Annotated in this window: 66 protein-coding genes, 1 tRNA gene and 1 CRISPR repeat array (2 of these 68 only partly in view); of the genes, 14 read left to right on the top strand and 53 right to left on the bottom strand. The window is 33.5% G+C overall.

Going from position 1 to position 56,675, the window contains the following annotated elements; all coding sequences use genetic code 11:
* The 9 genes from SULAZ_RS05455 to SULAZ_RS05415 all read right to left on the bottom strand — a co-directional run.
* Positions 1-773 carry the start of a copper-translocating P-type ATPase gene (locus tag SULAZ_RS05455; protein ID WP_012675103.1) on the bottom strand. The gene continues 1,069 nt to the left of window position 1, outside the view, so only the first 773 of its 1,842 coding nucleotides appear in the window; the start codon lies at positions 771-773; the stop codon falls past the left edge of the window.
* Positions 774-841: 68 nt separating this feature from the next.
* Positions 842-1,189 (bottom strand): cation transporter, encoded by a 348-nt coding sequence (locus SULAZ_RS05450; RefSeq protein WP_012674827.1) that lies wholly within the window; start codon positions 1,187-1,189, stop codon positions 842-844.
* A 2-nt stretch (positions 1,190-1,191) separates the two neighbouring features.
* A complete protein-coding gene (locus SULAZ_RS05445) occupies positions 1,192-1,728 on the bottom strand; it encodes a YqhA family protein (RefSeq protein WP_012673926.1) in 537 nt (178 codons plus the stop codon).
* A 45-nt stretch (positions 1,729-1,773) separates the two neighbouring features.
* Entirely contained in the window at positions 1,774-2,082 is a 309-nt protein-coding gene (locus SULAZ_RS05440) for a hypothetical protein (protein WP_012674076.1), read from the bottom strand.
* On the bottom strand, positions 2,055-2,423 hold the full coding sequence (gene fliS, locus SULAZ_RS05435) for a flagellar export chaperone FliS (protein ID WP_012675003.1): 369 nt from the start codon (positions 2,421-2,423) through the stop codon (positions 2,055-2,057). Before fliS ends, SULAZ_RS05440 begins: the two co-directional genes overlap by 28 nt.
* Positions 2,424-2,433: 10 nt before the next feature.
* Positions 2,434-3,738 carry a flagellar filament capping protein FliD gene (gene fliD, locus SULAZ_RS05430; protein ID WP_012674252.1) on the bottom strand — a complete coding sequence of 435 codons (1,305 nt, stop codon included), beginning with the start codon at positions 3,736-3,738 and terminating at the stop codon, positions 2,434-2,436.
* Positions 3,739-3,759: 21 nt separating this feature from the next.
* The gene (locus SULAZ_RS05425; RefSeq protein ID WP_012674411.1) at positions 3,760-4,155 is read right to left on the bottom strand and encodes a flagellar protein FlaG; all 396 of its coding nucleotides are present in this window, start codon (positions 4,153-4,155) and stop codon (positions 3,760-3,762) included.
* A gap of 61 nt (positions 4,156-4,216) precedes the next feature.
* Positions 4,217-5,095 carry a flagellin N-terminal helical domain-containing protein gene (locus SULAZ_RS05420; protein WP_012674449.1) on the bottom strand — a complete coding sequence of 293 codons (879 nt, stop codon included), beginning with the start codon at positions 5,093-5,095 and terminating at the stop codon, positions 4,217-4,219.
* Between the two features lie 59 nt (positions 5,096-5,154).
* The gene (locus SULAZ_RS05415; protein WP_012673666.1) at positions 5,155-6,078 is read right to left on the bottom strand and encodes a sulfurtransferase; all 924 of its coding nucleotides are present in this window, start codon (positions 6,076-6,078) and stop codon (positions 5,155-5,157) included.
* A 91-nt stretch (positions 6,079-6,169) separates the two neighbouring features.
* Here SULAZ_RS05415 and SULAZ_RS05410 point away from each other — a divergent pair, with 91 nt between their 5' ends.
* Positions 6,170-7,297: a citrate/2-methylcitrate synthase gene (locus SULAZ_RS05410; RefSeq protein ID WP_012674633.1), complete on the top strand. Its 1,128-nt coding sequence runs from the start codon at positions 6,170-6,172 to the stop codon at positions 7,295-7,297.
* A 13-nt stretch (positions 7,298-7,310) separates the two neighbouring features.
* Complete coding sequence (gene ribD / locus SULAZ_RS05405; RefSeq protein WP_012675102.1) at positions 7,311-8,411, top strand: bifunctional diaminohydroxyphosphoribosylaminopyrimidine deaminase/5-amino-6-(5-phosphoribosylamino)uracil reductase RibD; 1,101 nt, start codon at positions 7,311-7,313, stop codon at positions 8,409-8,411.
* On the opposite strand, the gene pdxA is transcribed toward ribD, so the two are convergent.
* Genes pdxA through moeB form a run of 6 tightly spaced genes read right to left on the bottom strand, consistent with a single transcriptional unit; the run spans position 8,362 to position 11,299 of the window.
* Positions 8,362-9,351 (bottom strand): 4-hydroxythreonine-4-phosphate dehydrogenase PdxA, encoded by a 990-nt coding sequence (gene pdxA / locus SULAZ_RS05400; RefSeq protein ID WP_012674765.1) that lies wholly within the window; start codon positions 9,349-9,351, stop codon positions 8,362-8,364. The genes ribD and pdxA overlap by 50 nt on opposite strands.
* Positions 9,345-9,587: a DsrH/TusB family sulfur metabolism protein gene (locus SULAZ_RS05395; RefSeq protein WP_012674908.1), complete on the bottom strand. Its 243-nt coding sequence runs from the start codon at positions 9,585-9,587 to the stop codon at positions 9,345-9,347. Before SULAZ_RS05395 ends, pdxA begins: the two co-directional genes overlap by 7 nt.
* Complete coding sequence (locus SULAZ_RS05390) at positions 9,581-9,934, bottom strand: DsrE family protein (RefSeq protein WP_012673941.1); 354 nt, start codon at positions 9,932-9,934, stop codon at positions 9,581-9,583. The genes SULAZ_RS05395 and SULAZ_RS05390 overlap by 7 nt, the downstream gene beginning before the upstream one ends.
* A gap of 7 nt (positions 9,935-9,941) precedes the next feature.
* A complete protein-coding gene (locus tag SULAZ_RS05385; RefSeq protein ID WP_012673839.1) occupies positions 9,942-10,244 on the bottom strand; it encodes a DsrE family protein in 303 nt (100 codons plus the stop codon).
* Positions 10,241-10,474 carry a sulfurtransferase TusA family protein gene (locus SULAZ_RS05380; protein WP_012674592.1) on the bottom strand — a complete coding sequence of 78 codons (234 nt, stop codon included), beginning with the start codon at positions 10,472-10,474 and terminating at the stop codon, positions 10,241-10,243. The genes SULAZ_RS05385 and SULAZ_RS05380 overlap by 4 nt, the downstream gene beginning before the upstream one ends.
* Before the next feature lie 9 nt (positions 10,475-10,483).
* Positions 10,484-11,299, bottom strand: a complete 816-nt coding sequence (moeB, locus tag SULAZ_RS05375; protein ID WP_012673790.1) for a molybdopterin-synthase adenylyltransferase MoeB — start codon at positions 11,297-11,299, stop codon at positions 10,484-10,486.
* 121 nt (positions 11,300-11,420) lie between these two features.
* Between moeB and SULAZ_RS05370 the strand changes: the two genes are divergently transcribed.
* Positions 11,421-12,203, top strand: a complete 783-nt coding sequence (locus SULAZ_RS05370) for a DUF4388 domain-containing protein (protein WP_012674299.1) — start codon at positions 11,421-11,423, stop codon at positions 12,201-12,203.
* Between the two features lie 11 nt (positions 12,204-12,214).
* Positions 12,215-12,994: a GTPase gene (locus SULAZ_RS05365; RefSeq protein WP_012674167.1), complete on the top strand. Its 780-nt coding sequence runs from the start codon at positions 12,215-12,217 to the stop codon at positions 12,992-12,994.
* A 1-nt stretch (position 12,995) separates the two neighbouring features.
* On the opposite strand, the gene SULAZ_RS05360 is transcribed toward SULAZ_RS05365, so the two are convergent.
* From SULAZ_RS05360 to SULAZ_RS05345, 4 genes are read right to left on the bottom strand one after another with little or no spacing between them, the layout of a single operon-like run.
* Positions 12,996-13,799, bottom strand: coding sequence for a metal ABC transporter permease (locus tag SULAZ_RS05360; RefSeq protein WP_012675117.1), 804 nt, complete (start codon positions 13,797-13,799; stop codon positions 12,996-12,998).
* Positions 13,796-14,560, bottom strand: a complete 765-nt coding sequence (locus SULAZ_RS05355; RefSeq protein WP_012674226.1) for a metal ABC transporter ATP-binding protein — start codon at positions 14,558-14,560, stop codon at positions 13,796-13,798. The genes SULAZ_RS05360 and SULAZ_RS05355 overlap by 4 nt, the downstream gene beginning before the upstream one ends.
* Positions 14,557-15,582, bottom strand: coding sequence for a zinc-binding dehydrogenase (locus tag SULAZ_RS05350; protein WP_012674884.1), 1,026 nt, complete (start codon positions 15,580-15,582; stop codon positions 14,557-14,559). The genes SULAZ_RS05355 and SULAZ_RS05350 overlap by 4 nt, the downstream gene beginning before the upstream one ends.
* 11 nt (positions 15,583-15,593) lie before the next feature.
* Complete coding sequence (locus SULAZ_RS05345; protein WP_012673930.1) at positions 15,594-15,953, bottom strand: hypothetical protein; 360 nt, start codon at positions 15,951-15,953, stop codon at positions 15,594-15,596.
* A 341-nt stretch (positions 15,954-16,294) separates the two neighbouring features.
* Between SULAZ_RS05345 and SULAZ_RS05340 the strand changes: the two genes are divergently transcribed.
* Both SULAZ_RS05340 and SULAZ_RS05335 read left to right on the top strand, forming a co-directional pair.
* Entirely contained in the window at positions 16,295-17,131 is an 837-nt protein-coding gene (locus SULAZ_RS05340) for a hypothetical protein (RefSeq protein ID WP_012673773.1), read from the top strand.
* Positions 17,132-17,304: 173 nt separating this feature from the next.
* Entirely contained in the window at positions 17,305-18,690 is a 1,386-nt protein-coding gene (locus SULAZ_RS05335; protein WP_012675069.1) for a TldD/PmbA family protein, read from the top strand.
* 4 nt (positions 18,691-18,694) lie between these two features.
* Here SULAZ_RS05335 and SULAZ_RS05330 read toward each other — a convergent pair.
* Positions 18,695-18,767 (bottom strand) — tRNA-Ala (locus tag SULAZ_RS05330).
* Between the two features lie 125 nt (positions 18,768-18,892).
* Between SULAZ_RS05330 and tpx the strand changes: the two genes are divergently transcribed.
* The gene (gene tpx / locus SULAZ_RS05325) at positions 18,893-19,402 is read left to right on the top strand and encodes a thiol peroxidase (protein WP_012673470.1); all 510 of its coding nucleotides are present in this window, start codon (positions 18,893-18,895) and stop codon (positions 19,400-19,402) included.
* A gap of 99 nt (positions 19,403-19,501) precedes the next feature.
* Complete coding sequence (locus tag SULAZ_RS05320; RefSeq protein WP_323145365.1) at positions 19,502-21,166, top strand: ABC transporter ATP-binding protein; 1,665 nt, start codon at positions 19,502-19,504, stop codon at positions 21,164-21,166.
* On the opposite strand, the gene SULAZ_RS05315 is transcribed toward SULAZ_RS05320, so the two are convergent.
* Positions 21,147-21,899 (bottom strand): patatin-like phospholipase family protein, encoded by a 753-nt coding sequence (locus tag SULAZ_RS05315; protein ID WP_012674166.1) that lies wholly within the window; start codon positions 21,897-21,899, stop codon positions 21,147-21,149. The two genes, SULAZ_RS05320 and SULAZ_RS05315, sit on opposite strands and share 20 nt — an antisense overlap.
* Before the next feature lies 1 nt (position 21,900).
* On the bottom strand, positions 21,901-23,436 hold the full coding sequence (guaA, locus tag SULAZ_RS05310) for a glutamine-hydrolyzing GMP synthase (protein WP_012673904.1): 1,536 nt from the start codon (positions 23,434-23,436) through the stop codon (positions 21,901-21,903).
* A gap of 134 nt (positions 23,437-23,570) precedes the next feature.
* Positions 23,571-23,989: a CRISPR direct-repeat array (repeat unit 29 nt; unit sequence CTTCAATTCCCTCATAGTCGGGAAAAAAC).
* Positions 23,990-24,126: 137 nt separating this feature from the next.
* On the opposite strand from guaA, the gene SULAZ_RS08830 reads away from it, so the two are divergent.
* Entirely contained in the window at positions 24,127-24,786 is a 660-nt protein-coding gene (locus SULAZ_RS08830) for an IS982 family transposase (RefSeq protein ID WP_083758894.1), read from the top strand.
* On the opposite strand, the gene SULAZ_RS05300 is transcribed toward SULAZ_RS08830, so the two are convergent.
* The 11 genes from SULAZ_RS05300 to SULAZ_RS05245 all read right to left on the bottom strand — a co-directional run bounded on the left by SULAZ_RS05300 (position 24,787) and on the right by SULAZ_RS05245 (position 35,284).
* Entirely contained in the window at positions 24,787-25,959 is a 1,173-nt protein-coding gene (locus tag SULAZ_RS05300) for an O-antigen ligase family protein (RefSeq protein ID WP_083758893.1), read from the bottom strand. It abuts the gene before it with no gap.
* A 45-nt stretch (positions 25,960-26,004) separates the two neighbouring features.
* The gene (locus SULAZ_RS08925) at positions 26,005-26,544 is read right to left on the bottom strand and encodes a hypothetical protein (protein ID WP_041675853.1); all 540 of its coding nucleotides are present in this window, start codon (positions 26,542-26,544) and stop codon (positions 26,005-26,007) included.
* A 1,567-nt stretch (positions 26,545-28,111) separates the two neighbouring features.
* Positions 28,112-28,471 (bottom strand): hypothetical protein, encoded by a 360-nt coding sequence (locus SULAZ_RS05290; RefSeq protein ID WP_041675851.1) that lies wholly within the window; start codon positions 28,469-28,471, stop codon positions 28,112-28,114.
* A gap of 20 nt (positions 28,472-28,491) precedes the next feature.
* Entirely contained in the window at positions 28,492-29,553 is a 1,062-nt protein-coding gene (locus SULAZ_RS05285; protein WP_012674697.1) for an ABC transporter permease, read from the bottom strand.
* Positions 29,550-30,536, bottom strand: coding sequence for an ABC transporter permease (locus tag SULAZ_RS05280; protein WP_012673739.1), 987 nt, complete (start codon positions 30,534-30,536; stop codon positions 29,550-29,552). Before SULAZ_RS05280 ends, SULAZ_RS05285 begins: the two co-directional genes overlap by 4 nt.
* Entirely contained in the window at positions 30,536-31,735 is a 1,200-nt protein-coding gene (locus SULAZ_RS05275; RefSeq protein WP_012673667.1) for an aminotransferase class I/II-fold pyridoxal phosphate-dependent enzyme, read from the bottom strand. Before SULAZ_RS05275 ends, SULAZ_RS05280 begins: the two co-directional genes overlap by 1 nt.
* 19 nt (positions 31,736-31,754) lie before the next feature.
* Positions 31,755-33,077, bottom strand: coding sequence for a LysM peptidoglycan-binding domain-containing protein (locus SULAZ_RS08710; protein ID WP_012673965.1), 1,323 nt, complete (start codon positions 33,075-33,077; stop codon positions 31,755-31,757).
* Complete coding sequence (locus SULAZ_RS05260; RefSeq protein ID WP_012674741.1) at positions 33,055-33,324, bottom strand: acylphosphatase; 270 nt, start codon at positions 33,322-33,324, stop codon at positions 33,055-33,057. The genes SULAZ_RS08710 and SULAZ_RS05260 overlap by 23 nt, the downstream gene beginning before the upstream one ends.
* Positions 33,325-33,328: 4 nt before the next feature.
* On the bottom strand, positions 33,329-33,826 hold the full coding sequence (gene mobB, locus SULAZ_RS05255; RefSeq protein ID WP_012674184.1) for a molybdopterin-guanine dinucleotide biosynthesis protein B: 498 nt from the start codon (positions 33,824-33,826) through the stop codon (positions 33,329-33,331).
* Entirely contained in the window at positions 33,819-34,655 is an 837-nt protein-coding gene (gene accD / locus SULAZ_RS05250) for an acetyl-CoA carboxylase, carboxyltransferase subunit beta (protein WP_012674247.1), read from the bottom strand. The genes mobB and accD overlap by 8 nt, the downstream gene beginning before the upstream one ends.
* 2 nt (positions 34,656-34,657) lie before the next feature.
* Positions 34,658-35,284 (bottom strand): purine nucleoside phosphorylase YfiH/LACC1 family protein, encoded by a 627-nt coding sequence (locus SULAZ_RS05245; protein ID WP_012674993.1) that lies wholly within the window; start codon positions 35,282-35,284, stop codon positions 34,658-34,660.
* A gap of 47 nt (positions 35,285-35,331) precedes the next feature.
* Between SULAZ_RS05245 and glnD the strand changes: the two genes are divergently transcribed.
* Complete coding sequence (gene glnD / locus SULAZ_RS05240; RefSeq protein ID WP_012673585.1) at positions 35,332-37,923, top strand: [protein-PII] uridylyltransferase; 2,592 nt, start codon at positions 35,332-35,334, stop codon at positions 37,921-37,923.
* On the opposite strand, the gene feoB is transcribed toward glnD, so the two are convergent.
* From feoB to SULAZ_RS05225, 3 genes are all read right to left on the bottom strand, one after another.
* Positions 37,903-40,038, bottom strand: a complete 2,136-nt coding sequence (feoB, locus tag SULAZ_RS05235; RefSeq protein ID WP_012673592.1) for a ferrous iron transport protein B — start codon at positions 40,036-40,038, stop codon at positions 37,903-37,905. The genes glnD and feoB overlap by 21 nt on opposite strands.
* Positions 40,035-40,265: a FeoA family protein gene (locus SULAZ_RS05230; RefSeq protein WP_012674690.1), complete on the bottom strand. Its 231-nt coding sequence runs from the start codon at positions 40,263-40,265 to the stop codon at positions 40,035-40,037. Before SULAZ_RS05230 ends, feoB begins: the two co-directional genes overlap by 4 nt.
* A 66-nt stretch (positions 40,266-40,331) precedes the next feature.
* Positions 40,332-41,003, bottom strand: a complete 672-nt coding sequence (locus SULAZ_RS05225; RefSeq protein ID WP_012673729.1) for a site-2 protease family protein — start codon at positions 41,001-41,003, stop codon at positions 40,332-40,334.
* A gap of 89 nt (positions 41,004-41,092) precedes the next feature.
* Between SULAZ_RS05225 and SULAZ_RS05220 the strand changes: the two genes are divergently transcribed.
* From SULAZ_RS05220 to SULAZ_RS05205, 4 genes are read left to right on the top strand one after another with little or no spacing between them, the layout of a single operon-like run.
* The gene (locus SULAZ_RS05220; protein ID WP_012674019.1) at positions 41,093-41,509 is read left to right on the top strand and encodes a c-type cytochrome biogenesis protein CcmI/CycH; all 417 of its coding nucleotides are present in this window, start codon (positions 41,093-41,095) and stop codon (positions 41,507-41,509) included.
* A 4-nt stretch (positions 41,510-41,513) separates the two neighbouring features.
* Positions 41,514-42,734 (top strand): CinA family nicotinamide mononucleotide deamidase-related protein, encoded by a 1,221-nt coding sequence (locus tag SULAZ_RS05215; protein ID WP_012674060.1) that lies wholly within the window; start codon positions 41,514-41,516, stop codon positions 42,732-42,734.
* On the top strand, positions 42,727-44,109 hold the full coding sequence (argH, locus tag SULAZ_RS05210; protein WP_012674819.1) for an argininosuccinate lyase: 1,383 nt from the start codon (positions 42,727-42,729) through the stop codon (positions 44,107-44,109). Before SULAZ_RS05215 ends, argH begins: the two co-directional genes overlap by 8 nt.
* The gene (locus tag SULAZ_RS05205) at positions 44,106-45,461 is read left to right on the top strand and encodes a high affinity choline transporter 1 (protein WP_012674312.1); all 1,356 of its coding nucleotides are present in this window, start codon (positions 44,106-44,108) and stop codon (positions 45,459-45,461) included. Before argH ends, SULAZ_RS05205 begins: the two co-directional genes overlap by 4 nt.
* On the opposite strand, the gene SULAZ_RS05200 is transcribed toward SULAZ_RS05205, so the two are convergent.
* The 17 genes from SULAZ_RS05200 to SULAZ_RS05120 form a co-directional block, all read right to left on the bottom strand.
* Positions 45,448-45,636, bottom strand: coding sequence for a hypothetical protein (locus SULAZ_RS05200; RefSeq protein ID WP_012674222.1), 189 nt, complete (start codon positions 45,634-45,636; stop codon positions 45,448-45,450). The two genes, SULAZ_RS05205 and SULAZ_RS05200, sit on opposite strands and share 14 nt — an antisense overlap.
* 74 nt (positions 45,637-45,710) lie before the next feature.
* Positions 45,711-46,166, bottom strand: a complete 456-nt coding sequence (locus SULAZ_RS05195; protein WP_012674375.1) for an OmpH/Skp family outer membrane protein — start codon at positions 46,164-46,166, stop codon at positions 45,711-45,713.
* Between the two features lie 24 nt (positions 46,167-46,190).
* Positions 46,191-47,027 carry a family 1 encapsulin nanocompartment shell protein gene (locus SULAZ_RS05190; RefSeq protein ID WP_012673891.1) on the bottom strand — a complete coding sequence of 279 codons (837 nt, stop codon included), beginning with the start codon at positions 47,025-47,027 and terminating at the stop codon, positions 46,191-46,193.
* Positions 47,028-47,080: 53 nt separating this feature from the next.
* On the bottom strand, positions 47,081-47,686 hold the full coding sequence (gene mobA, locus SULAZ_RS05185) for a molybdenum cofactor guanylyltransferase (protein ID WP_012673507.1): 606 nt from the start codon (positions 47,684-47,686) through the stop codon (positions 47,081-47,083).
* Positions 47,679-48,629 carry a cysteine synthase B gene (cysM, locus tag SULAZ_RS05180; RefSeq protein ID WP_012674712.1) on the bottom strand — a complete coding sequence of 317 codons (951 nt, stop codon included), beginning with the start codon at positions 48,627-48,629 and terminating at the stop codon, positions 47,679-47,681. The genes mobA and cysM overlap by 8 nt, the downstream gene beginning before the upstream one ends.
* Positions 48,630-48,697: 68 nt before the next feature.
* Positions 48,698-49,546: a tRNA pseudouridine(55) synthase TruB gene (gene truB, locus SULAZ_RS05175; RefSeq protein ID WP_012674441.1), complete on the bottom strand. Its 849-nt coding sequence runs from the start codon at positions 49,544-49,546 to the stop codon at positions 48,698-48,700.
* Positions 49,521-50,756, bottom strand: a complete 1,236-nt coding sequence (locus SULAZ_RS05170; protein ID WP_012673542.1) for a bifunctional folylpolyglutamate synthase/dihydrofolate synthase — start codon at positions 50,754-50,756, stop codon at positions 49,521-49,523. Before SULAZ_RS05170 ends, truB begins: the two co-directional genes overlap by 26 nt.
* The gene (gene lgt / locus SULAZ_RS05165) at positions 50,743-51,522 is read right to left on the bottom strand and encodes a prolipoprotein diacylglyceryl transferase (protein WP_012675080.1); all 780 of its coding nucleotides are present in this window, start codon (positions 51,520-51,522) and stop codon (positions 50,743-50,745) included. The genes SULAZ_RS05170 and lgt overlap by 14 nt, the downstream gene beginning before the upstream one ends.
* 12 nt (positions 51,523-51,534) lie before the next feature.
* The gene (def, locus tag SULAZ_RS05160) at positions 51,535-52,074 is read right to left on the bottom strand and encodes a peptide deformylase (RefSeq protein WP_012674135.1); all 540 of its coding nucleotides are present in this window, start codon (positions 52,072-52,074) and stop codon (positions 51,535-51,537) included.
* A gap of 11 nt (positions 52,075-52,085) precedes the next feature.
* Positions 52,086-52,748: a ribulose-phosphate 3-epimerase gene (gene rpe / locus SULAZ_RS05155; RefSeq protein WP_012674215.1), complete on the bottom strand. Its 663-nt coding sequence runs from the start codon at positions 52,746-52,748 to the stop codon at positions 52,086-52,088.
* Positions 52,745-53,656, bottom strand: coding sequence for a TIGR00269 family protein (locus SULAZ_RS05150; RefSeq protein ID WP_012674956.1), 912 nt, complete (start codon positions 53,654-53,656; stop codon positions 52,745-52,747). The genes rpe and SULAZ_RS05150 overlap by 4 nt, the downstream gene beginning before the upstream one ends.
* Entirely contained in the window at positions 53,653-53,865 is a 213-nt protein-coding gene (locus SULAZ_RS05145; protein ID WP_012674416.1) for a MoaD/ThiS family protein, read from the bottom strand. Before SULAZ_RS05145 ends, SULAZ_RS05150 begins: the two co-directional genes overlap by 4 nt.
* A complete protein-coding gene (rdgB, locus tag SULAZ_RS05140) occupies positions 53,855-54,490 on the bottom strand; it encodes an RdgB/HAM1 family non-canonical purine NTP pyrophosphatase (protein ID WP_012673457.1) in 636 nt (211 codons plus the stop codon). Before rdgB ends, SULAZ_RS05145 begins: the two co-directional genes overlap by 11 nt.
* The gene (locus SULAZ_RS05135; protein WP_012674927.1) at positions 54,487-54,783 is read right to left on the bottom strand and encodes a hypothetical protein; all 297 of its coding nucleotides are present in this window, start codon (positions 54,781-54,783) and stop codon (positions 54,487-54,489) included. The genes rdgB and SULAZ_RS05135 overlap by 4 nt, the downstream gene beginning before the upstream one ends.
* Entirely contained in the window at positions 54,780-55,241 is a 462-nt protein-coding gene (locus SULAZ_RS05130; protein ID WP_012673757.1) for a crossover junction endodeoxyribonuclease RuvC, read from the bottom strand. Before SULAZ_RS05130 ends, SULAZ_RS05135 begins: the two co-directional genes overlap by 4 nt.
* A 2-nt stretch (positions 55,242-55,243) precedes the next feature.
* A complete protein-coding gene (locus tag SULAZ_RS05125) occupies positions 55,244-55,999 on the bottom strand; it encodes a YebC/PmpR family DNA-binding transcriptional regulator (protein ID WP_012674958.1) in 756 nt (251 codons plus the stop codon).
* 96 nt (positions 56,000-56,095) lie between these two features.
* Positions 56,096-56,675 carry the 3' portion of a hypothetical protein gene (locus SULAZ_RS05120; protein ID WP_012674194.1) on the bottom strand. 347 nt of this gene lie beyond the right edge of the window, so only the last 580 of its 927 coding nucleotides appear in the window; the start codon falls outside the window, past its right edge; the stop codon is at positions 56,096-56,098.

Here is a 56,675-nt window from a genome sequence, read left to right as displayed (position 1 = left end):
GCTGTTAAAGAAAAATTCAGTGGATAACCTAAAAAATACCATACATCAAAAACTAAAATTGATATAATTAAAACAACTGGAACAAAGTAAGCAGTTATCTTATCTGCAAGTTTTCCTATCTTAGGCTTTTTAGACTGAGCCTCAAGAAGTAGCTTTATAATTTGGTTTAAAATACTGTCCTTTGCATCTTTTATAGCTTTTATCTTAATCAGTCCGGATTTATTTATACCTCCACTTAAAACTGTATCTCCTTCTTTTTTATACAAGAGTTTTGACTCTCCTGTTAAGATGGATTGGTCAACTTCAGTCTGCCCTTCTATCACAACTCCATCAACAGGTATCTTATCCCCCGGTCTTACTATTACGATATCATCTTTTTTAATAGATACTGCATCTACAACCTCTTCTTTTCCATCTACCAACTTTATTGCTTTATCTGGTTTTAAAGAGATTAGTTTTTTCATAAACTCTGTTGCTGTTTGCCTTGTTTTTAGTTCTAAGTATCTACCAATTAAAACAAATGTAATAACAGCAGAAGACCCTTCAAAGTAAAGATGTCTCATCTCCACTGGAAAAAAGTCCTTGAAAAATAAAACAGCTACAGAGTAAAAGTACGCTGAAAAGGTTCCAATACTGACAAGGAGATTCATATCAGCTATTCTATTTTTTAAAGACTTTAAAGAAGACTTATAAAACTCATAACCAGCGTAAAACTGGATAATAGAAGCTGTTAAAAACTGTAGATAATCTGAGTAATAAAAATGGAAAAACATTGATAGGACTACAACTATAAAAAGAGAAAGGGAAATTAAAACTCTTTTTCTAAGAGATGAAATTTCTTCTAACTTTTTTTTTCAAAACTTTCTAAATCAATTGATGCATCGTAACCTAACTCTTTTATTTTTTCTATTATCTGTTGTTTTGTTATCTTTGATGGGTCGTATAAAAACTCTCCTTTAGAGGTTGCAAAGTTTACAGCTGCATACTTTATTCCACTAACCATTTTTAAAGTGGCTTCTATTCCAGCTGCACATCCAGCACAATGCATTCCAGATATGTTAACTTCAAGCTTTTCTAATTCTCCTGATTCTTGATTTTCCTCTTCTTTCTTTTTATCTTTTGAGAAAAAAAACCAACTTATACCAGAGACTAACGTTAAAGAAGTTAATAAAACAACTATGTCTTTCATCTTTAATGCTCCTCATTTTTGTGAGCTTCGTGGGGTTTAGCTAATAAATATATAGCCAGTGCTATTAAAAATATTCCAATTCCAAGGTATAGCAAGTTTAAAACTTCTTCATAACTGTATTTAACTGCGTGTTTAAAAAATGTAACGATTAAAACCATAACTATCACTTTAGCTAATTTGTCTTTAAGCTGGTCTAAAGAGTGTACAATTAATATTTTAGAAGACCTTGTATCTTTTTCTGCATAGTCAATTTTACTTACGAAAAGTTCATAAAGCCCTATTCCAAAAATAAGTAAAACCGTAGATATTAAATATGCATCTATCGCACTTATTATATGGGTAATTGCATCTTTATGAAACTGTTCATAAATCTCTTGATCTGAAAAAGCGTGAAAAAGTTCTTTGAAAATAAGTAAAATGTCGTAAGTTCCCATTATAACTAATATAAAAGCAGCCAAAATTGAAGCTATAACAGAAAATACAACCATCAACCTTGATTCCCACAAAATTCTTTCAACAATCTGCTCTAACTTATTCAAATATAATCCTCCACAAGAATTTTTTATTATTTTACCATAGAAAGTTTAGACTATTTCAGATAAGAGTTTTTGAGCTTGCTGGATTAATTTTTCTTCTTTTTGTTTATCTTCGAGGATTTTGATGATTTTGTTTGACTTTTCTTGAATTATATTGCTTATCAGCTGCACTTTTTCTAATATAATCTTTGCAGAAGATTCATCTAATAAACCGTTTTGTAGATAACCTTCTATCTCATTTACCAACTTACCTAAATCTTCGAGATAGTAAGATTCTTCTGAGATTTGGGCTTCTAACACTAATCTATCTATCTTATCTAAAAGCTCTTTTAAGATTTGGCTGCTAATTCTTCCCACCCACTTTTAAGAGTATCTAATACCTTAATAACACTTTTTAATCTCTCTGTATCGTTTTTTAAGTTGGCAAGCTGTATTTCTCTTTCACAAAAAGAGTATATATCTTCTAAATTTCTTGCAATATCTCCACCTTTTTCAAAGTCAAGTCCAAGACGAAGTGTAGTAAGTAAATCAAGGGCTTTTGAAATGTTTTCAATTTTTCCTTTAATGTTTCCTTTTTCTATATTCTCTATCGCTCTTTTCAGCTCCAATATTATACGGTCATAACCTTTTGCTATAATACCTGCTACAGGAAGAGAATCCAGCTCTGTTTTTATATAACTTTGGTAGGGATTAACCATCTATCTTCTCCTATTTATTTGTTTGTAAACCAAAGGTTGCTTGTATTCTAGCGCTTATATCGTTGTACTGAGCTTGTAGGGACTGCATGTATATAAACTGGTTTCTAAGTATTTGAATCTCTGTTTGGATTCTTTTACTTATCTGATCTATCATATTCTGGATAGAGTTTATTTGTTTATCGTAAGATTTTAAACTTGAGTCAATAATACCTGAAGGTTGGGTGTAAGTCTTTAAGTAGTCATAAACATTTGTTTTTACTTGGGTTAGGATGTTTTGTAGATCATTTGGATTGTTTTCTATCATATCTCTAAGTTTTGAAGTATCTAAGGATATATTTTCGTTAGTTCTATCATAATTTATAAGTCCGTTGGTTAAAAGTGGTTCTAACTGTCTATACAATCCACTCTTAATTATATTCAAAGAGTATTCACCACTCAATCTTCCATCTTTACCTGTTTCTTTGTTTAAAGTGTTAACAAGGTTATTATAGCCATTTATTATGCTGTTTAAAGTGTCTGTGATTGGCTTTGAGTCTTTGTTTACAGTTATTGTGGTATTACCAGTCTGGTTTACTGTTAGAGATAAGCCCGGAATATTTGTAAAGGTATTCGTTGAGCTATTAATAGTCAATCCTTCATAACTTATCTGTGCATCTTGAGCTGTTTTTATGTGATCTAATCCAAGTGTTGAAATTAGATTACCTGTATCTGAAATCGTTAAAGTGTTTTCTTGTCCAGTCTTTGTTCCGGATATTACTAACTTATACTGAGGGTTTGAAACAGTTCCTACATTAACAACAAAAGCTCTAAAATCACCATTATAGGTGTTTGCTACATTGTTTATCTGGTCAGCCAATGATTGTAGAGAGTAGGTATTATCATAAACTACATTGTAATCCAAACCTTTTATAGTAATCTTTAATGTTCCAGAAGATAATCCTAAAGGTGCGTTTTTATCGGAAACAGCATTACTTGTTGCGTAAACGTCGTTTTGTGCAAGTTGGTTAACAGTTAGAGAGTATACTCCAGTTTGGACTTGGGTTGGGTCGGTAATAGATACTGTAGCTACATTTGGATTAGATAGGTTTACAGATTTAGCGTAAGCAATTGTTGGGTCTGTAATATTGTTAACTGTGTTTTGGATGTTTTTTAGTATGTTTTGTATATCAGATAGAGCAGATTTTTTATCTGATACAGTTTGCTGCTTTTGTTGAAGGAGTAAAATCTGCTGACTTTTTATAGCTTGTATCTGTTGTAAAACAGAATTAATATCAAAGTTATTTACCAATCCTGTTACGGTTAATTCACCTGCCATAATTATCACCACCTATTTTAGTTAAACTTTTTCATTAAATAGACTTCCTAACATTTTATTTATGTTTTTGATTATGTTTATCATATAATCTGGTGGTATTTGTCTGATTACCTTGTTAGTTTCTACTTCTACTATTTTGATAATAGGCTCGTTTATATCTCTATCAATTTCTATTTTTAAAGATTTGTTTAAATAACTTATTTTATTTTGGAGCTCTTCTATTAATTTTTTTAGTTCTTCCGGATTTCTTAACTGCTCTTTCATTAAATTTTCTAAATTTTTATTGTCATCAATTACTACTGCTGTTTTTGTTTGTGAAGCATCATCTTGAAGAGTAGGAGATTTTTCAATTTGCTGCATGTTTATTTGAATATCTTGAGGCTGTATTGGTAATCTTTCTAAAGGATTTATATTCATGGCTACTCACCTGTCTTAGGTTTTTAAAGAAGGGGGATTTTATCCCCCCTATATAATTATATTACCTTAAAAGCTGTAGAACAAGTTGGTTTTTAGCGTTAGCTTGAGCGAGCATTGCAGTACCAGACTGCATTAAGATTTGTAGTTTTGTGAAGTTAGCCATTTCGTTAGCCATATCTACGTTTCTAATTCTGCTTTCTGCTTCTTGTGTATTTACTCTTGATGTTTCATTGTTTGATATTATTTTCTCAAGCTCTATTTGATATGAACCAAACTTAGCAGCCATATCGTCTACAGCTTTGATTAAAGCATCGACTGTTGATACAGTTGCGTTTGCTGCACTTACAGAAGTTACGTCTATACAATATCCAGTAGTATCTATTGTAACCAGAGATGCTTTATTAAATGTACTACCACCAACTCCTGTAACTGCTTCTGATTGAGCTCCTACAGTAGCTGTTGTCATTTCTAAGTATTGATCTTTTCTTCCACCATAATGGATTGTAAATGTTGCAGACTCATCAGACTTAAATAATTTTAACCCGTTAAACTCCGTGTCTTTAAATATTTTGGAGATAGCATCTACTAACTTGTTAATGTCTTGTTGGATTTGGTTTCTAGAAGTATCATCAGATGAGTTTGCTGCTTGAATTGCCTTCTTTTTAATATCGTTTAGTATGTCGTACACTTCTTTTAACGCACCTTGAGCTATCTGTGATATACTTATACCGTCGTTAGCGTTTCTTGTTCCCTGTTCCAAAGATAGTGCATAAGTTCTTAATTGGTCTGCAATAAAGTATCCTGCCGCATCATCTGCTGCTCTGTTGATTCTAAATCCTGTTGAAAGTCTTTCAAGGGATTTGTTTAAAGCAGACTCTGTTCTGTTTAGGTTTACAAGTGTAAAGTCTGATGAGTAGTTGTAGTTGATTCTCATTGCCATGACTATTTACCTCCTAAAAGTTTTTTCAATTCTTATTATCGTAAGTTTTTAAAAATTTTTTAGCGTTCTCTGAATTTTTCTTTTTCTAAAGGTAAAGATTCATCATTACCCCATTCGTACCAACTTCCTGTGTATATTTTTAGATTTTTTGCACCTAGTGCTTTTAAAGGAATAAAAACAAAAGAAGACCTGTTTCCTATGGTGCAGTAAAGTATGATTTTTTTGCTAAAGTCTATGTTCAGCTTCTTTACATCTTCTTGTAGCTTTTCAAAAGGTTTATAGGTTGTTTCTTTATCTGCAAACCATCGCCAGTATACAAACTTTGCACTTGGAATGTGTCCTGACCTTTTTATGTCTGTCATCTCTTGTCTTCCTGTAAACTCTAAAAAAGTTCGTGTATCTATAAGTATTGTGTTGTCATCTAATCCTTTTTGATAGTTTTCTACATGTTTTAAGACTTCTTCTTTTGTAGCTACCACTTCGTATCTTGGTTTTGCTTTAAACGTTGCTTTTTTTCTAGGTTTTTCATCTCCTGACTCTGTAGGTAGACCTTCATTCTTCCAAGCTTTAAATCCTCCATCTAATATTCTTAGATTTTTATCATCAACTCCCATCGAATAAAGTAAAAACCATACATAAGATGCCTTGTTAGGTAGTTCATCGTAGTAAATGATGTAAAAATTATTAGGTGTTAAACCTTTTTCTGAGAAGATTTTTTCTGCAGTTTTTGGACAAAGTGGTAAGTAGTTGCATTTTAGCTTTTCATTGTTTTTTAGGGCAATGTCTTGCAGTAAAAGACTATCAAGGTTGACTGATGAAGGTATATGCTCTTTTTTGAAAGTTTCACTATCTTCTGTGTAAACAAACACAACGTTTTTGTTGTTTAAAAGATTAAAGGCATCTTTTGGTGATATAGTGTAGAGTCTTTCATCTGCCAAAGAAATAGCAAACAGAGATAAAATTAGACTTATTACGTAAAACATTTAAAAAACCTCCTGAGGTTTATTATTGCTAAATTTTAATGTTTTGTTTAAATTTTTTTAATGACAATTATCAAAATTAAAGGTGATAAAAATGCAAGTTTATGAAGGATTGGCTGGTATTCCAGTTGTAAAGTCAAGCATAAGCTACGTAGATGGAGAAAATGGTATTTTAGAATATAGAGGAATACCAATACAAGAGTTAGTAGAAAACTCTAACTTTTTAGAATTGTCATATTTACTTATCTTTGGAAAAATTCCTGATGAAAATGAGTTGTTAAAGTTTGAGTTAGATATTAAAGAAAATCTGAAATACTTTGAAAGAATTTTAGATATAGTGAAGTCATTACCAGAAAATTTACATCCTATGAAAATATTACAAAGTTTAGTTCCTGTATTTGCTTTTGATGACATAGATACAGATATAATGAAAGAAGAAAACAAGTATAGACAGACTGTAAGAATAATGGCGCTAGTTCCTGTTGTTATAGCTTTTTCAAAAAGATTAAAAGAAGGAAAAGAAATAGTTTTTCCAGATAAAAATTTTTATTACACTGAAAATTTTCTTTATATGCTAAACGGTAAATCTGTAGAAAAAATTTACTGGCAAACGTTAGATAAAACTTTAATCTTACATGCAGAGCATACAATAAATGCATCAACATTTACAGCGATGGTAGTCGTTTCAACATTAGCAGACCTTTATGCCTGTGTTTCTTCTGCAATTGGGTCTTTATCTGGAAGATTACACGGTGGAGCAAATGAAGAAGTATATAAAATGTTATCTTCTCTTCCAAACGATGAGAAAATAATAAGAGAGTATATAGAAAATAAGTTAAAAAATAAAGATAAAATTATGGGCTTTGGACATAGAATCTACAAAACCTACGACCCAAGAGCAAAAATAATGAAATATCTTTTAGAAAATCTTCAAAAAGAAAAACCTACGCCGCTTTTAAAAAAAGCTGAAATCTTTGAAAAAATAGCATTAGAATACTTAGAAGAGAAAAAAATTTATACAAACATAGACTTTTATTCTGGGGTTTTATACTCTCAAATGGGAATACCTTCAGACTTTTTTACAACTATATTCGCGATGGCAAGAGTTCCAGGCTGGATAGCCCACTGTATAGAGTATGTTAGAAATAATAAACTCTTTAGACCAACTCAAGTTTACGACGGAGGACATAACATTCATTATAAAGACATAAAATCTTTATGATAAAATTCTGTTTATGGAAAATTTAGAATACTACATGAACATAGCATTAGATTTAGCAAAAGAGAGGAAAGGTTATACACACCCAAACCCTACTGTAGGAGCTGTTATTGTAAAAGATGGAAAGATTATAGGAAAAGGTTTTCATTACAAAGCAGGAATGCCCCACGCTGAAAGAGAGGCTATAAAAGACGCTAAATCCAAAGGCTTTGACCTTAGAGGCTCTACAATATTTGTAAGTTTAGAGCCTTGCTGTCATTACGGCAAAACTCCTCCTTGCACAGAAGCTATATTAGAAGAAGGTATAAGTAAAGTAGTAGTTGCTACATTAGACCCAAATCCGTTAGTTGCAGGGAAAGGTGTTGAAATCCTCAAACAAAAAGGTGTAGAAGTAGTATTAGGAGTGTTAGAAAAACAAGCACAAAAAATAAATGAAGACTTTTTTATATACATAACTCAAAAAAGACCTTTTGTTCACATAAAGGTAGCTCAAACGATAGATGGTAAAATAGCAACTAAAACAGGAAGCTCCAAATGGATAACATCTCAAGAGTCAAGAAAGTACGCACACATACTTAGAAACCAAGCAACAGCTGTCTTAGTCGGGTCAAACACTGCACAATTAGATAATCCATCTTTAACAGTTAGGTATATTCAAACAGAAAGACAACCTATTAGAGTATTGTTAGATAGTAAACTAAAAGTCCCTCTAAATTACAACATTTATAGTAAAGAAGCAGACACAATAGTTATAACCTCAAAGGAAGCTGACCCTTATAAAAAGGAGATACTGTCAAAACAGTCTAATGTAAAACTTTATACATTAGATACTTACAATGGTAAATTTAAAATTAAAGATATTCTTGAGATTTTATATCAAAATCAAATAGTTCACTTACTTGTTGAAGGTGGAAAGGAAGTTATTACATCTTTTATTAAAGAAGATTTTTGGGATAAAATCTCCCTTTTTACAGCTCCAAAAATAGTAGGAGAAGACGGGATATCTTCTTTTGGTAGTCTTGGAGTAAATGATATAAACGAAAGTATAAAGCTTAAAGTTGAGGATTTTAAACGTTTTGGAGACGATTTTTATTTTGAGTGTTATAAGCAAGTTTAACTGCTAATTTAACAGCTTCTATAAAAGAAGAAGGGTCAGCTACATTTTTACCTGCTATATCATAACCTGTTCCATGGTCTGGGGAAGTTCTGATAAATTTTAGTCCAAAAGTGATATTAACAGCTTTTCTAAAACACATTAACTTTAAAGGTATTAAACCTTGGTCGTGATACATCGCTACATAAAAGTCAAACTCTTTATACCTGTTAAATGCAGTATCAGCTGATAAAGGATATGTAATATCTACTCCTTCATTAAGAAGTTGATTTACCGCAGGTATTATTATTCTTTCTTCTTCATCTCCTATGTTTGAGTTATCTGAAGCGTGAGGGTTTAAACCTACTATCGCTATTTTTGGCTTTTCTATGGCAAATTTTTCCTTTAACTCTTTATTTATTAGCTTGACTTTTGAGATTATCTTTTGTGTTGTTATACTTTTTGGAACATCTTTAAGGGGTATATGGGTTGTAATCAGTCCAACCTTTAATTTTTTACACATTAAAACCATAACATACTCTTTTGCTTGTGAAACTTCTGCCAGATAGTCTGTATGTCCTGCATATTTAAAACCAGCTTCCATAATCCATCGTTTTGAGATGGGAAGGGTTACTATTGCATCTGTTTTTTTATTTAAGACATCTTCTACAGCTGATTCTAAAAATATAACAGATGCTTTTCCTGACAAAACTGATGGACTTGCAGGTTGGAAATCTTCATCAAAAATGTTTATAAGATAGTATCCGGGTTTTTTTACTTCTTCAGGACTTTTAATTACTGTAAAGTTAACATTTAAACCTAAATTTTTTGCTGTTTTATCTAAAACCTTTTTTCCACCGTAGATTATGTAAGCATTACTTTTAGGAAGTTTATTTAAAGATTTTACAAGTATTTCAGGGGATATTCCAGAAGGGTCTCCAAGGGATATACCAACTTTTACCATACAACAACTTTGTTTGATTTTTCAATTAGGTTTAAAATATCTTCATAGTCTAAAAGTTTGTTGTCTGGTATTTTAATTCCTCTTGCAATAACATCTTCTTTACAGGCATACCAGTTAGATATAGATGGTTGCCTTAAAACGGCATCTTGTATAAGTATTAGAACGTCGTTATCAGAGATTAAATCTGCGATAGGAAACTCAGCAGGTTTTTTTATAAGGTAAACTGTATCTACCATGTAATTACAACCTCAGCTTCGTTTATTATTTGGCATATTTCGTTTTTAGACAGTATTTCAATCTCTACACCAAAATCCTTTAATTTTGTAATTCCTCTATCCCCCAAACACTCTTTGTTTACAATAATTCTTGCGTTTAGCATACCCAGAGCTTCTATGGATTTATCAAAAGAAGGAACACCTATTAGGTTAGGATTCCAGTTTGTAAGGGCAAAGACACCATCTCTCATAAAAACAACACTTACTTGATGGTCTAATGCCATTCCAACGGCTTGTCTTAAAGCTTCAAACGTTTTCCACCCAAAAGGGTTAGACTTTATAATAGATACAACTTTTTTCTTTGCCATAACACACCTAAGATAGATTTATCACTTTATCAGCTTCTACTATCAACTTAGAAAGTCCATACATACTACTACTTTCTGCATAAGAAGGTGGATTTATCTTCCTTTCTTCTGCGTTATGGGCACAGTAGTAAAGTTTTACACCTTCTTCAGCTAACTCTTTAACCTTATCATGGTTTAGACAGTAAGTTCCGTTAGCCATAAAAAATATGGATACTTTATCGTTTCTTTTTATCCCTGCCTTTGCAAACTTAACCATCGTGTTAAAATCAGCTGAGTAAGGATTACTTGCCATAAGTATAAGTAGTTTCATCTCTCTTTTCTCACTAAAACTTCCCAGAGTTTATCTCCTATCTTGTTTACAGCTAAAACTTTTTGACCTTCCATTTCCATACTTTTTGGCACGTTTTCCACAGAAGGTTCGTAATCAAGAATAACTCTTAAAATCTGACCTTTTTCCATTTGCTCAATTATTAATTTACTTTTTACAAATGTAAAGGGACAAACCTCACCTTTTAAATCTAACTCTCTGTCTACCTGCATCTTACACCTCTAAAATCTTACTTCACAAGCTTGGTCGTACTCTATAAGGTCTGTTATGGTAGGGTTTTCACCACACAGTTCACATTTTGGATTTTTTCTAAATTTAACCGTTCTAAACTCTGTCTTTAAAGCGTCAAAAACTAAAAGTTTTCCTATTAGAGGCTCTCCAATTTCTAATATTAGCTTTAGAGCTTCGTTTGCCTGCAATGTCCCCATTATACCACCAACTACGCCAAGTAAGCCTGCCTCTTGACAAGAAGGAACAAGACCCGGTGGTGGAGGCTCAGGAATGAGACATCTATAACAAGGTGATGTTTCTTTATTCCTGTAATCAAATACTGTTAACTGTCCTTCAAATCTGAGTATGGCAGCTGATACCAGAGGCTTTCCAAGCATATAACAAGCATCATTAACTAAAAATCTTGTAGGAAAGTTATCTGAACCATCTAAAACTATATCAAAATCTTTAACTATGTCTAAAACATTTTCTTTTGTTATCTTTTGATTGTAGGCTATCACCTTTACATCCGGGTTAAGAGCTTCAACTGTCATTTTTGCAGATTCAACCTTTGGCACTCCTACCCTTGAAGTGTTGTGTAAAATCTGTCTTTGAAGGTTTGAAAAATCTACTACATCAAAATCAACTATCCCTATTGTCCCAACACCTGCAGCTGCAAGGTAGTATATTGAAGGAGACCCAAGACCTCCGGCACCTATTACTAAAACTTTTGCGTTTAACAGTTTTTGCTGGCCAACACCACCAACTTCTGGAAGTATTATATGTCTACTGTACCTTTTTATCTGCTCTTCTGTAAATCCAAACATTATCTAATCACCTCTATATCCATAAAATAAGTGTAAAAAAATTATATCACTTTTTAGAAAATTAAAACCTGATTTGGGTTATAATAATTTAATAAATAAGTTTAAGGTAATATAAAAAGTTATGATAAGTTCAGGAGATTTAAAAACATTTAACCTTGTTGATATACTGCAGGTTATAAGTTACGAGGAAAAGGACTGTATACTTACTATCGAAAATAAAGATATAGGAACTTACGGTGTGTATTTTCATAAAGGAAACCCTGTGTATGTAAGAAAAGTCAAGAGAAACTTTTTACTTTACCTTGATTTAGACTTTAACACTGTTTTAAAAAGAGACAAAGCATCTAAAGAAGATCTGTTTAAAAACATTTCCACTTTACTGCCTTTAATTTTAGGATTAAAAGAAGGTAGATTTTCAATAACTTCTGGATTCATAAAGTATACTGAAGATATTCCCACTTATATAGAATCTATTAAACTAATAATCCTTCTATCTCGAAATTTAACCTTAGAAGAAGTCAACAGAAAGATAACAGACCTTCACTTAATTTATGAAAAAACTCCAGACTTTGAAGAGAAGTTAAAAAGTGTAAACTTAAACGATAAGGAAAAGGAGATACTAAATCTCATAAACGGAGTTAACAAAGTATCTGATATTATAGTAAAACTGCATTTTGAAAGGGTTCTTGAAAGTGAAAAGTTAAACTCTGCTGCTCAAAATAAAGAGTTTATAGAGAAACTTTATCAAGAGACAGAGTTAGATGTAAAAAGGGCTTTGTATGGTTTTTTAGCAGCTGGTTTAGTTAGAAAACACAAGCCAGCAAAAAAGTCTGAAAATGTATTAGATAGAATACTTTTATACCTTGAGAAAAAGAGCGTTAAAGATTCTTTAAAGGAAATTTAGGATATAGGAAGTTGGAAAAACCAAGAGAGTGGTTAAGGGAAAAAAGTATAGCAAAGAAGGTTTTAAAAGAGTCTAACGTAGTTTTAGAGGTGGTTGATGCAAGAATACCTCTCCTTACAAGAAACTCTGTTGTAGAGTCGTTAGCAAAAGAAAGAAACAAAAGTTTAATAGTTGTTTTAAACAAGTCTGATTTAGTTCCAAAAGAGTTTTTAGAACAGGCTAAAGGTGTAATAGAAAAAGATTTTCCAGTTGTTATGTTTTCAGCTCATAAAAATATAGGTGTAAATCAGCTTTTAGAAAAGATAAAAGAGTATGCTAAAGAAAAACAGATAGTAAAAGTGGGAGTTTTAGGTTATCCTAATGTAGGAAAATCTTCTATTATAAATGCCTTAAAAAAGAAAAAAGTGGCAACCACATCTCCAAAACCGGGAATGACTGTAGGAGAGAAGCTAATAAAGTTAGATGAAAACATATACTTAATAGACACTCCGGGGATAATAACCCTTGAGTATCAGGAAGATTTGGCGTTAAAAGGCTCTTACATTCCTGATAAACTACCTTACCCTGCAGACGTTGCCATAAAACTTATTGAGAAAATAATCCAAAACAAAAAAGAAGCTCTAGAGGATGCTTACAAAGTAAAAATTCCAGATGACCCACTACAAGCCCTTGAAACAATAGGGAAAAAGTTAAACTACAAAGTATCAGGTGGAGAGGTTGATTACGATAGGACGGCCAAAAAAATCCTCTGGGACTGGATAAAAGGACATATAAAAGCTTACTGGCTTTAATTTATCTTAAAATTCTTTTTACTAACAACACTATAAAGAATAATAGAGAATAAAGGATTACTATCGTTGAGCCTGATGGTAGGTTATACTCAAAGGATAAAAATATCCCAACTAAAACAACTATCACACTTATCACTATAGAAGCTGCTATTATACTCTTGTACCTCCAAAATAGTTGAGAAGCTACAGCTGCAGGAAGTATTATCATTGCAGAAGAGAGAATAGACCCAACTAACTTAATAGATAAAACCGTTGCAATGGCTATTATTGTTATAACGCTGTAGTATAAAAAATCAGTTTTTACTCCACCTATGTAAGCAAGTTCTTCATCAAAACAGCAGTACATCAACTTTTCTAAGTTGTAAAATAAAAAGATTAAAGAAAATGTAGAAAATATAAAAATCATCAGAATATCCTGAGAGGATATAGTTAAAATATTACCAAACAAAAATGCAAAAAGGTCAGAGTTGTAATTGTTAGAGAAAGACATTACCACAACACCAAGAGCCATAGAGAAAGAAAGTAAAATACCTATGGAAATATCTTCATGTATCTGACCTTTTTTACTTATGTAACCTATCAAAATTCCAACTAAAACTGCAAATATACTTCCTACTATCGTAGGGTTAATCCCTAAGAAAAATCCTATGGCAAGACCGCCAAATGCTGCGTGGGATATACCTATGTTTATAAAAGACCATCTCTTCACAAACACAAACAAAGACAAAACAGACAGTAAAACTGCAATTAAAATACCACCAACTATTGCATTTCTTATAAAAGGAATAGATAAAAAATCTATCAATGTTTAACCTCAATGTTAAAATACTGACAAGTAAAACATTCAGGGGAGTGGATAAGGAGTTTGACTTCCGAGCCGTAAAGTTTCTCTAAAGACTCTTTAGACAAGAAATTTACATACTCTCCAAGGTAGTGAAGTTTTCTGTTTAAACCAACTACCTTAGTTGTAAAAGAGCCTACAGCTCCAATATCGTGGGTAACCATTATTACAGTTATTCCTTTTTCTTTATTTAACTTTTTTATAAATTCGTAAAAACTCTCCTGTGCTACTACATCAACTCCTGTAGCTGGCTCATCTAAAATAAGTAGCTCAGGTTCACAGATAACGGCTCTTGCTATCATCACCCTTTGTTGCTGTCCTCCAGACAACTTTCCAAAAGGATGGTCTTTAAACTCTTCCATTCCGACATATCTTAGATACTCTAAAACCTTTTTTTCTTTCTCTTTTCTACTTAATTTTGAGTTTACTAATCCAAACATTACAACGTCAAAGGCTGAGACAGGAAAATCTCTATCGTAGTTAGACCTTTGAGGCAGATAACCTATTTTACCTGATTTTACATACTCCTGTGGTGTTTTACCTTCTATAAGTACAACTCCTTTTGATGGTTTTATAAACCCTAAAATAACTTTTATGAGAGTAGTTTTACCCCCTCCGTTTGGTCCAACTATTGCAACTATCTCACCTTTTTTTATCTCAAGGGATATATCCTCAAGTACTGTGTTTGAGTTTATCTCAACGTATAAATTTTCAATTTTTATCATACTCTTACCACGATTTTCCCAAAAAACTGCCTGCTTAAAAGTTTTTCATAGGCTTTTTGGACATCTTCTAAGTCAAATATAGAATCTATGACAGGATCGAGTTTATCAGGAAATAGTTTTAACATAGTTGCAAACTCTCCTTTTGTACCCATATAAACTCCGTGAATTGTAAGATTTTTACCAAATATGTACCTTAAGTTAACTTGAGTGTCAGCTCCTGTCGTTGAGCCAAAGGTAACTACTTTTCCTCCCCTTTTCCCGCAGGAGAGAGATTTTGAAAATGTAGCTGCACCTATATGGTCTACCACAATATCACAAAGCTGGTCCTTTGTATACTCTTTAACTTTTTCTACAAAGTCTTCTTTATTGTAGTTTATAACAAAGTCAGCTCCTATCTCTTTACATTTTTCTACTTTCCAGTCATCTCCTACAGTTGTTATAACTGTTGCGTTGTAAAGTTTGGCTATCTGGATTAAAGCTGTCCCGACACCGCTTCCACCACCGTGAATTAACACTGTATCCCCCTGTTTTATTCCCGACCTTGTTATTAGAGAATGCCAAGATGTTATATAAGTGATAGGAATACAGCTTGCTTTTTCAAAAGACAAGTTTTCAGGGATTTTGAAAACATTTACAGCTGGAACTTTAACGTACTCTGCTGAAACTCCATCTTCCAGTACGCCAAGAGGTCTAAAACTATTACATTCATTATCCTTCCCTGATAGACATTTTTCACAAACACCACAGGAAAGTCCAGAAAACACTACAACCCTATCTCCTTCTTTTAAATGTTTTACATTTTTTCCAACTTTTGCAACTACTCCAGCTCCGTCAGATGCAAATATGTGAGGAAGAGGTATGTTTGCAGGATATTTTCCTTCCATAACCCATACATCAAGATGGTTTAACGAAAATGCCTTTATGTTTACTAAAACCTCATCTTCACTAATTTCAGGAGCAGGAAAATCTCCTATTTTTATAGCCTTGTAGCCTTCTAATCTATCGTAGTATGCAGCTCTCATAAAAGCCCCCTTTAAGCTTTTTTATTGATAATACTTGAAGATTGTTTTTTTATCTGACCTTCTGTAGAGTAAGTAGAAGCATTCTCAAAAATACTATCAAATACAGATTCTATAAACTTTAAATTTGCTTGGGAGAGGATCATATTACTTTTTGAAAGGTCTTGAATCTCTCTTACCATGTTTTCAAACCCTTTAAAGTCTTCAGGGTTATAGTTTGCAAGTTTTAACAACACTTCTCTTTTTTCTTCCACAACTTTATTTAACTGATCTACAGCTTGAGAGTCATTTATAGCCTTTACTATTAAATCTTTTTCAACTAAAAGAAGGTCTTTTAACCTTTCAAAAAGGTCTTGAATCTCTTTTTTTCCCATAACTTTTCCGTCCGTCCCATCTTTCTTATCCGTTTTATCTAAATATGAATACTTGATTAACTTGTTAAACTGCAGGTAAAGAGTGTGTATATATTACTCATTTTTTAAAGTCTCGTAAGTGTTTTTTTATTCGTATAAATGTAATATAAAATGGTTAAAAAGTCAAGCAGCTGTTAACAACGCTCTTCTCTAAAAAACTATCAAAATCAAACAAAATTAAAAGAGTATAATAATAAAATAAACCTTGAGTGAGAAATTCATTTTTTCAATTTTATTTCTAATAAAAAGCCAAAAGTAGCTCGGGTTATAATATACCCAAACTACTTTTGGGAGGTCAAAAAATGCAACTGGAAAAGTTTTATAACATACTTCTCAAAAATTTTCAATCATTTAAAGTTTCTTTTTATAAGAATACAGCTAAATCTAATGCTGGTAGAAAACCAAAAATTACCGATGAAGAAATAGCAGCAGTTTTCATCTTATCATACATAACTGGAATGCCTGTTTTGAAAATAGCAAGACAATTTATTGATGACTCTATAAAGTCTTATCACATATTCAGAAAATCAAGAATTAAAAGAATATACGAACTGCTTAGAATATATCTACAAATGAGAATACTGTCTGTAATTATAGAAGTTTTGGTATCTAATAAAAAACCAAGGCTTATAGTAGATGGTACAATACTTCCAGTAGCTAATGTAAACAGAGCAAAAACCCAGAGAATAAAGAGATTTAATGGAAAGAAGTTTTGGGTAAGAAGAAAAAGAAATCTATACAGTCAACACTACAAAAAAAGAGTAAAATTTGAAGAGATATACTATGGAGTGCTTGTTATGATAATTTGTGATACAAAGGGAAGAGTTTATGACATTTGGTTTCATCCAGCAAGTTATCATGAAGTTAAATCTTTTAGGTTAAGAGCAAAAACTAGTATTTGGTTTAAAAGACTTATAAGCCTTTTTGAAGTAATAGGAGACAAAGGCTATAGAGGATGTGAGAATGTTATCGTATGTGAGACAAAAGAGGATAAAGCTCAAAGGCAGATTATTGAGAGCGTATTTTCAAGGTTAAAACAATTTAACGCTCTTAGCAGATGGAGAAAAGGTATAACGCTTCTTTCATATTTGTATGCTTATGCAATAGGTTATAGCTTTTTCAGGTACTGTGAGGTTTAATTATGGCATTAATTTCTCACTCAACGTATTAAAAGAGTATAATAATAAAATAATTTTGAAAAGCTTTAAAATTAAAGTTTTTTACATATTTTTAGATAAAAAAGGATTAAATGCAGTACAATATTTACTATAAGGAAGAATTAGTATTCTTGTTAGGTTTATAAGGAGGAAATATGAAAGAGCTAATCAGAGAAAAAGCACCATACATACTTACAGCTTTAATGGCTGATAAAGGAGAGTACGGAGAGATATTTTTTGAAGATTTAAAAAGTTTAACACTTAACTTGGAAGATAACAAGATAGAAAAAGTCAACAGTGGAAGAGATACTGGTGTAGGCTTACGGCTTATAAAAAACTTTAAAACAAACTATGGATACACAAGTGATTTAACCTACGAGAATCTCTTAAACCTTGCAAAAACTTTGGCTAAATATGAAGGAGAAGGAAAAATTGCAGTAGGAAAAAGCCATTATGTAGGTAAAACAGAGGTTTTAATAGACCCAGATGAGTTTGATATAAGAAAGAAAAAAGATATATTAGAAAGGGCAAACGAAATAGCAAGGTCATACGATGAAAGAATAAAACAAGTCTCAGTAACGCTAAGAGATGTAAAAAGAGACATCCTAATCATAAACTCATTAGGAGAAATTGTAGAAGACCATCAAGTAAGAGTTGTATTCTTTGTTGAAGCGATAGCAAGTGATGGAACTTCTTTATACCGGGGTTATGAAGCAACTGGTGGAAGTGTAGGATACGAACTGTTTAACGAAGATTTTATAGATGTTATTGACTATGTAGCTACAAAGGCAGCTGAGAGAGCCGTTTTAGGACTAAAAGCAAAACCTGCACCAGCTGGAAGTTTTACCGTTGTTATGTCTTCCCATGCTGGTGGAACTATGATTCATGAAGCTGTAGGACACGGATTAGAAGCAGACCTTGTAAATCAAGGTTTATCAGTCTATAAAGGAAAATTAGGACAAAAAGTAGCCTCAGACCTTGTTACAGTTATAGACGATGGAACATTAAAAGGTAAAAATGGCTCTTTTACTTTTGATGATGAAGGCGTTCCTGCTCAAAGGAAAGTTTTAATAGACAATGGAGTTTTAGTAGGTTATATGTACGATAGGTTAACTGCTATGAAAGAAGGAAAACAGTCAACCGGAAACGGAAGAAGGGACGGCTATAAAAACATACCAATTGTTAGAATGACAAACACTTACATAGATGCAGGAAAAGATAACCCATCAGATATAATAAAAGATACAAAAGACGGTATATACGTAGTAAAAATGGGTGGTGGACAGGTAAACACAGTCAACGGAGACTTTGTATTTGAGATAATAGAAGGATACAGAATAGAAAACGGAGAAATAACATACCCTATAAAAGGAGCAACTTTAATAGGTAATGGACCTCAAGCTTTAATGGATATAGATGCTGTTGGATACGATTTAGGATGGGCTATTGGAACTTGTGGAAAAGATGGACAGAGAGCTCCTGTAAGTGATGCTCAACCTACAGTTAGGATAAAAAGATTAACTTTAGGTGGTGTGCTTTAAATAATGGAGACGAGGGGACTTGAACCCCCGACCTCTTGCATGCCATGCAAGCGCTCTCCCAACTGAGCTACGTCCCCATATATTAATAAGATAGCACTTTGAGAAAACTCTGTCAATTATTAAAAATAACTTTGATTACTATCATATTACTTAAACCAAGCTTCCGTTAAAATTATAACCAAATTTTTTGGGAGGTGTTGTAATGGCAACAACAGTAAATTTAAAGGGAAATCCTGTGGCATTAGCAGGACCACAACTCAACGTAGGAGACAAAGCTCCAGAAGCTGTAGTAGTAGCATCTGATTTATCAGAAAAAAGAATAGGTGGAGCAAAAGGAAAAGTTCAAGTCATTATCACAGTTCCATCTTTAGACACACCTGTTTGTGAAAAAGAAACAAAAACTTTCAATGAAAAGTGTGCAGGATACGATGTTGACGTGACAGTTGTATCTATGGACCTACCATTTGCAGAAAAAAGATTCTGTGAGTCTTTCAACATTGGAAATATCACTGTTGCATCTGACTTTAGATACAGAGATATGGAAAAGTACGGAGTTTTAATAGCTGAAGGAGCATTAAAAGGAATACTTGCAAGAGCTGTATTTGTAGTAGACAAAGATGGAACTGTTACTTACAAACAAATAGTTCCAGAAATAACAGAAGAGCCTAACTACGACGAAGTTTTACAAGCTGTAGCTAACTTATTGAAATAACCCTTTAACTTCCCCTGTTTACGCAGGGGAGTTATCTCTTCTTCTCATCAAATCAAATCTTGTGATATATTATCTACACTCTAATATAACTTTTGGGAGCTGGCAATTTTAGCTTTAAGATTTATTTACCAAAGATTTAAACCTTACTGGGTTTTACTTTTTTTCTCACTTGTAGGAAGTTTAATAGAAGCTGCAAGCTTATCAGGACTAACTCTTATTGTAAAAGATGTCATAGATAAAGTTTTTATAGAAAAAGATTTAGAAAAGTTAAAATTTATAATCCTCTTAATTTTAGGACTGGCCATTTTAAAACAACTTGGTTTTATCTTAAAAGAATACCTATTTCCCCTTGCCCTTGCCAAAGTAGTAAAAAACATTAGAGAAGAGATATTCAAAAAAATTATAAATGTAGATTTTACGGCATTTTTAGGGAAAAAGTATGGAGATATTCTAAGTAGAGCAACAAACGATGTAGAAGCCTTTAGAAACTCTATGATATTTTTAGGAATAGATCTTTTTACCCAGATTTTTACAGTAGTTGCAATGGTTTTTGTTCTTGTATATATGGACTGGAAGTTGTTTACTATATTCTTAGTGGCAACTCCTTTATTTGCTTTATCTTTTAACTACTTTGGGAATAAAAGAAAAAAGTACTCTCAAAAGGTTCAAGAGTCTGCATCAGAGTATACCCAATTTTTAAATCAAGTTATATCAGGACTTGAAACGGTTAAACTTTTTAAAAAAGAGTTTATACTTAACATCTTTGAAAAGATAAACCAAACCTTTTTTAAAAATCAGAGAAAAAGTGCTCTTTACGATGTTTTTTTTCTCTCGTCAATTGAAGTTGCATCTTACTTTGCAGCTTCTGGGATAATACTCTACGGTGGAATAAGGATAATAAACGGAGAATTAACAACTGGTGCTTTATTTTCTTTTCTATCTGCTTTACTGATACTTGTTAACTCCCTTCAGATACTTCAAAGGGGACTACTTCAAGTGAAGGTTATAACTCCCATTGTAGAAAGAATTTTATTTGTTTTAGATTTACCTCAAGAAGAAGAAAAAGGAGAGAATTTCCAAACTTTAAAAGAAAAAGTAAAATATGAAAATGTTAGTTTAAAGATAGATAGCCACTACATATTAAAAGATGTAAATGTAGAAATTAAAAAAGGTCTGAAGGTAGGTATTGTGGGTCCTACAGGTAGTGGAAAAAGCAGTTTTGTAAAACTACTTTATGGAATTTATAGAAACTATGAAGGAAAGATACTTTTAGACGATAAAGAACTTAAAGATTACAGTATTAAATCTTTAAGGGAAAAGATAGCGGTTGTATCTCAAGATGTCTTTATCTTTAACGATACTGTTGAAAATAATCTCAGGATAGTAAAACCTGATGCAACTCAAGAAGAGATTATCAAAGCTTTAAATCTTGCAAAAGCTGATTTTGTTTTTAAACATAAAGACGGAATAAAAATGATGGTAGGAGAAAGAGGTAGTAGTTTATCTGGTGGAGAAAGACAGAGAATTGCTATAGCAAGGATATTTTTAAAAAACCCTGAGATAGTTATAGTAGATGAAGGGACTTCTGCTTTAGATATAGAAACAGAAAAGTATGTTATGGATAGTATATACACTTATTTTTCTGATAAAACAGTCCTCATTATAGCCCACAGATTAAAAACGTTAGAAAAGTGTGATAAAATCTTGTTTTTTGAAAACGGTAAATTAATTAAAGAAGGAACGTTTAAAGATTTAAATCTTTAAGTAAGTTTTTTGTGTAGTTATAGCCAATATCTATTGCTTCTTTGGATTTCCATGTTGCAAAAAGAGGGATTTTTACAAGGTCTGGTGGTTGGATAAAAAGGTTGCAGTAGTTTTTCCTTGACTCTATGTTAGACCTAACTGCAAGATAAAAACTTCTTATCCCTATGGAGATAACATTACTAAAATCTTTTTCTTCTGGTAAGAATGGGTTTACTTCACTGCCTATAATGTACTGGGTTTTATCAAGTAAAGGTTCTACAGGTAGGTTATTCATAATTCCACCATCAACGTAATAGTACTCTCCTATCTTTACAGGTTTAAACATTACAGGAATAGAGCAAGAAGCTTTTATTATCTTTATTAAATCTCCTTCACTAAAAAAATCTACATTAGCAGTGTTTAGGTTAGTTACGGTAACATAAAAAGGTATTTTTAACTCTTCTAACTTTTTGTGATGAATATACTTTTTTAAAAAGTCTTCAATACTGTCTAAACTGAAAAAAGCTTTTTTTGATAGAGATGGTTTTATCATAGTTGTAAAGTTGGTTTTAAGGGCTATTTCTTCCATCTCTTTTGGAGTGTAGCCACTACAGTAAAACACACCTACAATAGAGCCTGCACTTACCCCTGAAACAAAGTCGGGTTTTATGCCTTTTTCTTCAAGGGCTTTGAGGACGCCCACATGGGCAAGCCCCCTTACAGCTCCTCCTGATAACACTAAACCTATCTTCAAATTATTCCCACTCTATCGTTGCAGGTGGTTTAGAAGATATATCGTACACTACCCTATTTACACCTTTTACTTCGTTTATTATCCTTCTCATAATTGTATCCAACAGGTCGTAGGGAAGTCTTGCCCAGTCAGCTGTCATACCATCACTACTTTCTACAGCTCTAACTGCAATAACTTTCTCGTAAGTTCTATAATCTCCCATAACTCCTACTGTATGGATTGGAAGTAAAACGGCAAATGACTGCCATAGGTCCTTGTATAATCCGGCTTTTTTAATCTCTTCTAAAACTATTGCATCGGCTTCTCTAAGTATATCAAGACTTTCTTGAGTTACTTCTCCTATCACTCTTATAGCAAGACCCGGACCCGGAAATGGTTGTCTGTATATTATCTCATCAGGAAGACCAAGTTCTTTTCCAAGCTCTCTCACTTCATCTTTGAAAAGTTCTCTTAAAGGTTCAATTAGTTTTAAGTTCATTCTCTCTGGAAGACCACCTACATTGTGGTGAGTTTTTATAACGGCAGAAGGTCCTTTCACAGACACACTCTCTATAACATCAGGGTACAAGGTCCCTTGGACTAAAAACTCTACATCTTTTAGCTTTTTGGCCTCTTCTTCAAATACTTCTATAAAGAGGTTTCCTATTATCTTTCTTTTTTGCTCCGGGTCAGTTATACCTTTTAAAGCATTTAAAAATCTTTCCCTTGCATCTACTACTATTAAAGGAATATGGAAGTTATCTCTAAATGTTTTTTCTACTTGTTCTCTCTCTCCTTTTCTAAGTAATCCGTTGTCAACAAATATACAAGTTAAGTTATCTCCAATGGCGTTATGAACTAAAACAGCTGCAACTGATGAGTCTACTCCTCCAGATAGTGCACATATGGCTTTTTTATTACCGACAGTCTGTCTTATTTTTACAATCTCTTCCATAAGGAAGTTACCCATAGTCCAGTCTTGTTTACAGCCACATATTCTAACTGCAAAGTTTTTAAGAATCTCTTTTCCTAAAAGGGTATGACTTACTTCCGGATGAAACTGAACACCCCAGATTTTCTTTTCTTTATTCCTTACAGCTGCATAAGGTGCATTAAAAGACCTTGCAAGGACTTCAAAACCTTGTGGTAGTTTTACAACTTTGTCTGCATGGCTCATCCAAACGTGGGTAAACTCAGGAATTTCGTAGAATAAATCTTCATGGTTTAAAACTTGAATTTCGGCTCTTCCATACTCGTGTTTGTCTGCTTTTACAACTTCACCGCCAAAGTGATGAGTTATAAGTTGTAGTCCGTAGCATATACCAAGTATAGGTAGTCCTAAGTCGTAAACTCTTTCGTCGGGTTTTGGTGCATCTTTTTCATACACAGAGGCAGGACCACCAGAGAATATTATTCCTTTTGGGTTGTGTTTTAGTATTTCTTCAACTGGTGTGTTGTAAGGAAGTATTTCACTGTAAATGTGAAGCTCTCTTATTCTTCTTGCTATAAGTTGTGTGTATTGCGAGCCAAAGTCTAAAATAACTATCCCTTGATGCATTAAATCACTCCTAATTAAAAAATTTTAATCTAAATATTATACGATGAGTGTTTGAGTTCGTTAAGATGGTAGTTGATAATCTTTGAAGATGAGAGAATAATCCCTTTCTCAAAAGAAAGTAAGATTCGCGTTTTCTTCAATTCCCTCATAGTCGGGAGAAAACAAAATGGCTTTATACAAAACTGTAATACTATCTACCTTCAATTCCCTCATAGTCGGGAAAAAACCGCAGAGGTATAGAGAGATGCAATTTTCTCGTCAAACTTCAATTCCCTCATAGTCGGGAAAAAACTTAATAGAAACAAAAAGCGAAGAAGTGAAAGTTTACCTTCAATTCCCTCATAGTCGGGAAAAAACATTATCTTCTGTATCAGTTTTATAATAATTAAGACTGCTTCAATTCCCTCATAGTCGGGAAAAAACGTCCTGATGTCCTTTTCCCTTTTCTTATCCAGCGTGCTTCAATTCCCTCATAGTCGGGAAAAAACCCATATCCGTCTTTTTGAACAATAACAAATATAGAACTTCAATTCCCTCATAGTCGGGAAAAAACGTCTTTGAGGATTTGTTGGTAGATGCGTAGGTAAGGTGGTATAATTTCCATGGTAAAAACCTCCGATGGTTTTTAGGGCTACTATTATAGTAGCCCTGCTGTCTTTTTATTGATATGGAAGGTTTAGCTTAAAGGGAATTTCTCACTCGGCGTATCTGTTCCCATATGTACCTTCTCTATCAAGGTTCTCACGAAGACTACACAAGCTTGAACCCTACCTGCGGACAATAATTAGAAAGATAGGGCTGTCAGGTAGGAGTCCCAAGAGATACTTCATAGACAGCAAACCTATAAAGGTCTGTGAGAATATCAGGATACCGAGGGCAAGAGTTTTAAAGGGAGAGGAATATAGAGGATATATACCCAGCAAGAGGGAGTACTTTTTTGGATTCAAGCTACACGCTCTTATTGATGATAGAGGATTATTCAGAGAGGTTCACTTGCTTGAGGGTAGGTTGCACGACCTTGAAGGATTGGCTGTTATGAGCTTTTGGGGAGTGAGAGGTCATGAAGTTATAGGGGATAGGGCGTATGTTGACTACAGTTTTGAGGATGAGTTGGCAAATGAAGGTATATGTTTAAATCCTGTGAGGAGGGTTGGGGAGAACAGGTATGAGGGAGAGTGGATTGAGTACTTCAAAAGGCATGCCAGAAGGCTGATAGAGAGTATCTTCAGTGTGATTTACAGGTTTTTAGGATTGAGACCTTATGCACCTACTAAGGATGGTATTGTTCTTAAAGTCCTCCTGTCTGTTCTCGCTTTCAATCTTTACAGGGGTTTTACCTTAAGGTTATAGTCATGACCTGTAGGTAGCAACTCGGGTTAATTTATCAGCTTCAGCAAGCGCAAAACCAAGCACCGTGAAGGTAGGAATAAGTACCACACTTTTTACCAAATCAGGCTCAAAAAGCCCACCTATTATCAGATTAAATATGGCAGCTATTCCAGAAAGTATAAGTGCTTCTCCGAATTTATTCTTTATATCTAATTGGAAATAAGCATTTAAAAGCTTATAAACAATAATTACAAGGATTAGTATAAGCAAAATAAGCCCTATCAGACCGGTTTCTACAAGCTCATGAATGAAAATATTGTGCACATGATAGTTTGGACAAGGATACTTATATATCTGGTTTATCTGAGAAAAATACGAAGGCCATTGACCAAAGCCTATGCCAAATACAGGATGCTTTTCAACTATTTTAAGCCCTTCTTCTAAAAATATTAGCCTACATTTAATACTCCACTCTGCTTGTATATTCGTGAATATACTTAAAAATCTACTTCTTACCTCTGGTATTAAATAAATTAAACCAAACGTAAAAATTATAGAGCTAATAGCAAACATAGAGTATTTAAAAGAGCGTTTAAATCCCACAAGGATCAGAATTATAAAGGCTGTTCCCAAAAATCCCAAATAGTAGCTTCGGGATTGGGTAAACAGCAAGCCTGTTACAAGGAGAGGCACGAATATGATAAATTTTTTGTTCATCTTTATTGTAAAAACTAGGGATAGTAAACTAGCTAAGGACCAGATAAACCCAGATTTTATATGATTTCTATGAAAAGCCTGCAAATATCCTCCCTGGAAGAAACCTAAATCCACAACACCTAAAAACTCAAGAATAGACAGTGCAGTTATTAAAGATAAGGAAAGTATGAATGAGTAAAATAAATAACCAAATTGGTGCTCCACTTTGGCATAACGAAATACAAAAATAGGGGAAACATCAAAAAGAAACTTGACATTCTTGCTAAGAATATTTATAGACACAACACCTTTTATCCAGCAGGTTATTACCCTCCACAAAGCGAGTAATAATATAAATAAATTGATTGAATCTTTGTTCCGAAAATTCTTAAGTCCTATTTTTACACTTAAAAAGATCAAGAGTAATATGTAAACAATTAGAACAGCACTGTCCGTTATACTCCAGGACAAACCAAACAACAATAATAATAGCTTCATAACTTGGAATATTTTATAATAAAAAGCAATACGCCGGGTGAGAAATTAGACCTCAAGTTCACCCCTCCTATAATAGCTATATCCAATAGCATAAGCATATACATACACAAGCACACAAGTTAAAGTCCTCCACCCACTACCAGCATTAAAAAGCTTTATCTGACTTATAACACCTTCCACTACCTGCCTTTTTGCCCTCATCTCCCTACTACCACACACAATCACACCTTCACAACCCCTATAACCCCTATCACCATACACCACACAATTCTCCACAAGCTCCCTAAACCATAAACTCCTTCTCTTCCTTTCCCTAAATGCCCTAACCTCATGCACACTTCCAAAGCTTATCCACACATCATAAACTCTTCCCCACCTATCACATAACACCATCATCAACATGCCATACCTGACCTCCTCAAACTCCACTACCTTCCCATTGTCTCTCCGAACTATCTTCCTTCTCCTCTTTGCCCACCATACCTTCCCTCTTACCCTCCTTATCTTCTGTGTCCTCGCCCTGTTTACATTGGCTATGTCCACTATGGTTCCATCTATTACAAGTTCTATCTTCTTACCATACAAAAGCCTTGCTAAAATCCTTCAATTCCCTCATAGTCGGGAAAAAACTTCACTGGAAAAATCTCGTATACAATAAACAACACCTTCAATTCCCTCATAGTCGGGAAAAAACAAATGTGGGGAGTGAAATATTCTAGACGGCAATACCCTTCAATTCCCTCATAGTCGGGAAAAAACGAGATTACCAGCAATCGCTAGCTCGTGTCTATAGAACTTCAATTCCCTCATAGTCGGGAAAAAACCCGTTAATTTTAAAAAATAAAAAAATCCATTAATCAAGTAATGACGCTACTTTGCAGGTAGTTTTTGTTTTCGTTAACCGCTCGCAAATTGAGGTTAATTGCATCGTAGCTCACATAATGCAAATATATTTTCTATTATATTCCCACTTTTACCCGCATCACTACTTGAATATTACAATAATATATTTTCTGTTTTCACGATGCAAAACTAAATGATACCTAATATCAAATAGCAAAATTTCTTTATTCCTCAAAAATTTAAGCGGGCTTTACCTATTCACTTGTCAAAGTCTTTAAAAAAGTTATAAAAAGTATAACAAATTTTCCTTTTTTATGCAACACCTTCAGAAAAATCCCTTCAATTCCTCATAGGTACACTAAAAACGAGCTCCTTAAAGAAGCTCGCAAACCAGCAAGAATAAGTTTCAATTCCTCATAGGCACGCTAAAAACCGCATCAGAATGCATACGACGACCCTGTATTGAACGGTTTCAATTCCTTATAGGCACTCTAAAAACCCAACAGGACAGGGAAAGAACCCACAGAAACAACAAGTTTCAATTCCTCATAGGCACTCTAAAAACTAACTAATCTTATATTACAATTTACATATCAAAAATGTTTCAATTCCTTATAGGCACTCTAAAAACTATTTAAACCATTTAAAACTCCAGCTAATTGAAGTTTGTTTCAATTCCTTATAGGCACTCTAAAAACTGGTACAGCTTGAACTAAAAGCTCCGATAGAACAACGTTTCAATTCCTTATAGGCACTCTAAAAACTTTCAACAGAAAAAAACGGAATAGACCTAAAGTATAGTTTCAATTCCTTATAGGCACTCTAAAAACCCTCTATTGATTTTTTCAATAGTCTTGAAAACCGCGGTTTCAATTCCTTATAGGCACTCTAAAAACCAGTAGTATTCAATAGTTTGCGAATTTTGAACGCAAGTTTCAATTCCTTATAGGCACTCTAAAAACATGCTATTCTCAAGTGACAATTGAGAGATTTACATGAGTTTCAATTCCTTATAGGCACTCTAAAAACCCTTCTTTTAGCTTATTCGGTTGTCAAGGTTCAAATCCTTTATTATCAACTATTAGACATTATAGTACACTTTTCCAAAAAATGCAACTGAAATAGCAATTTTCCTGTCGACCTTTGATCCTGCAAAAATCCCCGGAGATCGACAGTGATTATTTTTCAATCACTTAACTCAATTAACTCAATTAACCCCTTCTAATTGAGACTCAAAAACTGCCATTTTCGATAGGACGACAACAGCAATTCGGTAGTTAATAACAGTTTTGTAATAAGCTGTATTTCTTTAATTTTTGCCATTATTCCAGTCTCTAAGATGACCGGGGAGTTTTTCTTCCGGATAAGTGCCTTTATAGATGTCGTCCAGATGCCACCACCAGTAATCAGGTCTTTCTTTTTCTCTGTATGCAGGTGGTCCGTACTTTTTGAGCCTCTTAAGGAGCTCTATATCAAGAGCTTTTACTCTTTCATCTTCACTCAATCCTAAGCGTTCTATGGCATCTCTTACATCAGTTAGCATCCAATAGTTGTGGTGAGAATATGCGTCGGGCAGTTCAGGAGGATATTCAAGGACAGATTTATAATCTTCTATCAAAGTATCTGCATTATTACCGAGCCGAATGTCTCCACTACCCTTTCTACTCATACTTTCCTAGATAATCTAACCTATTTTATCAACCTCTTAAGCTTTGGGTCTAAGGCGTCTCTTAAAGCATCTCCAAGTAAATTGAAAGCCAGTATTGTTAAAAATATTGCAACACCCGGAGCAAGTATCCAAGGGTAAGAGGATATAGCGGTTATACTCCTTGCAGAGGAAAGCATATTACCCCAGCTTGCGTAAGGCTCTTGTATTCCAAGTCCTAAAAGACTAAGTGCACTCTCTCCCAGTATGTATCCCGGAATTGATAAAGTTGCAGCAATTAGTAAGTAAGAAAAAGTGTTTGGTAGTATATGTTTTGCTATTATTCTAAAAGAAGAAGCTCCGTAAGACTTTGCAGCTAAAACATACTCTTGCTCTCTTATAGACAAGACCATACCTCTTACAACCCTTGCCAGTCCAGCCCAACCAACAAAAGACAGTATCACAACTATAAGTAAAAACACCTCTACAGAAGATAAAGTTATGGGAAAAACAGCTCTTAAAGCAAGCATAAGGTAAAACCCCGGAAAAGACATCACTATCTCAGACAACCTCATAAGAATGTTATCAACTTTTCCACCGAAGTATCCAGCCACTCCACCTATAACAGCTCCTATAGTAAAAGAAAGTAAAACTCCTATTATACCGATAGATAGAGATATTCTCGATGCGTAAAGCATTCTTGAAAATATATCTCTTCCTAAGTTATCAGCTCCAAGAAGGAAAATCTTCCCCTCTTTTACACCAAAAAGATGTAAATCTGTTTTTATAAAACCAAGTAAGTAATGCTCATGTCCTCTTACAAAAAACTCTACTGGGTATTTTACATCGTAATTTACTTTATAACTTTTAAAAACAGGGTCAACAAAGTCATACTTGTAAACAAATGGTCTTAAATGAAAATTCCCCTTCTCATCAAAAAAGTGAATCTGGGTAGGAGGATGGTAAGGAGTGTCTCTGTGCTGAATATCGTAAGGGTATGGTGCTATAAAGTCTGCAAACAAAGCTAAAAAGTAAAATATACCTAATATATAAAGGGAGATATAAGCAAATTTATTTTTTTTGATATATTTAAAAACTTCCTTCATTTTAGTATTCCTTCAACTTCTCTCTGTCTTATTCTTGGGTCTAATTTTGCAAGAAGTAAGTCGGCTATAAGGTTTCCTATAATAAGCATTATTGAACCTATGTAAAGCCCACCCATTACAAGGTACAAGTCTTGAGATAAAACAGCATCAAGCATAAGCATACCCATTCCCGGCCAGTTTACAATAATCTCTACTAAAGCAGCTCCAGATAACAAAGATGCTATTTCAAAACCAAGTATAGTTATAAACGGGTTTAAGGCGTTTCTCAAAGCATGTTTTAGTACGACCTGTTTTTCAGTTAAACCTTTAGCCCTTGCAAATAGAACGTACTCTGACTGTAGAGCTTCAATCATTGCACTTCTAACAAGCCTTACTAACCCTGCCAAAGAAGTTATTGCAAGGACAAAAGCAGGAAGACTAACATGCCATAGTCTATCTAAAACCTTTTCCCAAAAAGGCATACTTTCATAACCCGGACTTGTAGCTCCTCCAGTTGGAAGTAAACCAGTCTTTACAGCAAAAAACAAAAGTAAAAAAGCTAAAAAGAAAGAAGGTAAAGACATAAATGTAAATGAGAATACCTGTATAAACCTATCTATTATAGAGTTAGGCCTTAAAGCAGCTATTATTCCTAAGGGAACTGCTAGTAGCCACGCAAGTAATCCAGAGGTAATCGATAAAAATAAAGTGTTAGGCACTCTATCTTTTATAAGGTCTAAAACAGGCATGTTATAACTAAAGGAAAAACCAAGGTCAAATAGTAATGCATTTGAAAGCCATTTAAAGTATTGAATAAGGATAGGTTGGTCTAATCCGTAAGTTTGCTTTAGTTTCTCAATTGTAGACTCAGATATTTGAGGGTTCATTCTCAGCTGGTCTAAGTAATCTCCAGGAGCCATCTGGATGATAACAAAAGAAAGAAAAGTGATCCCTACTATAAGAGGGATCATCTGGAGAAGTCTTTTTAAGATGTAAAGTATCATCAGTACTTTTTCATAAGCTTTTTGATGTTTGAGATTGCCTGTCTTATTCTTTTTTCGTTTTCAACTACTGCAAATCTAACATAGCCTTCACCGTGTTCTCCAAAACCTATTCCGGGAGCTACGGCTACTTTACCTTCTGTTAAAAGTAGTTTACTAAACTCTATTGAACCAAGATGTCTAAACTTTTCTGGAATTTTTGCCCAAAGAAACATAGTAGCCTTGGGTTTTTCTACAGGCCATCCAGCTTTATTAAGTCCTTCTACTAATATATCTAACCTTTTTGAGTAAGTGTCTCTAGCCTTTTCTACAACAGAGTAATCTCCTTCTAAGGCTATTATACTTGCTACTTGAATTGGTGTAAATGTTCCATAATCAAGGTAGCTTTTTAGTCTTTTGAGGTTATATACAAGTGTTTCATTTCCTAAAACAAAGGCAACTCTCCACCCAGCCATTGAAAAGCCTTTAGTCATAGAGTAGGTTTCAACTGCAATATCTTTTGCACCTTCTACCTGTAGAATACTTGGTGCTTTGTATCCATCATAACAAAGATCACCATAGGCAAGGTCGTGGATTATCCAAAGGTTTTTCTTTTTAGCAAAGGCCACTATCTCTTTAAAAAATTCTAAATCTACAGTCATAGTTGTAGGGTTATTAGGAAAGTTGAGAATAAGGACTTTTGCCTCAGGGTAAGAGTCTTCGTAAGTTTCATATATATTTTTTAGAAACTGTTCTTGCTTTTCACTGTCAGACCCTTCTAAGGGAAGAGGTACAGTTAAAACACTTGCTCCAGCTATTACTGGTGCGTAGTAGTGAATAGGATACCTTGGGCTTGGAACCATTGCAATGTCTCCCGGTTCAAGCATTGCAAGCATTAAATGAGCCAAACCTTCCTTAGAACCTATCGTCATTATTACTTCTTTTTCAGGGTCAAGATCTACGTCGTACCTTTTCTTATAAAAGTCAGTTATAGCTTTTCTAAGCCTTGGTATTCCTTGAGACATTGAGTATCTGTGAGTTGTTTTCTTTTTTGCAGATTCACACAGCTTTTCTATTATATGAGGAGCTGGTGGCAAGTCTGGATTTCCCATACCAAGGTCTATAATATCCTCTCCTTCTTTCCTTAACCTTGCCTTTAAATCGTTTACTACTGCAAATACGTACTGTGGAAGTCTTTTAATTCGTGGAAACTCTTCAGGCATCATATCACTCCTTTATAAGTTATTCTAAAACTGTCATTGGGTCTAAAGGTGTTACATTTTTTCTAACTTCAAAGTATATACCGCAATTATCAGAGTTTTTCAACCTTCCAGCTGACCCAATTGTTTCTCCTTTAGTTACAACTCTTCCTTCTTTTACGTTAATACTGTCTAAGTATCCGTAGACTGTTGTTAAGCCGTTGTTATGTCTTATTACAACTAAGTTGCCAAAGGCCTTTATTCCATCTCCTGCGTATATCACCTTACCATCTTCCGAAGCTCTTACGGGAGCTCCACATTCAGTCTGGATATCTATGCCTAAATGTCTTACTTGGTCATCGTTTTGGAAAGGTGCAACAACTTTACCTCTTACAGGCCAATCTAACTTTATACCTAAACTATCACCGTTAGCAACTTTAGGCTCAACTTTTTTAGGCATAGGTACTTCTTTTGTTGGAGATTCCTCCTTAACTTTTGGCTCTTCTTTTAGAGTCTCCCGTTTTTCTTCAATTACAACATTTTTAGATTTAGATACATCTTCTACCGCAACACATACCTTTTGTCCAGAATCTACGTATTTAACACTTGATGGTAAGTTGTTAATCTCTCTGATTTTCTTTGTAGAAGTGTGAAACTTTCTTGCTATTTCTTCTAAAGAAATCTTCTTTGTTGGGTTGTAGATGATGGTACAGTTTTCTAAATCTTGTGATTTAGGTGCTTTTTCTTCTACTTTTTCTTTCTTAGGTGCTAAGCATACTTTCGTTCCGGCTTTCAACCATTGGTTTGAAGGTATATCGTTTAGTTTTTCAAGAATAGACACATCTACACCTGTCCTTTTTGAAACGTGTTTTAACGTTCCACCTTTTTTAAGTGTGTATACTTCACATTTAGAGTAATCTATTGAAGGAGTTGTTACTTCTTCCTTCTTTTCTTCTTTTTTCTTTTCTGACCCTTTTAAAGGTATTTTAAGCTCATCTCCTGCGAATATCTTCTCATCTTTCATATTGTTGTAATCCATTATCTCTTTTACGGTTATACCGTACTTTTTGGCAATTGTTTCAAGAGTATCACCTTTTTTAACTGTGTAGGTCTCTTCTACTACCTCTACTTTTTTCTTTTTTTCTTGTTTTGAAGTTTTTACAGGTATTTTTAACTTCATACCTTCTCTTAATTTTTTTTCATCCTTGATATTATTTGCTTTTTTGATATCTTCGATACTTACGTTGTATTTTTTTGCTATCTTTTCTAAAGTATCACCTTTTTTTACTTCGTAAACTTCAGCCATAGCCATAAAAGGAATTAATGCTGATATTAAACCTAATTTAATACTCGATTTTAAACTCATCAAACCCTCCTTCTTTTTCTAAAAATTCGTACCTAATACCGTTAACACTTGCTAAAGGTGGTCCATTTTCTATAGCTTGGAAAAAGTTCTTTAATGTTTCTTCGTCAGCTTCAGCCAAAACTTCAACAGTTCCATCGGGAAGATTTCTTACGAAACCCCTTACATTCATTTGGTTTGCTACTTTTTTAACAAACTTTCTAAATCCTACACCTTGAACTCTTCCAGCAAATATTATGTGTAACTGCATCTTTCTACCTCTTTATGTAGTTATTTTTTAAATAGATTACAAATTCTTGTGGATTATTGATATCAAAGGTTAAGTTGTACTGGTAGTAATCTGTTATAACACCAACAAGTCCACCTTCCTTACTTATCATCAGTTGCCTATTTTCTTCCTTCCTTATCACTTCAAACTTGTCTATACCTTTTACTGTTTTAAAACCTTCTACTATTATAATATCTATGTCCTGTGTTGTGAAGTTTTTTATAATGTCAAAAAGTGTGTAATCTCGCATTCTTACAAAAGAAGATACTTTATCAGGAGATGCTACTATAACTTGTTTTGAGCCAGCTTGGTAAACTTTATAACTGTCTTTGCCTTCTGTGTCTGTTTTTGCCTTTCCTTTTGGGTCGTGTTTTATATAACATACATTGTATCCTTCACTTGAGAGAATATTTACAACTTTCTCTATAAATGTGGTTTTTCCACTGTTGTGAGCTCCTACTATCGCTACTACTGGTTTATCCATGGGTATGCTTTATCAGTGTATAGATTGTTTTTTTAAGATTTTTTCTATCTACAACCATATCAATCTGTCCTTTTTCAAGTAGAAACTCTGCCCTTTGGAAACCTTCAGGGAGCTGCTGTCTTATCGTCTGCTCTATAACTCTTGGACCTGCAAATCCTATTAAACTTTCTGGCTCTGCTATTATAATATCCCCTAAAAATGCGAAACTTGCAGAAACACCCCCCATCGTAGGATCTGTTAAAACAGATATATAAAGTATTCCGGCTTTATTTAGTCTATCAATAGCTATAGCTGTTTTTGCCATCTGCATAAGAGATAGTATACTCTCTTGCATTCTTGCTCCACCGGAAGCTGCTACGGATATAAAAGGAATCTTTTTTTCTATGGCAAATTCAACACCCCTTACAAACTTTGCTCCTACAACACTTCCCATACTTCCACCCATAAAGTTAAAGTCCATAGAAGCTATAACAACTTCTCTGTCGTATATAAGACCGTTTGCAATTATAATTGCGTCGTTTAAACCTGTTTTTTCTTGATACTCTTTAATTCTGTCTTTGTATTTTTTCGTATCTTTAAAGTTTAAAATGTCAACAGGTTTTATCTTTGGAAAAAGGTCGTAAGAGTATACCTTGTCTAAAAGGGAGTCTACCCTTTCTTTTGCAGACATTCTAAATGTATAACCACAGTGTGGACATATCTTTAGATTTCTAATAAGGTCTTCTATGTAAAGAAGTGTTTTGCATTTTTCACATTTAATCCAAGACCCTTCTTCTATTTTTAACTTTTTTCTTCCTTTTATCTTGTCTATAAAATCTTTTAAGCCCATCTTCACTCCTTAATAACAGCTGCTGTGAGTATTCTACTTTCAAAATCTCCGTTTCTGTAGGAGAAAAACTTTCCACTACACTTTGTACACTCTCCAAGGTCATAAATATCTTTTACAGAAAGTTTTATTAGCTTATCTACAGCTGCGCTAACTAAATCTAAGTAAGGTTTATCGTTGTATATTTTATAAAATTTATCGGATATATTCAAATTGTTTACAAATTGTTTATCAACTTCATAACAACAACCCCTTATACAGGCACCAATAAAGGCTTTAGCTCTTTTATCTTTAAGAAGACTAAAACCATTTTCTATAATACCGCCAAAAAGTCCTTTCCACCCAGCGTGTATAACTACTATCTCTCTACTGTTAAACAGCACTATAGGAATACAGTCAGCAGTAAGAACCCCTACAGCTGTATTTTCTTTATTTGTGTATATGCCATCACACTCTTGATTTAAGTCTTCTTCTACCTTTACAACCTTATTTGTGTGTTTTTGATTTGGTATATGTATAGTATCTACACCCAGAGATAGTTGTACAGGTAAACGGTTTTTTTCTTCTCTTTGATTTAAATCTTGTTTTTCAGTAAATGCTATTAAAATGTTATCAAACGTAAGTAATCTCATAGAAAAATTATACCATTGTGATAAAATTAATTTAAGAGGTTTTTAAAATGTTAGAAGTTTTGGATTTAGATACAAAAAAGAAGATACTAGACAACTACAACGAAAAAAAGAAAGAACTAATATTAAAACATTATGCAGGAGAAAGTGGTTTAGAGATAGTCAGGCAGCTCTCTGATTTAACAGACCAGACCATTCAAGATTTTGCCAAAATATCTTTCCCAGATTTAGAGAATGTAGCCATTATCGTTTTAGGTGGATACGGAAGAAGAGAGCTTTGTTTTAAATCAGACATAGACATATCTATCGTATACACCCACGAAGACATATCAAAACTAAAAGTAGGCATTGAAAACTTTTACTACTGCTTACTTGATTTAAAAGTTGACATTGGATTTTCACCAAGAAACATAAGAACCTTTTTAGACTTATCAAAAGAAGATTTAACAGTTGCAACTGCTTTACTTCAAGGAAGATTTTTATACGGAAATGAAGAAATTTTCAAAACATTAACAGACAGATTTAAAAAACTAATTAAATCAAGAAGAAGAGCTTACATAGAAGCAACTTTAAAAGCAAGAAAAATCAGATATCAAAACACAGGAAGTAGTATATATATGATGGAACCCCACGTTAAAGAAGGTGAAGGAGGCTTAAGAGACTTTCACGAAGTATACTGGATAGCAAAAGTCTTAGACGATGTTAACGACTACAAATACTTTGTAGAAAAACAGATAATTCTTGAAGAAGAGTACATAGAGCTTATGAACGCATACGACTACCTACTTAAGATAAGAAACCAGATGCACCTTTTATGTAATAAAAAATGCGATGTCCTTACCTTCCCACTACAAGAAGAAGTAGCTAAAAAATTAGGATATGCAAGCCCTGAGGCAGATTACGAAGAACTTAGAGAAAGTGTTGAAAGAATGATGAGACTCTACTACCTAAATGCTAAATCTATAAATAACATCACCAACAGAATACTAAAAAACCTTATCGAACAAGAAAATCCTTATGAAGAGTACATACCAATAGACAATGTCTTTATAAGAACGTCAAAAGAGATAGACATATTAGACCCAAAAAAGTTTGAAAGAGACCCAGTAAACATTTTAAAAGCCTTTAAATACTATAAAGATTACGGTTTAAACTTCTCTTCAACTCTTGAGTATCTTTTAAGAAAAAATGAAAGAGTTTTAAAAAACAAAGTTTTAACAGAAGAAGAAAAAGCATTAATAAGAGAAATTTTTTCTAATATATCAAATCTTCCAAGAACTCTTAAAAAGATGCAAGATTTTTACGTCTTAGATGACATTATTCCAGAGTTTGGATATCAAAGATGCCACTTTCAGTATGACCATTACCACAAGTACACAACAGATGCCCACGCAATAAAAGCATTAGAAGAGTTAGAAAACCTTCAAAGAATAGACAGCCCTCAAAAGAAACATATTTATGAGATATACAAAGAGATAGAAAGAAAAGACCTTCTTATATGGGCAGTATTTTTACACGATATAGGAAAAGGACATAAAACTGACCACAGTGAACTTGGAGCTGAATTAAGTAAAAACATTTTAGAAAGGTTTGGATATCCTCCTGCTGATGTAGAAACCGTATCTTTTTTAGTAAGGCACCATCTTGATATGGCACACATCTCTCAAAGAAGGAACCTTCACGAGCCGAAAGTAATAACTGAGTTTGTAAAACTTATAAAAAACAAAGAACTTTTAAATATGTTAACAGTTTTAACATACTGTGATGCAAACGCTGTAGGTCCCGGAGCTTGGAACGATTGGAAGTTTGCACTACTTATGGAGTTATACACAAAATCTACTCAACTTCTAACAGAAGGAAGTATAGAATCAATAGAAAAGAAAGCAGAAGAAAAAAGAATAAAACTCTTAGAAATATTGATACTAGAACTAGGGAAAGAAAAAGCAGTTAAACATCTAAACAGGTTATCAGACTACTACATAGTATCAACTCCAATAGAAGATATACTTAAACATGTTAAATTGGAAGACAAACTTCTATCCTCAAATAATAAATTTAGTATACACTTTGAAAAGAATACGGGAGCTGGCTACTCTCAGGTAATAATAGCGATAAAAGATATAGACAATCCACTTCTCATAATTACAGGAATACTGTCTTACCTTGGTATAAACATACTTACAGCTTACAGTTTTGAAAGAAAAGACGGAGTTTACCTTATAGACCTACAAATCTCTACATCAAGTCTTGAAGCTGTAGATGAGGCTAAATTTAGTAGATTTGTTGAAATTTTAGAGAATGTTTTAAAAGACCCTTCTTACTTTGAAAAGATATCAGTTAAAAGACAGAAAGGATTTAAGGCAAGTACTGTTCCACCCCCTATATTTGTAAAAGTAGACAACGAAATGTCAGAAGGGTACACTATCTTTGATGTATCAGCTGAAGATAGGATAGGACTTCTTTTTGACATTATTAAAGTTTTTGCCTCTTTTGATATATATGTCCATATGGTTAAAGCTTCTACACAGGGACTTAGGGCACGGGACGCATTTTACGTAAGGACAAAAGATAAAGAAAAAATAACAGACTCAAATTTTTTAAAAAACGTTCAAGAAAAACTTTTAGAAGTTATAAAAAGTTAAAATCTTATAAACTATAAAAGACACTATCCATGCAGAACTAAAGTTTATAGCGATAGATATAAACATCCATTTATAACTGTTAAGCTCCTGCTTTATCGCAAATACAGTTGCAAGACAAGGAGTGTATAAAAGTAAAAATACCAAAAATGAGTAGGCAGATGCAGGAGTAAAGGCACTTCTTATACTATCAGCAAGACTTTTATTAAACTCTTCTTCACTCTCTACCTTTACAAAACCAAAGACAGCCATAAAGTTTTTTACAAGATTTATGTTCGCATCTACAAATCCAACCACTATCTCTTTTACTCCTTCTTGAAAAGATAGCTCTTTAGTTTCTTCCTCAATTTTTTCTCCTACATATATGTTACCCATCGTTGACAGTACAACTTCCTTAGCAACAAATCCAGAAAACAAGGAGGCAGTTGCTTCCCACGTTCCAAAACCAAGTGGTTCAAAGATAACAGCTACCTTTTGAGACACTTTTGCAAGTATCGTTTTATCTTTCTTTGCACCGTAAGGAATGTTAGTTAAAAACCATACTAAAACAGACATAGCAAATATAAATTTTCCAGCCTCTACTATAAAACTTTTAACTCTAACCCAAGCATTGTTTAAAATGTACCTTAATGTAGGAAGTCTGTAAGGAGGAAGTTCCATAATAAAAAATTCAGACTGAGTTTTAAAGTGAAATTTATTTAGCAGTAAGGCAACTATAATAGCGGTTAAAATGCCTATCAAGTAAAGGGAAAATATAACAAGTCCACCATGATTTTTAAAAAACACGGAGACAAAAAATGCAAAGACTGTAAGCCTTGCACCACAGGACATAAATGGAATCATTAACGTAGTTAGAATTTTTTCCCTTGTATTTTCTATAGTTTTAGTAGCATACACCGCAGGAACATTACAACCAAAGCCAAGTAGAAGAGGTATAAAAGACTTTCCACTAAGTCCTATACTACTAAAGAATCTGTCCATCAAAAAGGCAGCTCTGGCGATATAACCACTACCTTCTAATATTGCTATCATAACATAAAGAGTAAACAAAACAGGAATAAACGTTAAAACAAACCCAACACCACCAAGTACACCTTCACTGACAAAAGATTTTAAAACATCGTTTGCATTAACACTGTTTAAAACAGACAAAGTCCATCCAGATACAACACTTAAAACTTTATCAAGCCACTCAACGTAAGGAGAAGATACTTTAAAAGTAATCTCAAAAACTATCCAGACTAAAAGAAGGAAGATAGGCAGTCCAACATATTTATGAAGAAAAATTTTATCCAAGGTTATAGAACTATCTACTACGTCTTCCTGCTGTTTTTTAACTGTTTGATGATACACACTTAAAACGTTTCCATACCTTTCTTCTACAATAAATGTTTTTACGTCTTTTTTGTACAAAGACTTAATCTCATTTCTAATTTTTTCAATATTTTCTTCTAAATCTGGAGAAATAGAGTCTTTAAAAGACCCTTCAAGTAAAGATATTGCTAAGTATCTTTTAGGGTAGATATCTAAAAGAACTGGATTATACTCTTTAACAAGGTTTATTACTTTCTTTAAATACTCTTCTATCTGCGACTCAAAATGTTCACACTGCACAAACTTTTTATTTTCATAAGTCTCTACTATTTTTTCTAAAAGTTGGTCTATACCTGTTTTATTTTTTGCAGAAGTTGGAATTACAGGACAGCACAGCAGTTTACTCATCTTTTCATAATCTATGATTATTCCTTTTTCAACTGCTTCATCCCAGATATTTAAAGCAACTACCATAGGAATTTCCAACTCTAATAGCTGAAAAGTAAGGTATAGGTTTCTTCTTAGGTTTGTAGCATCTACAACGTTGAGTATAACGTCTGGCCTTTCTTTTAATAAAAATTCTATAGTTATTTTTTCTTCTGCAGTTTGGTTTCTTAAACTGTATACACCTGGAAGGTCTATAAATCTGATTTTGTAATCGTTGTATATAAAAGTAGCTTCTAACTTTTCAACTGTAACACCAGGCCAGTTTCCTACCTTTATATCAGAACCTGATATTGCATTAAGAAGTGCAGATTTTCCTACGTTTGGATTACCCACAAGAGCTACAGTAATCTCTTTCATCTCTCTTCCTCTACAAGAATACAAGAAGCTTCTTTTCTTCTTAAAGCAAGACAGTAATCGTGTACTTTTACTTTAATAGGGCCTCCAAAGGGTGCATCTTGAATAACCTCAACCCTTACACCTGGAATAATACCAAGGTCGTACAATTTATGTTTTATATCATCACATCCTTTTATATCTACTACCTTACCTATATGACCGGGTTTTACATCTTTTAAAGTCTTCATCAAAGCTCCAATTAAAATTAAATCTCAATTTATATTATAACCAAAACGAAGAAAAATCTATGATTTTTACATTAAAATAGACATAAAGAATCTGTATATAGGTAGTATTATAAACCCAATAACACCTGTCATAAGAAGTAAAATAATCAAGAAAAATCCAAAATGTTCGTAAGGTTCCACTTTTGCCTGTAATTCTCTTGGTAGAAGATTAAGGAGGATATTGCCACCATCTAAAGGAGGTATAGGCAGAAGGTTAAATATACCTAAAATAAGGTTTATAGATACAGCATACTTGAAAAATATAGCCAGAGGAACAATCACACTTTCTAAAGCCCCAACTCCAAAAATAGAAGCAAAGTAAGTTAAAAAAGTCTCATTTCTTACAAGATGATACAGCCCAGCAAACAAAAAAGCTAATAAGAAGTTAGCTCCAGGTCCTGCAAAAGACGTGATTATAATTCCTTTTCTCATATCTATCTTAAAGTTAAGAGGGTTTATAGGAACAGGTTTTGCATAACCAAAAAGTATAGGAGAGTTAAGGAGTATAAGTATTCCCGGGATAAGTAAAGAACCTAGAGGATCTATATGAGGAATAGGGTTTAATGTCAACCGTCCTTCTCTTTTTGCTGTATCATCTCCAAGTTTATATGCAACAAGTCCGTGGGCTACCTCATGGAATATCACAGCCATAAGTAATGCCGGTATCATAAATATAACATCAGTGATATTGATACTCATCTGCACCTCTAAAAACTATTTTACCGTTTTATTTTAGCATAACACAGTTGTGGTATAATGGGTTTAACAAAACGTAGTAGAGGGTTTTTATGAGATATTTGGCTGTAATGTTTTTATCTTTTCTACTTTTCAGCTGTCAATCTTTGCCACCAGAGGCACACTTTATAGACCAAAATAAAATTACAGGTAAGATACTGATTGATGAAAATCTAAAAGATAAATGTAAAGGAGATATGTTTATCATCGTTAGAAAAGGTATATCTCCTCAACCCTTGGCAGTAAAGAAAGTTAAAAATCCTGACTTTCCTTACAACTTTAAGATTACCCCTGCAGATGTTTTATTTGAGGATATGTTTAAAGAGTTTAAAGATGAAGTTATCTTATACGCTAAAATATCCCAATCGGGGAATCCTATGGAAAGTTCAAAGAGCTGTGAAAGTGATCCAATCGTCGTAAAAACAGGAACTCAAAACGTAGTTATAAAAATAACAAAGTATACAGAGTGAAAAGATGAAAGCAATAGTAATAATAACAGGGTCAGAGTTTGTTCAAGGAAGAAAACAGGATAAAAACGGTCTTTTTATAGCTAAAAATCTTTTTGAAAGAGGAGTTGACGTAATAGGTATTATTATTTCCCCTGATGACCTATACAGTCTTACTAATTACATAAAGTATGCATTAGACAGGTCAGATTTGGTATTTATATCAGGAGGACTTGGACCAACTTCTGATGATATTACAAGGCAAGCTGTAGCGAACGCCATAGGTGTTGCACTTATATACCACGAAGAGTGGTTATCAAAGCTAAAAACAGAGTATAAAAAAGCTGGTGTAGAGATTACTCAAGAGAGAAAAAGTATGGCTAAAATTCCTTATGGGGCAGCTATACTTGAAAATCCTGTTGGTAGAGCCTGCGGATTTATAAAAGTTTTAGACGACGTAAAAAAGGCTATAGTTGCACTTCCCGGTGTTCCTTCAGAAATGGAACCTATGTTTTACAATGCGTTAGACAAGTTAGGATTAAAAGAGAAAAAGAAATTTACCCAACTATATAGAGTCTTTGGAATAAAAGAGCTGGATTTAAATTATTTACTTGAAGATGTTAAAAATATATCTTACAACTTTTCTCCTAAAGGTGTAGACATATTTTTGTGGGAAGATAATGAAAAAGAATTTTTACAAGTAAAACAGAAAGTAAAAGAAAGACTTGGAAGTATGATATATGCAGAAGACAACACTGAAATGGAAGAAGTAGTAGGAAAACTACTTAAAGAAAAAGGGCTTACAGTTGCAACTGCTGAGTCTTCAACAGGTGGTCTTATAGTATCAAGGCTTGTAAATGTTCCTGGAAGCTCTCAGTACGTTTTAGGAGGATTAGTCTCTTACTCAAACGAAGCAAAGATAAACATCTTAAAAGTTAAAAAGGAAGATATAGAAAAATACGGAGCTGTAAGTGAAACAGTTGCAAAACAAATGGTTGAAAATGTAAGAGGTATTTTTGGTAGTGATATTGCTGTAAGTGATACGGGAATAGCCGGTCCCACAGGAGAAACACCAGACAAACCACTAGGACTTCACTACATAGGCTTTACTGATGGAAAAGAAACAAAGGTCTATAAAGAGATTTACAAGGGCAGTAGAAACGACGTTAGATTGTATATATCCCAGTTTGCTTTAAATCTTATAAGACTTTACTTAACTGATAAAGAAAGGAGTTTCAATAATGGCTGAGAAAAAACTCTGGGGTGGAAGATTTTCAGAAAGTACTGATGCTTTTGTTGAAGAGTTTACAGAAAGTGTTTCTTTTGACAAAGAGCTTGCACTTTACGACATAAAAGGTAGTATAGCCCACGCAAAAATGCTTGGAAGACAAGGAATAATACCAAAACAAGACGCAGAAAAAATAGTTGAAGGTTTAACTCAAATAGAAAAAGAGATTAAAGAGAATAAGTTTACATGGAAGAAAGAGCTTGAAGATGTTCATATGAACATAGAAAAAGCACTTATTGAAAAAATTGGAGATGTAGGGGGAAAACTTCATACAGGTAGGTCAAGAAATGATCAAGTAGTTACAGCGTTTAGACTTTACCTAAAACAGCAGGTAAGTGATATTATTAACCTTCTTACAGAACTTCAAAAGGCTCTGTTAGAAAAAGCACAGCAGTATGTAGATATAGTAATGCCAGCCTATACTCACCTACAAAGAGCCCAGCCTATAAGGGTCGCCCACTACTTTTTAGCTTACTTAGAAATGTTCCAGAGAGACAAAGAAAGATTTGAAGATAATCTAAAAAGGATAGATATGCTCCCTCTTGGTAGTGGAGCTGTAGCGGGCGTAGACTTTCCTATAGACAGAGAGTTTGTTGCAAAAGAGCTTGGATTTTCTCAAATAATGAGAAACTCGATAGATGCAACAAGTAGTAGAGATTTTGCCATAGAGTTTTTATCTAACGCATCTATATGTATGGCTAACATGTCAAGATTCTGTGAAGATATGATAATATACTCTTCTTCAGAGTTTTCTTTTGCAGAACTTCCAGATAAACTAACGACAGGTTCTTCAATAATGCCTCAAAAGAAAAACCCTGATGTTTTAGAGCTTATCCGTGGTAAAACAGGAAGAGTTTACGGTAATTTGGTAGCTCTTTTAACTATTGTGAAAGGTCTTCCTTTGGCATACAACAGAGACTTACAAGAAGACAAAGAACCAGTATTTGATACTGTTAAAACTCTAAAAGGATCGATAATCGGTATAACAAAGATAGTAGAAGGTCTTAAGATAAATAAAGAGAAAGTAGAATCTTCGGCTGGGGGGTTTGCTTTAGCTACAGATTTAGCCAACTACCTTGTAGAAAAAGGAATACCTTTTAGGCAAGCCCACCACATAGTTGGTAGTATAGTAGCTTACCTTGTAAATCAGGGGAGAGACCTTGAAAGTATAACATTGCAAGAACTTAAAAACTTTAGTAGTAGTTTTGAAGAAGATGTATTGAACCTACTATCACCTTACACGGTAGCAGATAGGAGAAAGTCTTTTGGAGGAACGGCAAAAGAACAAGTTTTAAATCAGATAGAATTTTGGAAAAGGAGACTAACGGAAAGTTGATCTGGTTTATATTTGTATACTTACTTTTCCTTATAGGAATTGGTGTATTTTCAAAGAAACTTATAAAATCAGGTAGGGACTATTTACTTGCAGGACAGTCTTTACCTCTTTCTCTATCTACTTTTGCCCTTTTTGCCACTTGGTTTGGGTCTGAAACAATCTTAGGTGCCACAGATGAGGTTTTAAAAGGTGGATTCGTTAAGGTCATAGAAGAACCTTTTGGAGCTGCTTTATGTCTTATATTAGCTGGTTTTCTTATTGTTAAACCTATCTACAGAATGGGACTTGTTACTTTTGGGGATTTTTTCAGGGTAAAGTACGGAGAGAAGGTTGAAATTTTGGCTACCTTAATGCTTATAATATCCTACTTTGGATGGATAGCTGCTCAGTATGTTGCTTTTGGACTTATTTTTAAGACAATTACAAATTTTTCTTTTGAAGTAAGTATTTTGATAGGATTTTTTGTAGTCTTGATTTTAACTTACTTGGGTGGAATGTGGGCTATAGCTTTAACTGATTTTATTCAAACGATTGTGATAATCTTTAGTATCTTATTTATATTTTTCGAAGTTTTACTTTTAGCAGGTGGCTTTGTTGCCTTTGAAAAAATACCTCCTTCTTATTACAGTCTAATTCCAGACTTTAACTATAAAGACATTGTAATGTACTTAGCAGGATTGATTACAATAAGTCTTGGGTCTATTCCGGGACAAGAACTTTTTCAAAGGTATATGTCTTCTAAAAGTGAAGATGTTGCCTTTAAGTCTTCTATTTTAGCTGGTTTTATGTATCTTACAGTAGCTTTAATACCTCTTTTTACAGTTTTAATTATAAAGTTTGCTTTAGAGTTTGAAACTCAAAACACTTTGATTGATTATATCTCTTTACATACAAACGATTACGTTAAAACAGTATTTTTTGCAGGGTTAATGTCAGCTGTTTTAAGTACAGCTTCAGCTGCTATTTTAGCTCCATCTGCTCTTTTAAGTAATAATATTCTTCCAAAAATTTTTAAAACGTTTTCTGAAAGTACATTACTAACTTTCAGTAGGTTTTCTGTTTTAATTATAAGTGTAATATCACTTATACTGGCTTTCTCGGGAGAGAGTATTTATCAGCTTGTTGCTACTTCTTCAATTATTACCCTTGTTTCTCTGTTTTCTCCGTTTATCCTTGGAATATACTGGAGTAAATCAAACAAAGTTGGAGCTGCTGCTTCAATCGTAATAGGTTTTGTATCTTGGTTTGTGGTAAATTTTATTGTTGGTTTAGAGTACGAAGCTGTCTTACTTGGATTTGTATTAAATGTTTTAAGTATGGTCTTTTTTTCAACTATCTTTAAAAAGATTTGACCTTTACAAGACCATTGTCGTACTCTATAAAGTTTCTTTTTTTACAGGTTTCACAAGTGGTAGTTTCAAATCCGTAATCATCACCTACGAGAATGACAACTTTCTGAGTTTTACCACACTTACAGATAAACTCTACTTCCTTGAACTGAACTTTTAGGTCTTCTAAGATTTTCATAATAAGCACCTCCTACAGTATTTGTATTAATTCTACTGCGGAGGTGTTAATATTTTATGAATGTTTGGTTAATTTTACTTTATTTTTGGACCTTTTTCGTACTTAGAGTCAAAGTAGTTTAAAAACTCTTTTGTTTTGTCAAGTTCTGGCTTTCCGTATAAAACTGCTTGCTTACCTACAATCAGAGAGTAGTTCTTTTCTTTTGCAAAACTTTCTAAGTTATCTTGAACCAACTTCATAAACTGTCCAAGAAGCTCATCTCTTCTTTTTAAAACTTCTTGCTGCTTTTGAATGGCAAAGGCTTGAAACTCTTCTTGAGATTTTTGGTCCTGTTTTAGTGTTTTTTGTTTTGCCTCAACTTCGGCTTGAGCTTTTTTTCCTGCCTCTTCTAAAAGAGCCTGAGCATCTTTACCAGCTTTAGAGTTGTTTACCACAGCTTGAACATCGATAAACACAATGTCAGCTGCCTTTACAATCATAGATAAAGCCATCAAAAGAAAAACCGATAGTACTGCTACAAACTTTTTCATACATCCTCCTATAAAGTAAGATTTTTACTCAATTGTACATACACTTTCTGGTCTTTTTATACGAAGTGCAACTATCTCAAAAACTCTAAAATAGTGGTCCATACTTTCATAGTTAACATAAGCTGTTATAACGTCTTGAGACACAAAAATATCCATATTCTCTATTCCAGTTGCAACTAAAACTGCTTTGTTCTGTGGAACAACAGGGGTTGTAAACACACCTACATCAAACAATTTTTTTATGTGTTCTATCTCTAAAACTCCGCTGTTTCCATACAGTCTGTGTAAACTTGCATAATCTTTTGGATTTAAAACTAAGGCAAAGTTAGAGTAAAATCCTGATTCATTCAGTTTTACAACTGCCTCCAATATGTTAGAAAATGCCTCTCCTTCCTTACTCCAATCTTTTATTTTACATATATTTCTTCCTTTTACATTTAAAAGACCTTCAAAACCTGTCTCTTTATCACCGTGGAATATCAGTTTATCTTCTGCCAACGCAACATCAGAGGCTGCTACAGCTGCAACGCTAAAATCTACTGGTACTCCTAATTTTTTTGCTGTTTCTATATCTCTCCAATGGATTTTAAAATCTTTGTATATTATAGGTATAGGTAAAAATTTTCTTTCTTTTACTTTTACAACTCCACAATCACTCTCTCCAAATAAACCACATGCTCCATTGTTTCCTGATTCGATTGTATCTTGAGGTACAAACTGAACACCTGCATCATAGGGTCCAGATAACTCAATAAATCTTCTTCCAACAAGATTTTTCTTTACTGTTTCTATAACAATCTTATCAAGCCTTTCCCAGTCGGCCGCAGTTAAAGGTGCTTCTTCTCTCTTTAAGAATTCCATATTTTTACCTCCAAACTCAATAGATTATAACATAAATATAAGGGAGGAAGCTTTTAAAAGCCATACTTAATTAAACGCTCGTAGTCTTGAGGTGTGTTTATACTTTTGTAGGTAAGTAAGAATGGGTCAAAGTTTTGAATAACTTCTTGGTCGACAACTAAAACTTTTTTTAAGTTCCTTATCCACTGATTAAGAGACTTTACTTCAGGGTATAAATTTTTAACCTTTAACAGGCTTTTTTTGGTGTAGAGGGCGTTAAGTGGCTGAAACTTACCATCTATTTCTGGAACAACCACATCAAATCCGTTTATTAACTCTATGTAAAGGTCTATTAGATTTTCATTAAGTAAAGGTGTATCACAGGTTGCTATAAAAACGTAAGGGTTTTTTACATGTTTTGACACAGATAGTATTGCGTTTAGTGGTCCTTCGTAAGGGTATAAGTCTTTGACTATTTTAACTTTGTAAGGTTTTAGGTGCTTTTGGTAGATTTGAGGGTCCTTGTTTACACTTAATATTATCTCATCACACTTTTTAGATAGTTTTTCTACTATAGTCTGTAAAAATGTTTTATCTTTATAGGTTAAAAAAGCTTTGTCTGTTCCCATTCGTTTACTTTGACCACCAGCCAAGACTACACAAGATAACTTTTTACTCATAGTCGTAAAGTGCCGTTGTTAAGTATTTTTCACCACCATCTGGACATATAAAGACTATAACTCCTTCTTCTATCTCCCTTGCAATCCTTATAGCAGCTTCAAAGGCAGCTCCAGAAGACTGTCCTACAAAAATTCCTTCTAACCTTGACAGCTCCCTTGCCCTCTGGTATGCAATATCTGTTCCTATAAACATAGTTCTGTCTAATCTGTTTTCGTCAAATATACCCGGTTTTATAGAGGTTTCTATGTACTTTAACCCTTCTATACCATGGAAAGGACTGTCTGGCTGAACTCCTATTACCTGAATGTTAGGGTTAAATATCTTTAACCTTCTACCTGTTCCCATTACAGTTCCACCTGTTCCTATTCCGGCTACAAAGTGGGTTATCTTTCCCTCTGTTTGATTCCATATCTCAACTGCTGTTGAGTCAAAGTGGGCTTTCCAGTTTGCATCGTTGTTATACTGGTCTATGTAGTAGTATTTATCTGGGTACTTTTCTACAAGTTTTCTAACATAGATAATTGCTCCATCTGTACTTTCAAGTGGATTTGTAAAGTGTATCTTTGCTCCGAAGGCTTTTATTATTCTTTTTCTTTCTTCACTTACATTTGCAGGCATTGCAAGTTCTACCTGGTATCCCAGAGCTGTTCCTACCATTGCAAGGGCTATTCCTGTGTTTCCAGATGTTGCGTCTATTATTACTTTATCTTTTGTTAGTTTTCCACTGTTTATAGCTTCTAAAATCATTCTTGTTGCAGGTCTATCTTTAACAGACCCTCCGGGGTTATAACTTTCAAGTTTTGCGTATATCTTAATATTTTTTTTCTTTATATCTTCAGGAAGGCTACGGTTTAACTCAACTAAAGGAGTATTTCCTACAAGCTCTAAAACCGATTTTCTTGTTTTTCTATAACTTTCATCATGCTGTCCCAGTATCCACATTAAAAGTAAAACCTCTTAAATATAAATATTGCAATTATTATATCAGTTATAAAGTTAGTTAGAAAATGCTAACTCAACACAATCTCAGGTTTTAGTATTCCATCTTCCATTTTTCCAAGTCCAAGGAGCTGTCCTTCTTGATTTACTACTTTAAACAGTCCTTTTAATTCACTATCTAATTTTACTTTTTGACCGTATTTAAATGCTCTTTCTAATGTTGATGGTAGTTCTAACTCTTGAAAAAAGTACAGAGCTTCTTTTATAGGGATTAGTTTAACTTCTTTTTTATCTAAAATATCTTGAAGTTCCAAAGCATCCTCTAATTTAAACTCTCCTATCTTTGTCCTTATTAAATCACTCATATAGGCTCCTGTAGATAGTTTATCTCCTATATCTTTTATTAGAGACCTGATGTAGGTACCTGATGAGCAGTCTACCTTAATTTTAAAGTAGGGAAGGTTTATCTCTAATATCTCTATGTTGTATATTTTAACCCTAACTGGTTTTAGGTCTGGGTTTATTCCTTTTTTTGCAAGTTGGTAAGCTCTTCTTCCTTGAATTTTTTTTGCACTGTATGGTGGTGGTAGCTGGTCGTACTCTCCAATAAAAGAGTTTATTACTTGTATTAGTTGGTCCTGGTTAATATTAACTGGGTTTGACTGGATTACTTTACCTTGAGAGTCGTAGGTGTCAGTTATCTCTCCTAACTTTCCTTCGGCTATGTACTGTTTATCAAGTCCTTGAAAAAATTGAGTAAATCTTGTTGCCTTTCCTACAGTTAAAACCATAAGTCCAGAAGCTGCATAATCTAATATTCCTGTGTGTCCTACTTTTTCATTTAAATGTTTTTTTACTTTTACAACTAAATCGTTAGAAGTTATATACTTAGGTTTATTTACCAGCAGTATTCCATCCATTTAGCACCTCTCCTACTAAGTACAACGACCCTGTTATAAAGATAAGACTGTTATCATCTACATACTTTTTAGCAAGCTCTACAGCTTCTAAAAGATTTTCTATAAAGTTTTCTTCTCCAAGTTTGTAAAAATCTTCTTTTTCCATTCCTCTTGATACATTTATTTTAGTTGCTACAGTTTTAAATGAGTTTTCTTTTATTATTTTAAACATTTTTTCTGTCTCTTTGTCTTTCATAAATGAGTACACTGTGATAACTTTTTTACTTTTAAACAACTCTTTTAACTCTTGGAAACTTTTTAAAAGTCCTTCTTCGTTGTGTCCTCCATCTAGTATGATTAAAGGCTCTTCAGAAAGTATCTGCATTCTCCCTTGCCAGAATGTATTTTTTAAAGCTCGTTTAATTGTTTCTTTATCTACTTTAATATTATTTTTCTCACAAAACACTAAAAAAGATGCTAAAGATGTTGAAACGTTTTCTATCTGTCTTGTTCCTATCATAGACAGTTTTATATCTTTTAAGTAAAAGTCTTTAAACTCAAAGTCCCATAAAAGACTTTCTCTTACAGTAGATCTAAAATCTAACCCTTGAATGTAAAACTCTTTTATTTTCCTTTTTTTAAGCCAGTCTATAATCTCTTTTTGGTTTCTTCCAACTACTGCTGGCTTGTTTTTTCTTGTTATACCTGTTTTTTCAAAGGCTATCTTATCTAGCGTATCTCCTAATAGATGCATATGATCAAAAGATACGTTTGTTATAACAGAAACACAAGGGTCTAAAACGTTTGTAGAGTCCCACCTTCCACCAAGTCCAACTTCTACAACTGCTATATCTATACTTTCATCGGAAAAATACTTAAAAGCAAGTAAAGTACAGGCTTCAAAGTAAGTAAGGTTATATTTTTGAATGATAGGTAGTAAATCTTTTATGTAGGACTCTAATCTATCTTGAGGAATGTTTTTACGGTTTATCTGCCACCTTTCGTTTTCTTGGATAAGGTGAGGAGATGTAAAAAGTCCTGTTTTATAGCCATGATGTCTAAAAAGACTTTCTAAGTAAGCACATGTGGATCCTTTTCCGTTTGTACCTGCTACCAGTATTGATTTAAAGTTTTTGTGAGGATTAGATACATCTTCTAAAGCTGCTTTTATTCTTTCTAACCCCGGTTCTATGTTAAAAACTTTTTTCTTGAAAAAATCAAACAGGTTCACGCCTTGACCTTAAGTAAAGTATCAGCATTATTCCTAATAATACCATCATCAATGTGATAATTTGGTTCCAAGTAAGTCCTATGTAAGGAAGTGGTGGTGTAACACCTCTCCAAAACTCAAGTAAAAACCTTTCTATTCCATAGAGTACAAGATACATACCTATTATCTGTCCATCAAAGGATTTTTTTCTATAAGTGAAAAATAAGATTAAAAATATAATTAAATTGCCAATTGCTTCTACTGGCTGGGTAGGATACAATGGAACTCCCGGAGGGGCTAAACAGTGGGGGTTGTTGGGGAATATAATGGCAATATCTTTAAAAGGTGAGTCAGGTGGAACAGGTTTTCCATGGCAACACCCTGCAGATGTACATCCAAGTCTTCCAAAAAAGTGTCCTATAGGAATAGATACACCTGCTACATCTGCAACTTTAAGAAGTGGTAGCTTTTTAATTTTTATGTATACGACAGCTGCTACTAACCCTCCTATAAAGCCACCAAACCAGTCAATTCCTCCATTCCAGATAGCAAAAAAGTCTAAAAAAGAGTTAAAATCTTCTTTATGCTCTATGATGTAGGCTATTCTTGCACCTAAAATTCCACTTAATACTGTAAGGATAAATAGATTCTCGTAGTTTTTTTCTGAAATACCTTCTTTCCTTGCAAAGTAAAGACCTACGTAAAAACCAACTAAAAGTCCAATTGCAGTTAAAACACCGTACGTGTGTATTGTAAAACCACCTATCGTTATCAAGTCTGGAAACATAAATATCTCTCCTTAACCTGTTTGATATTCGGATTCTTTCAAAGATTTAAGGTACTTATCTAAAACTAACTTTCTCTTTAGTGGTGATAGATAGCTTATAAATGGAATGCCGTTTAAGTGGTCTATCTCGTGTTGAAGTACTATTGATAAAAACTCACTACTTTCAACTACAACATCTTCTCCTTTCTCGTTTTTTCCTACTACTTTAACTCTCTTATACCTTGGTATAGTTATCTGAACGCCGGGAAAACTTAAACAGCCTTCAGTTGACATTACTTGTCCTTCTTTTTCTACTATTTTTGGATTGATTAAAACCATTTTAACAGGTGGCTCTGTTTCTTCTTCATTTTTCTTTTCTCTGATAGATGTGTCTATAACAAGTATCTGGTAGGGAATACCTATCTGGTTTGCTGCAAGTCCCACACCTTCTTCTTTATACATAAACTCCCACATCTTGTCAATGTACTCTTTTAGTCTATCATCAAAAAAATCTATTTCTTTTGTTGGCTCTTTTAGTATCTTATCTGGCCACGTTCTTATTCTATACTCCATAACTCTCTCCTTTAAATACATATACTCATATTTTGTTTTAAAATCTTTACGTTTTCTTTTATATCACCTTTAAATACTGCACTTCCTGCTACAAATATGTTAACTCCTAACATTGAAAGGTAATTAATATTCTCTTTACTTACACCTCCATCTATCTCTATAAGTATATCCGTTCTTCCTGTTTGTTCCATAAGAAGTATCAGTTTTTTTACTTTTTCTGCTGTTTGTGGTATAAACTTTTGTCCTCCAAATCCCGGGTTTACGGACATTATAAGGACATAGTCTATGTAATGAATAATCTCTTCAAGGGTGTTGACAGGTGTGGCAGGGTTTAATACAACTCCCGCTTTTGCACCGTTAGACTTTATAAGGTCAACAAGTCTGTGGGAGTGTATAGTGGCATCCATATGGAAAGAAATCATATCAACACCAGCTTTTATAAAATCAAGGGCGTACTTTTCAGGCTCTACTATCATAAGGTGGGCATCAAAGGGAAGGTTTGTTATAGGTCTGATAGATTCTACAACCGGAATTCCAAAGGTAATGTTTGGTACATACCTTCCATCCATTATATCTAAGTGGATTATATCAGCTCCCGCCTCTTCAACTTCTTTTATCTGTTGTCCTAACTTTGAAAAGTCAGCTGACAGTATAGAAGGTGCAAGTAATTTCAAGCTTTTTCCTCCTGCTTTTTTAGTTTGAGTTTGAGACTGCATACAGAACATATTTCGTTAATTGATGGCTCTCCGCATATTTTACAAGGTCTAAGCTGGGGTTTTTCTTCTGACTTTTGAAGTATAGGGTACATTTTTCTTAGAAACTCACTGTAAAAGCGAAGTTTTGTACCGGGACTTTTTTCCTCAAGCTGGGATAAAAAGATTTTGTAATCTATGGAAGTGGCTCCTTCTGAAAATGGACACTCTTCTTCTATGTACTCTATACCTGATAAAATTGCGTACATTGCACTTTCTTTTTCTGAGATTTTACACAGTGGCTTTACTTTTCTTATAAACCCATCTTCTTCTGGTAAAACTGGGTACTGTCTTTTTAAGTATTCTACGCTCCAGTTTAAAGTGTTTGAAAATAAAACAGCTGCTTCATCGTCAAGGTTATGACCTGTTGCTATTATTTTATAACCGTTATCTTTTGCAAACTTGTTCATATAGTACCTTTTAACTGTTCCACACACAGAACAGGTTGGTCTTGAGTCGTGTTTTTTTATCTCCGGAATAGGCATTATCTCTTGTTTTAAAGATATTTTATAAAGTGGTCTTCCTATTTTTTCTGAAAATGCAGTTGCAAGCTTTTCTGATTTTTCAGAGTACTCTCCTATTCCAAGGTTTATATAAAATCCATCAGCTTGATAACCTAAGTTTGTTAAAGCTTTCCATAGGGAAAGGCTGTCTTTACCTCCTGATACTGCAACTAATATTTTATCTTCTTTTTTAAACATTTTAAATTCTTTGATAGTTTTTTCTACTCTGTTGTCAAACCACTGTAAATAGTGGTCTTTACATAGAGAGAGTCTATGTTGTGGAAGGTAAACTTGGGCTTTTTGACTACATTTAAAACATTTTCTCAATTATTTTTTCCTCCAGATATTGCGTTTATAACTCTAACTTCGTCGTTTTGAGTTATAGTTTCGTTTTCATCTACAATCTCACCATTTTTAACTACAAAGGCAAAATCTTTTGACAAACCAAGGGCTTTTAATACATCCTTGGCTTTAACTTTGTCTTTATCAAAACTTAAAATTTTTTCTTGTCCTCTATAATTAACTTTAATTTCCAACCTTTACTACTCCAATTTTAATTAATAACTCTTTTAACTTATTTAAAGCTTTTCCTCTATGACTTATCTTATTTTTTTCTTCTGGTGGAAGCTGTGCCATTGTTTTGTCGTATCCTTCTGGTATAAATATAGGGTCGTATCCAAATCCTCCTGACCCTTCTGGTTTTTTTCCTATCTCTCCTTCACACACTCCTTCTGTCCATATACCCACAGCCTTTTCAGGGTCGTAGTAAACAACTACAGTTTTATACCTTCCTTTTCTGTTTTGTTTACCTTCAAGTAGTTTTAAAAGTTTTAAGTTATTTTTCTCATCTTTTGAAAGACTTTCATCTTCTACCTTTCCACCGTAATCTATACTGTAAAATCTTGCAGAGTAAACGCCCGGATAACCCTCTAAAGCATCAACTTCTAACCCTGAATCTTCAGCTATAACAGGGAGTTTGTAAAAGTTTGCATACTGGGTAGCCTTTTTTATTGCATTTTCTAAAAATGTTTTTCTATCCTCTTCTACATCTATAATGTTATCCATATCCTTAAGAGATAAAAGTTCTACATCCAAGTCTGAAAGTATTGACTTGATTTCTCTTAATTTTCCTTCATTTGTTGTAGCTACAAGTATTTTCATTGTTTCTTTTCCTCTTTTTTGACGTGTGGACAAAATGCACTTTGAAAGTCTTCTTTAGATAACTTCTTTACTGTTGCTTTTTTATTTTCACAGGAGTATCTACATATCTTTGCCATTTTTTCAGATACTTGAGTTGAAAGTCCTGCTGATAGAGATAGATTGTAAACTGCGTTATAACTTTCATCACAGTTGTTTGAGTCGTAGCAGCTGTCATACACTGCAAACATTCCATCACATGTTTGACCAAAAGAGAGTGATACTGTAGCGATTAAAGTTAGAATAAATTTCTTCATACTTCTACCTTCTGTAATGTATGACAGTAAAGTATTGCCAGAGAGTCTGCTATATCACTATCTTGAATATCTAAGTTAAATATTCTGTTTACCATGTTGATCACTTCTTCTTTTGAAGACCTGCCGTATCCTGTTGCTGCTATCTTTACTTCTGCTGGTGTGTACTGAAAAACTTTTAAGTTATTTATCTGTGCTAAAAGTAGTATTACTCCTCTTACTTCTCCTAACTTTATAAGAGTCTGGGCGTTAATACTGTAAAAAGGTGTCTCTAGTATTACAGCTTCTATACTATGTTGGTTTATTTTATCTTGAAGAGTTTCAAATAGTAGCTTTAAAGTGTTTTTTTTCCCTTTTAGAAGGATACTTCCATACTCTATTAAGCTTATTTTATCTTCGTAAACTTCTGCTACAGCATACCCAGTTTTGGAAGTTGATGGGTCTAACGATATGATTTTCAACTTTATCCTTCTATCTTTTGGAGCAATTCTTCTGGAATATCAAAGTTTGCGTATACTTTTTGCACGTCGTCGTTATCTTCAAGGGCATCTAAGAGTTTCATGAGTTTTGTAGCTGTTTCTTCATTTGTTATTTTTACTGTAGTTGTAGGTATTTTTGTAAGCTCAGCTCTTGCTATTTCTACTCCCATCTTTTCAAGGTTTTCTTTAACTTTGTAAAAGTCTTGGACAGAAGTTCTTATTTCGTAGTAATCTTCATCATCTGTTATAACATCTTCAGCTCCAGCTTCTAAGGCTTTTTCTAATATTTCTTCTTCTGAGTACTTTGATTTTTCAACGTTTATAACTCCTTTATCTTCAAATAAAAATGAAACACAACCTGATGATCCTAAGTTTCCACCATACTTGGAAAAAATATGTCTTACTTCTGCAGTTGTTCTATTTCTGTTGTCTGTTGTAGCTTCTACTATAATTGCAACACCTTCTGGACCGTACCCTTCGTATCTTACTTCTTCGTAATTAACTCCTTCTAACTCTCCGGTTCCTCTTTTTATTGCTCTCTCTATGTTTTCAGAAGGCATGTTTACTTCTTTTGCCTTTTCTATAGCCATTCTAAGTCTTGGGTTTGCTTCAGGGTCTCCTCCACCAAGTCTTGCAGCCACTGTTATCTCTTTGATAACTTTTGTAAATATCTTACCTCTTATTGCATCCATTTTAGCTTTTTTATTTTTAATGTTGTGCCATTTACTGTGTCCAGCCATAAAAAAACCTCCGCTGTTTTTGATTATAATCATTATAAAATATATAAAAATCAAATACAAGGCAATAATATAGGAATGTAGTGTAGAGATACTGCCTTAATCACTTACAAAGATGGAGAGAAGATCTTTTCGTAGGTCTATGGTTTTTATTTCAGGTTTTTCGTTTTCATTACCACTTGTTTGGAGTATGCACTCAACTTGTATATCATCGTTAACTCCAAACAAAGACAAGATAGTTGTTACTAAAGATGTTCCTCCCGATAAATACACCGATATATCCTGTTCCTCATATTTATTATTTTTTATATCTCTAACTACATTTATTAAAGCATTAACTATACTACTTTCATCATTCATATTGACTTTCTCAATATATTTTATTTTTGATTTAAACTCTGTAAAAAATTTTTCAAACTCGGTTTTATACTTTTCTGTTTCTTCCGAGATAAGTACATAAGCTACTTCTAATCTTGATTTATGAAATTCAAGAAGTTCTTTTATAGGTTGCCAGTTGCGGGGAAGAGTTTCAAGACTTTCTAAATTTTTTCCTGGTATAGATAAAGCAAATATTAAAACTTTTCTAGGTTCTCTTTTTAGAGATTTTTTACTGTTTATGTAAGCTTTTATTTTTTCTTGATAAAAACTAAAAAATAAGAGACCAATAGATAAGATACCT

The sequence above is a fragment of the Sulfurihydrogenibium azorense Az-Fu1 genome, assembly GCF_000021545.1.
Lineage (GTDB): Bacteria > Aquificota > Aquificia > Aquificales > Hydrogenothermaceae > Sulfurihydrogenibium > Sulfurihydrogenibium azorense.
This window is presented reverse-complemented; position numbering and strand designations above follow the sequence as displayed.

Bases quoted from the DNA above. Each gene is read 5' to 3' on its own strand.
- SULAZ_RS08710 (WP_012673965.1), bottom strand. From the start codon at position 33,077: ATGAGTTTAAAATCGAGTATTAAATTAGGTTTAATATCAGCATTAATT.
- SULAZ_RS05215 (WP_012674060.1), top strand. From the start codon at position 41,514: ATGAAAGCAATAGTAATAATAACAGGGTCAGAGTTTGTTCAAGGAAGA.
- tpx (WP_012673470.1), top strand. From the start codon at position 18,893: ATGGCAACAACAGTAAATTTAAAGGGAAATCCTGTGGCATTAGCAGGA.
- SULAZ_RS05395 (WP_012674908.1), bottom strand. From the start codon at position 9,587: ATGGTAGATACAGTTTACCTTATAAAAAAACCTGCTGAGTTTCCTATC.
- SULAZ_RS05260 (WP_012674741.1), bottom strand. From the start codon at position 33,324: ATGCAGTTACACATAATATTTGCTGGAAGAGTTCAAGGTGTAGGATTT.
- feoB (WP_012673592.1), bottom strand. From the start codon at position 40,038: ATGAAAGAGATTACTGTAGCTCTTGTGGGTAATCCAAACGTAGGAAAA.
- SULAZ_RS05225 (WP_012673729.1), bottom strand. From the start codon at position 41,003: ATGAGTATCAATATCACTGATGTTATATTTATGATACCGGCATTACTT.
- SULAZ_RS05200 (WP_012674222.1), bottom strand. From the start codon at position 45,636: ATGAAAATCTTAGAAGACCTAAAAGTTCAGTTCAAGGAAGTAGAGTTT.
- fliS (WP_012675003.1), bottom strand. From the start codon at position 2,423: ATGGTTAATCCCTACCAAAGTTATATAAAAACAGAGCTGGATTCTCTT.
- glnD (WP_012673585.1), top strand. From the start codon at position 35,332: ATGTTAGAAGTTTTGGATTTAGATACAAAAAAGAAGATACTAGACAAC.
- rdgB (WP_012673457.1), bottom strand. From the start codon at position 54,490: ATGAAAATACTTGTAGCTACAACAAATGAAGGAAAATTAAGAGAAATC.
- SULAZ_RS05415 (WP_012673666.1), bottom strand. From the start codon at position 6,078: ATGTTTTACGTAATAAGTCTAATTTTATCTCTGTTTGCTATTTCTTTG.
- SULAZ_RS05280 (WP_012673739.1), bottom strand. From the start codon at position 30,536: ATGATACTTTACATCTTAAAAAGACTTCTCCAGATGATCCCTCTTATA.
- accD (WP_012674247.1), bottom strand. From the start codon at position 34,655: ATGGGCTTAAAAGATTTTATAGACAAGATAAAAGGAAGAAAAAAGTTA.
- SULAZ_RS05135 (WP_012674927.1), bottom strand. From the start codon at position 54,783: ATGAAGAAATTTATTCTAACTTTAATCGCTACAGTATCACTCTCTTTT.
- SULAZ_RS05410 (WP_012674633.1), top strand. From the start codon at position 6,170: ATGCAAGTTTATGAAGGATTGGCTGGTATTCCAGTTGTAAAGTCAAGC.
- SULAZ_RS05285 (WP_012674697.1), bottom strand. From the start codon at position 29,553: ATGAAGGAAGTTTTTAAATATATCAAAAAAAATAAATTTGCTTATATC.
- mobA (WP_012673507.1), bottom strand. From the start codon at position 47,686: ATGAGTAAAAAGTTATCTTGTGTAGTCTTGGCTGGTGGTCAAAGTAAA.
- SULAZ_RS05195 (WP_012674375.1), bottom strand. From the start codon at position 46,166: ATGAAAAAGTTTGTAGCAGTACTATCGGTTTTTCTTTTGATGGCTTTA.
- SULAZ_RS05390 (WP_012673941.1), bottom strand. From the start codon at position 9,934: ATGGCAAAGAAAAAAGTTGTATCTATTATAAAGTCTAACCCTTTTGGG.
- SULAZ_RS05420 (WP_012674449.1), bottom strand. From the start codon at position 5,095: ATGGCAATGAGAATCAACTACAACTACTCATCAGACTTTACACTTGTA.
- pdxA (WP_012674765.1), bottom strand. From the start codon at position 9,351: ATGGTAAAAGTTGGTATATCCCTTGGAGACCCTTCTGGAATATCCCCT.
- SULAZ_RS05345 (WP_012673930.1), bottom strand. From the start codon at position 15,953: ATGGGAAAAAAAGAGATTCAAGACCTTTTTGAAAGGTTAAAAGACCTT.
- SULAZ_RS05190 (WP_012673891.1), bottom strand. From the start codon at position 47,027: ATGGAATTCTTAAAGAGAGAAGAAGCACCTTTAACTGCGGCCGACTGG.
- SULAZ_RS05450 (WP_012674827.1), bottom strand. From the start codon at position 1,189: ATGAAAGACATAGTTGTTTTATTAACTTCTTTAACGTTAGTCTCTGGT.
- argH (WP_012674819.1), top strand. From the start codon at position 42,727: ATGGCTGAGAAAAAACTCTGGGGTGGAAGATTTTCAGAAAGTACTGAT.
- def (WP_012674135.1), bottom strand. From the start codon at position 52,074: ATGGAGTATAGAATAAGAACGTGGCCAGATAAGATACTAAAAGAGCCA.
- SULAZ_RS05335 (WP_012675069.1), top strand. From the start codon at position 17,305: ATGAAAGAGCTAATCAGAGAAAAAGCACCATACATACTTACAGCTTTA.
- truB (WP_012674441.1), bottom strand. From the start codon at position 49,546: ATGGATGGAATACTGCTGGTAAATAAACCTAAGTATATAACTTCTAAC.
- SULAZ_RS05425 (WP_012674411.1), bottom strand. From the start codon at position 4,155: ATGAATATAAATCCTTTAGAAAGATTACCAATACAGCCTCAAGATATT.
- SULAZ_RS05125 (WP_012674958.1), bottom strand. From the start codon at position 55,999: ATGGCTGGACACAGTAAATGGCACAACATTAAAAATAAAAAAGCTAAA.
- mobB (WP_012674184.1), bottom strand. From the start codon at position 33,826: ATGGATAAACCAGTAGTAGCGATAGTAGGAGCTCACAACAGTGGAAAA.
- cysM (WP_012674712.1), bottom strand. From the start codon at position 48,629: ATGTGGATACTGGGACAGCATGATGAAAGTTATAGAAAAACAAGAAAA.
- SULAZ_RS05230 (WP_012674690.1), bottom strand. From the start codon at position 40,265: ATGAAGACTTTAAAAGATGTAAAACCCGGTCATATAGGTAAGGTAGTA.
- SULAZ_RS05350 (WP_012674884.1), bottom strand. From the start codon at position 15,582: ATGAGAGCTGCATACTACGATAGATTAGAAGGCTACAAGGCTATAAAA.
- fliD (WP_012674252.1), bottom strand. From the start codon at position 3,738: ATGGCAGGTGAATTAACCGTAACAGGATTGGTAAATAACTTTGATATT.
- SULAZ_RS05300 (WP_083758893.1), bottom strand. From the start codon at position 25,959: ATGAAGCTATTATTATTGTTGTTTGGTTTGTCCTGGAGTATAACGGAC.
- ribD (WP_012675102.1), top strand. From the start codon at position 7,311: ATGGAAAATTTAGAATACTACATGAACATAGCATTAGATTTAGCAAAA.
- SULAZ_RS05275 (WP_012673667.1), bottom strand. From the start codon at position 31,735: ATGCCTGAAGAGTTTCCACGAATTAAAAGACTTCCACAGTACGTATTT.
- moeB (WP_012673790.1), bottom strand. From the start codon at position 11,299: ATGTTTGGATTTACAGAAGAGCAGATAAAAAGGTACAGTAGACATATA.
- SULAZ_RS05220 (WP_012674019.1), top strand. From the start codon at position 41,093: ATGAGATATTTGGCTGTAATGTTTTTATCTTTTCTACTTTTCAGCTGT.
- guaA (WP_012673904.1), bottom strand. From the start codon at position 23,436: ATGCATCAAGGGATAGTTATTTTAGACTTTGGCTCGCAATACACACAA.
- SULAZ_RS05355 (WP_012674226.1), bottom strand. From the start codon at position 14,560: ATGATAAAAATTGAAAATTTATACGTTGAGATAAACTCAAACACAGTA.
- SULAZ_RS05340 (WP_012673773.1), top strand. From the start codon at position 16,295: ATGCAACTGGAAAAGTTTTATAACATACTTCTCAAAAATTTTCAATCA.
- SULAZ_RS05245 (WP_012674993.1), bottom strand. From the start codon at position 35,284: ATGAGATTACTTACGTTTGATAACATTTTAATAGCATTTACTGAAAAA.
- SULAZ_RS05385 (WP_012673839.1), bottom strand. From the start codon at position 10,244: ATGAAACTACTTATACTTATGGCAAGTAATCCTTACTCAGCTGATTTT.
- SULAZ_RS05370 (WP_012674299.1), top strand. From the start codon at position 11,421: ATGATAAGTTCAGGAGATTTAAAAACATTTAACCTTGTTGATATACTG.
- SULAZ_RS05380 (WP_012674592.1), bottom strand. From the start codon at position 10,474: ATGCAGGTAGACAGAGAGTTAGATTTAAAAGGTGAGGTTTGTCCCTTT.
- lgt (WP_012675080.1), bottom strand. From the start codon at position 51,522: ATGTTTCCAGACTTGATAACGATAGGTGGTTTTACAATACACACGTAC.
- SULAZ_RS05290 (WP_041675851.1), bottom strand. From the start codon at position 28,471: ATGAGTAGAAAGGGTAGTGGAGACATTCGGCTCGGTAATAATGCAGAT.